Origin of the sequence: Nocardioides sp. WS12, from assembly GCF_014108865.1 — a bacterium.
Taxonomy (GTDB): Bacteria; Actinomycetota; Actinomycetes; order Propionibacteriales; family Nocardioidaceae; genus Nocardioides.
Genome location: NZ_CP053928.1, coordinates 513,827 through 571,497, shown reverse-complemented (window position 1 = coordinate 571,497; position 57,671 = coordinate 513,827). Strand labels below are relative to the sequence as shown.

The window sequence follows — 57,671 nt, the reverse complement described above, 5'->3', positions numbered from 1 at the left end:
CTCTACGGCGTCGGCACCGTCGGGCTCGCCGGGGTGCTCCTCGTCATGCTCCTGTGCCTGGTCTACGGCCCGGCCGTCTGGGCAGGTGGCCCGGAACCGGAGGCAGAGGTCGAGGATGCCGAGGCGACCTGACGATCAGCCCTGCAGCGCCGCGAGCACCAACTCGGCAAGGGCGATCGACTGACTGCGCGGGTCACCCTCGTAGTCGACGCCGTCCTCGTACTCCAGTTCGACCGCGACCAGTGCCGTCGAGGAGCAGGCGCGCAGCGTTGCCGCCAACGGCGGGGCGTCGCTGACCTTCCACCAGCCATCGGTGGCGCCGGCGACGTCATCGGCCGGCTCGAGGATGGCCGAGCTCTCGCTCGGCTGCGGGCAACCGAAGCCGCCCTCAGTGAAGTCATCGGGACCGCTGACCGCGACCGTCACCTGAACCAGGTCGGTGGCCACGAAGGAGCAGTTGTCGCTCTCCCAGACGAACGCGCCCTCGCCGTGGGAGCCGCCGCCGGCCACACCCGACCCGAAGGAGACACCAAAGGCCCTCGCGACGTCATCGGAGGTGACCACATCGCACGCCGCCGGCAGTCCGGCCGGTGCGGCCGAGGTGGTCTCGGCCGGAGCGGTCGTCGTCTCGGTCGGAGTCGTGGCCGTTTCGGACACGTCCGGGGTGCTCGGGGTGTCCGTGGGCGTCGAGAAGCCCGATCCGTCGATGCCTCCGTCCTCACTGCAGCCGGTCAGCACCGGAACGAGAAGCAGGAAGGCAGCGGGCCAGAGCCGTCGTACGCGCACAGGAACTCCTGGGGTGGGGGAAGTCCCCCAAAACTAGCGGCCCGGCCGGCAGCGCGGCGGGAGGCGCCGTCGGCAGCTTGCTGCCCGCAGCAGCGACGAAGACGCGCTCGGCCCGAAAAACGCCGCGTGGCCGGCCCCAGAGGGACCGGCCACGCGGAAGGTGCTTGCTTCGAATCAGCCAGGGATCACGTTGAGCGCGACCGCGACGGTCACGTCGTCGTGCAGCTTCACCGACACGGCGTGGTTGCCCAGCGCCTTGATCGGGTTGCCGAGCACGATGGTGCGCTTGTCGATCGCCTCGCCGGCAGCTTCGCCGAGCGCGGCGGCGATGTCGGCAGCGGTGACCGCGCCGAACAGCCGGCCGCCCTGGCCGGCCTTCACCTTGACGTCGACCGGCTTGCCCTCGAGCTTGGCCTTGATCTCGGCGGCGTGCGCCTCGTCACGAACCGCGCGAGCGGCCCGGGCCTGCTTGATGGAGTCGGCCTGCGCCTGCGCGCCACGGGTCCAACGAATACCGAAGCCGCGCGGGAGGAGGTAGTTACGGCCGTAGCCGTCCTTGACCTCGACCACGTCGCCAGCGGCACCGAGGCCGTCGACTTCCTGGGTCAGGATGATCTTCATGTCAGTCTCCTTTTCTCAGCGTCGCTGATCAGCGGCCGGCGGAGGTGTAGGGCAACAGTGCGACCTCGCGGGCGTTCTTCACCGCGATGGCGACGTCCCGCTGGTGCTGGACGCAGTTGCCGGTCACCCGACGGGCGCGGATCTTGCCGCGGTCGGAGATGAACTTCTTCAGGAGGCCGGTGTCCTTGTAGTCGACACCGGTCGCCTTCTCCTTGCAAAACTGGCAAACCTTTTTCTTGGGCTTGCGGACGACTGCCTTCGCCATTGTGGTGCTCCTCCTCAGAGCCCGGCCGCGGCTGCCTGGTCAGGCGGCTTGGCCGGAATGGTTGATGTGTTGTTGCTTAGAAAGGGGGCTCGTCGGCCGAGACACCCGGTGCGGCCCACGGGTCGCCAGCCGGCGCCCCGCCACCCGCGTTGCCACCGGACGGCGCCGAAGCACCGCCACCGTTGCCCCACGGGTCATTGCCGGCCGGACGGCCGCCACCCTGGTTGCCGCCACCCTGGCCACCGCCGTAGCCGCCGCCCTGACCGCCGGCACCCTGGCCGCCGCCGGAGCGGGCAGCACGGGTGACCTTGGCCGTGGCGAACGTGAGCGACGGGCCGATTTCCTCGACCTGAAGCTCGTTGACCGTGCGCTTCTCGCCCTCACGCGTTTCGTAAGAGCGGGAGACGAGTCGGCCCTGAGCGATGACCTTCATGCCCTTCTGGAGGGACTCGGCGACGTTCTCCGCCGCCTGCCGCCAGATCGAGCACCGCAGGAAGAGGGTTTCCCCGTCCTCCCAGGCGTTGCTCTCGCGCTTGAAGATGCGAGGGGTCGACGCCACCGTGAAGTTGGCAACCGCGGCGCCGGAGGGCGTGAAACGCAGCTCCGGGTCGTCGGTCAGGTTGCCGATTACGGTGATGATGGTGTCGCCAGCCATGGTGCTCTCCTGGGTGAGGGTGGGTTCGAGTGGCCAACCCGGGTCAGACCCGGGTGATGGCCCCCATCGTTGCCTGTGGGGCCGACATTGAGTAGCGGTCGTCCACAGGCGACGGGGATCCTCAGATGGTGGGTCGAATGACCTTGGTCCGCAGGATGACCTCGTTGAGGCCGAGCTGACGGTCGAACTCGTCGACGGTCGCCGGCTCTGCGGTCAGCTTGATGATCGCGTAGATGCCTTCGGCATTCTTCTTGATCTCGTAGGCAAGACGGCGCTTGCCCCAGATGTCGACGTTGTCGACGGTTCCTCCGTCATTACGAATGACGTTGAGGTACTTGTCGAGCGACGGCTGAACCGTACGCTCATCGAGGCTCGGGTCGAGGATGACCACGACTTCATAGTTACGCAAAGCGGTCTCCACCTCCTCTGGACTTGGCGGCCGCGGACTTTCCGTGGCAGGAGGGCTCTGCACACCGATCCGGATCTGCCCGGTTCGGTGGGTACGGCGCCTTGCGGCACCGGACAGGAGAGGTTAACAGCGCAGGACGCGTGCCTCCCAATCGAGCCAATCCAGCCAATCCGGCAACGAGAGTCGCTACTCGAACAGCACCGGGTTCTGGATCTCGACGTCGCCGATGACCAGGACTGCGTTGGCTCCTTCGAGGTCTGCGGGCAGGTCCAGGCTGACCGTCGCGCACACCTGGTCGGACCCGAGCGTCCATTCACCCTCGGACGATCCGAGCACGTCTCCGTCGGGATTGCGCAGCTCGAGCGTGAACTCGGTGCCGTCGGCGAGCCCCCGCACCGCGAAGTGCGCGAAGAGCGTCGCGGGCAGCGTCACGCCCGCCAGCGTCTGCGGGTCATCCAGCGTGCTCGGCTCCGAGCACTCGCTCTCCCCGTCGAGCGACCAACCGGCGCCACCCGCGCTCGCCTGACCCATCGGGTCGGCCGGCGGCTCCGGTACGTCGTCGAGGTACGGCGACACGTAGTCAGGGTCGCCGCCCTTCTTCGCGATCTCGACGATCTCCTTGGTCAGATTGACGGGCCGGATCCGCGCCGAGCCGCCGGTGAACGCGCCACCGGCACCGGACTCGCCGACCGACGCCTCGGTCACGACCGCACTGTTGATGCCGACGAGCTCGCCGTCGAGGTTGATCGAGGCGCCGCCGGAGTTGCCGGACCCGATCCGGATGTCGCTGTCGATCCACGCCCGCGGACTGTCGACCGCGGTCTCGGTCAGGAAGGTCGACACGACTCCGCGCGTGACGGTGAGGCCGCTCTCGATGCCGTCGTCGGACGCCACGTGCGCGACCGCGGGGAAGCCGAGTGCCGTGATCTCGTCACCGGTGCGCAAGTCGTCGCTGTTCCCGAGCTCCACCGGCTCGGGCAGGTCGAGGTCACCCTTGATCTCCTTGCCCTCGGCATCAGCGGTGATCTTGAGGATCGCGAGGTCGAGGACGCCGTCAGCGACGATCGGTTCGGCCGTGTACGACGCCGCGACGGGCACGTCATCGTTCATGGAGGTGAGCGCGATCCGCAACGCAGCCGGGTCGTCGGCCGGCGGCTGCTGGCCCGGCGCACTGGGCTTGCCCACGTGCGCGTTCGTCAGGATCAGGCCGTCGTCGCTGATGATCGTGCCGGAGCCGGTGTACATCGGCTCACCGCTCTCGTCGACGGCGATGATCAACACGCTGGCGAGCTTGGCGCGGTCGAGTTCGGCGGTCGTCAGCCCGTCGTCGGAACCGCCGGGTTCACGCGCGTTCGACGACTCGTCGCCGCCACCGAGCAGGACCGCAGCCGTGACGCCTCCGCCGACGAGAACCAGCGCAGCGACGATGCCGCCGACCAGGGCAGCGGTCCGCTTGCGCTTCTTCTTCGCGATCGACTTCTGGGCCTTGCCGGCCTCCACGATCGGGATCACCTCGACCTCGGCGCCCGCAGTGGGGTGGCCGAGCATCAGCGTCGTCGGATCGGTGAGCTTGCGCTGGGCGACCCGGTCCTCCTCCAGGTACGTCCCGGCGGTCGACCGGTCGACGTACCACCAGCCGTCGGGGCGGCCCTCGATCACACCGTGCAGCCGGGAGACCGACGGGTCGTCGACGGTGACTTCGTTCGCGGGGTCGCGACCGATCCGTACGACGCTGCCCGGCGGGAAGCGCAGCGGGCCGGTCGCCGTACGCACGAGCACGCCGGAGCCGCCGACGTAGTTCGGCCCCAGCGGACCCACGCCGGGGAGCACCGTCTGGGCGAGGCCCGGCGGGATGCCGGCGACGTCGACGGGGGCGGCCGGGCGCTGGGCCGGGGCCGCCGGGGTGAGCACCAGTTCCTCACCGTCGCTGGAGCCGAAGCGGATCGCCGTACGACCGTTGACGCGGACCTCGGTGACGCGCACGGCGCCCTGCCAGGTGCCGCTGCTGGACCCGCTGTCGACGAGCGACCAGCCGGAGCCGTCGTACCTCAACTGCGCGTGTTGGCGGGAAACGGACGGTCCGCTGAGGACGATGTCGCAGCCGGGGTCGCGACCGATCGTCACGGGGCGCTGTCCATCGAAGTCCCACGCTCGGCCCGAGACCTCTGCATGAAGGGTGCTCACAGCGTCGAACGCTAGCCCGTGCGCCCCTCGGCGGCGATCCGCACCGCCGGGCACGACTGTCGTCGCCGCTGCCTACGATGGCGGCCATGAGCGAGTTGCGCATCGGAGCCCACGTCGACCAGACCGACCCCATCGGCGAGGCCCGCGCCCGCAACGCCCCGCTGGTGCAGTTCTTCCTCGGCAATCCGCAGTCCTACAAGGGCCCCGTCCTTGAGTACGACGGCGGGCCGGCGCAGTTGCGCGCCGACGCCGAGGAGGCCGGGGTCGACCTGTACGTGCACGCGCCGTACCTGATCAACGTGGCGACCACGAACAACCGCCAGCGGATCCCGAGCCGCAAGTTGCTGCAGCAGCACGTCGACGCCGCCGCCGAGATCGGCGCGAAGGGCCTGATCGTGCACGGCGGGCACGTCACCGACGAGGACGACCCGGCCAAGGGCTTCGACAACTGGCGCAAGGCGATCGAGGCCACCGACCTCAAGCTCCCCCTGCTGATCGAGAACACCGCGGGCGGCACCAACGCGATGACCCGCTACCTCGACCGGATCAAGGGCACCTGGGATGCGATCGGGGCGGCCGAGGGCGCCGACATGGTCGGCTTCTGCCTCGACACCTGCCACGCCCACGCGGGTGGCAACCGGCTCGAGACGATCGTCGACGACATCCTCGCCATCACCGGCCGGATCGACCTGGTGCACGCCAACGACAGCCGCGACGACTTCGACTCCGGCGCCGACCGGCACGCCAACTTCGGCGCCGGCCGGATCGACCCCGACCTGCTCGCGCAGGTGGTCCGCGACGCCGGTGCCCCGGTGGTCTGCGAGACGCCGGGCGGTGCCGAGGAACACGTCACCGACTTCAAGTGGTTGCGGGAGCGGCTCTGAGTCGCGTTTCCCCACACAGCGCCGGCTGACGACGTCGCCGCCCTTCGGAACCACCGCTGGCCCCGGGGGAACTCCCCGGGGCCAGCGGCGTGTGGTGGGTGCGCGATCAGCGGCGGACGGTGATGGTCCGAACGACGCTCGTGCTGGCCCTGACCACCGCGGTCCCGCTGTAGACGACCTGGTACCTCTGACTGCCCGCGGGCTGGGACGTCAGCGTGACCGTCACCCTCCCGTTGACAACGGCGACGCCGGACCTGATCGTCCTGGTTCCGCGCTTGATCGCCACCGTGCCGCCTGGGTTGGTGAGACCCGTGCCCGTCACGGCGATGACCAGGCGGACCTTCCGCGACGCGGGCGACGTGCCGGTGAAGCTGGTCACCGACGGTCGCTTGACAGTCGCTGTCGCCGCGGAGAGTGCGGTACCGGTCAGGTCACCGTTCCGGTCAACGTGGGTGGCGGTGACCCGAGCGGTGAGCTTCTTCCCGGCATCTGCAGCCGTCAGCTTGTACAACGTCCCGATCGCGACCGGAGTGCTGCCGCGCAGCCACTCGACCTTGTACTGGTTGTCGGCCATCAGGTTCCAGGTGCCCGTGGAGGCGCTGAGCGTCTTGCCCACCACGGGGGTGCCGGTGATCTTCGGCACCGTTTTGTTCTGCAGTTGTGTGGTGAGCTGGACGTCGAACCCCGACTTCACCACACCCCCGACGACGACCACCGGTGTCGATCCGATGATCGAGCTGCTGTCCTTCCAGAACTCCTGGATGTACGACGTGTCACCGTCGTCGGTGACGCCGCCGTAGCTGACGTGGTGCTTCCCCGGTGGGAGCGCCAGCGTGTAGGTGCCCGGCTCGCTGTCCATCACCCGCGGTTCGGAGTCGTACATGTCGACGTCGAGCGCACCGAAGTACGGGTTCTCGACCGCTGTCCCTGCGTCGTTGGTGAGGTGCCCGCTGATCGCACCCCACTGCTGCAGCGTGACGTCACGATCGGCGCCCGCGGCATCCGGCGTCACCGAGACCGGCGTCGAGGACCCGCTGGACCGGGAGTTGAGGTACCACTGCGGCGAGTACGGCAGCTCGCTGCTCCAGCCACTGAGGCGCTCGTACTGCAGTTGGTAGCTGCCTGCGGTCAGGCTGGCGAACTCGTAGCGGCCGTCCCGCCCGCTGAGCGTGCTGGCCTTCTCGATGCCGTTGCGATAGGCCGTGACCCGAACGGCCGGCAGCGGTCCGTCGGTGCCGTGGACGACACCGGTGAGGTCCCGGTCTGCCGTCGACGTCAGTGCCGCAGCGAGCGAGGCGTTCTTGCCGGTCACGTCTGCGTTGGCCGCCACCGGGAAGTAGGTCGCGCCGGCAAGTTCCGCTGCGTTGTCGTAGTACTCCCCGGTGAAGTCACCGAGGTGGTCGTCGAAGCGCAGGGTGTAGCTGTCCGCCGGGAGGCCGAGCAGCGTGAAGCTTCCGGCGTCGTCGGTCTCGGTCTCTGCCCGCGCCTCGCCGAACTCGTCGTAGGCCGTCACGAGCACCCTGTCCAGGGCACCCCCGGCGGCGGCCGTCACCGTGCCGGAGATCGTCGCGCGCCGCGGCATCTGCATCACAACGCTCGCAGGTGCGGTGCCGGCGGACACCGTGACGTGACCCGCCTCGTGGGTCCCGTCGTCGTCCCGGCCGTCGAAGGTGAGTGCACAGTTCATCGGAGCGATGAACACGCCGGTGCCGTCGGATCCGGTGGAGGCCCAGTTCCACCAGTCACACCGTTCCTCGTAGCCCGGGTCGCCCGGGTCCGTGGCGTAGGAGCCTTCGATTTCGACATCGGACAGCGGGTTGCCGAGCTCGTCCTTGGCGACGACCGAGACCACCCTGACGGGGATCGTGGTCAGCGCGAGCTCGCGCGGCGACCCCGCGACAGTCACCGGCGTCGCGTTCTCGAGGTCCGCGCCCGTGGCCGACCCGGTGGCATACCAGCGCGACGAGTTGCCGGCCCACGAGCGGAAGAGGAACTTGTAGGTGCCGGGATCGAGGTCGACGTCGAACTGACCGCCCTCGATGCTTTCTCCCGTGTAGAAGTCGTATCCAGCATCGGGAGTGGGGTCCAGCCGATAGACCGTGACACTGCCGGCGGCAGGGTCGCCCGTCGACAGGCGCACGGTACCGAAGACGGGTGAGCGCGTCTCGACAGCGGTCGCGGGCGCCCCGCCGATCAGGTGGGCCATCGTCGCCAACAACCCGGCGAGGACGAGGAGTACGACGGAACGCCATCGGCGATCGCCGCGGTGCGGAGTCAGCATGCGGGTCCTTGGTGGTTGAGGAGCGTCAGGGATTGGCCGCCCCGAGCGGGCCGCGGCGAATCTATTGGCGCGCTCGACGGGCGCGGGAGGGAATGGGGACGAACCCTCGGATCTGCGGACGCTCCCGACCCTCGCCCGCTCAGCCGCGTCCGGCGCCGACGCGGCTGTCGATCTCGCGCAGCAACTCGCCAGGAGTCGGGTCTCTCGGGCTGAGCCTGCGGGCCAGCCGCAGGTCCGCACGCGCCCCGGCGACGTCGGTCTGCTCGAACCGGACCCGGGCGCGCTCGATGAGGGCGGTGGGCTCGTTCGGGTGGAGCGCCAGCAGGCGGTCGAGGGTCGCGTGCGCACCAGCCAGGTCGCCCTGACCGTGCTGGGCCACCGCGAGGGCCAGGCCCGCGGGGAAGGTGTCCGGCGTCCGGGCGAGACTGCGCCGTGCGTACCTCTCCGTGAGCTCCGGAGTGTCCCCCACCCGTTCGTACGCCGGCGCCGCCATCGTCTGGGCCGCCAGCATCGACGTGTCGGGATCCCAGGGGCGCAGGTGGTGAGCGCGGTCGAAGGCCGACTCGGCCGTCTCGAGATCGTGGTCGAGGACCGCTTCGACCCCGTCCGCGACCGCCTGTTCCGCCGCGGCGCCCAGGGTGAAGAGGACGACACCGGCGACAGCTGCCGTTGCGGCCAGCCGGGGCTGGGCGGCGCGTTCGCGGACTGGTGCCTCCTCGGCGACGAGGACGCCGGCGAGGAAGGCCGCCAGGCAGGTCGAGCCCGCGATGGTGAAGTTGGGCAGGAGCGCCACGCCGTAGCCGATGGTGGCGGCCAGCGTCGCGAGCACGATCGGGTCGGTGGCATCGCGCCGGTGGGCGAACCACCCGGCGCGCACGACCAGGACGGCGGCCGCGAGCGCAATGAGCAGGAGCGGGACACCGCCCGCGACCAGGGCCTGGAGCGGCCAGGAGTGGGGCGAGTCGGGCGGATTGTCGACGCCGACCACCCGCACCCACTCGGCGTCCTTGTGCCGGCCGAAGGTGTCGACGTACGTGCTCGGTCCTCCGGACCACCACCGCTCCCACCCGATCGACAGCGACTTGCGCCACAGCAGCAGACGGCCGTCGACCGAGTGCGTCGACGTCAGCCGGTCGCGGGTCTGGGGCAGTGCGAGCACCAGCCCGGCCAGGACCACTACGGCCGCACCCGCAGCGACGAGGTGGGCCCGCTGGATGTTGCTGCGGCGCTTCAGCACCACGGTGGCGCCGATCACGACGAGCGTGGCCAGCAGTGAGGCGCGGGACCCGGAGAGCACGAGCGTGACGGCACTCGCGGCCAGGCCGGCCGTGAGCAGCGGGGTGCGGCGGGTCAGCCACGGCGCGAAGAGCACCGCGGCGAGCATCATGGCGACCATGCCCTGGTCGGTGGCGTTGCCGAGGAGCGACCCCGTCCGGTCCTCGACGCTGGAGCCCTCGATGCTCCACCCGAGCGCCGATCCCAGCGATGCGATCCCCAGCAGGACCGACGCCGTCGCCACCGCGGTCGTCAACTCCTTCTGCTCGGCGTGCCCGCGACCGCCCAGCAGGCGCGCGCCCGCCCACAGGCAGCCCGCGTAGACCAACAGGACCGGGACGCCCTCGTACCGAGGCCACCGACCGACGAACGACGCCCACGGTGTCGGAGACAGCAGACAGGCCACGGCGAACCAGGCCAGTCCGACCACTGCGACGACCGCCACCTCGCGGGGCAGTCGACCGCGACGCGCCGCCAGGGCCGCGCAGCCGACGCCGGCAGTCGCCACCAGCACCTTCCCGAAGACGAACCGGTCGAACCCACCGGGAATCCACACCAACGGGCTCAGGCAGATCAACCAGAGGGCGGCACGCCCGTACCTCGACACATCGCGCAGTGTGGCAGCGTTGCCGCCCGACCGTCCCGAAATCCACCGGTCCGGCAACCTGCGGCTGCGCCCGATAACCTGCTCCCCATGCCCAGCGTGCGCCCGATCATCCGCCAAATCAGCGCAGCCGAGCACCGCGACTACCTCGCCACGCTCCCTTCTGCGAGCTTCCTGCAGACGCCCGGATGGGCGAAGGTGAAGAGCGAGTGGCGCAGCGAGTCGATCGGCTGGTTCGACGACGCCGGCAAGCAGCAGGGCGTCGCCCTGGTGCTCTATCGCCAGCTCCCGAAGCTCAAGCGCTCGCTCGCGTACCTGCCCGAGGGTCCGGTCCTCGACTGGACCACCGACCAGCTCGGCGACTGGCTCACGCCGATGGTGGCGCACCTGAAGAAGCAGGGTGCGTTCGCCGTCCGGATCGGCCCGCCGGTGGTGACCCGCCGCTGGTCGACCGCGCAGGTCAAGGACGGCATCGCCGACCCCGAGGTCAGGCTGCTCAGCCAGATCCCGCCGGCCGAGCGCACCGCCGCCGGTGCCCGCGTCGTCGCCCAGCTCCACGAGCTGGGCTGGCGCCACCAGGGTGTCGAGGGCGGGTTCGCCGCCGGGCAGCCGCAGTTCGTCTTCCAGATCCCGCTCCGGGACGCGGACGGCACCCAGCGCACCGAGGACGATCTCCTCAAGGGGATGAACCAGCTCTGGCGGCGCAACATCAAGAAGGCCACCAAGGAAGGTGTTGACGTGGTGCGGGGCACCCGCGACGACCTGGCCGCGTTCCACGAGCTCTACGTCCACACCGCACAGCGCGACCACTTCACCCCGCGTCCGCTGCGCTACTTCGAGACCATGTACGACGCCCTGACCGCCGATGCAGCCACGCCCGACGAGCGGTTCACCCTCTGGCTGGCCCGCCACGACGGCGACCTCGTGGCCTCGACGATCGCGATCCGGGTCGGCGAGCACGCCTGGTACTCCTACGGCGCCTCCTCCACCGAGAAGCGCGAGGTCCGCGGCTCCAACGCGATCCAGTGGGCGATGATCCGGGACGCCGTCGCAGCCGGTGCTGCCGTCTACGACCTGCGCGGCATCACCGAAACACTCGACACCAACGACTCCCACGTCGGGCTCATCCAGTTCAAGGTCGGCACCGGTGGCGAGGCCGTCGAGTACGCCGGCGAGTGGGACCTGCCGATCAACCGGGCGCTCTACAAGGCGTTCCAGGTCTACCTGGCGAGGCGCGGATGAGCCTCACCCTCACCGTCGACGGGCCGAGCTGGCGCGCGCACCTCGAGTCCGTCGCCACCGCCCACCCCGGCCTGGTGCCGGTCACGAAGGGCAACGGCTACGGCTTCACCAACGCTCGCCTGGCCCGCAAGTCGCAGTGGCTGGTCGAGCGCGGCCACGACGTCCACGCCCTTGCGGTCGGGATGTACGACGAACTGCCGGACGTCGTACAACGCTGGCACGGTGACGTGCTGGTCCTCACCCCGTGGCGCCCGTGGGTGGCCCTGCCCGAGCCGGCGCTCGCGCGCCGCCTGATCCACACCGTCAGCCGGGTCACCGACCTGCGCGACCTGCTGCACGCCGACCCGACCGCCCGCGTCGTCCTCGAACGGATGACGTCGATGCGCCGCCACGGCATGGCCGCACGCGAACTCTGGGAAGCCGGCGACCTGTTGCGCAAGCACCCCGGCGCCCGCGTCGAAGGCCTCGCCCTGCACCTTCCGCTCGGCCAGGGCACCCACCTCGGCGAGGTCACCCGGTTGATGAACGACTACGTCGCCGCCGAACTCCCCGACAAATCACCCGCGCACCGGCCCACCGTCTGGGTCAGCCACCTGACCGACAACGAGTTGGGCACCCTGCGCAGCCAGTACGGCGACTTCACCTTCCGTCCGCGCATCGGCACCGGCCTGTGGCTGGGTGCACGGTCCGCGCTCAGCGTGACCGCGACCGTCCTCGACGTGCACGCCGTCGAGCGCGGCGACGCGTTTGGGTACCGCGGCCGCACCGCCCCCAAGTCCGGCCACGTGCTCGTCGTTGCCGGCGGAACTGCGCACGGCATCGGCCTGGAAGCACCGACCGGCGAACAGACGATCAAGGCACGCGCGGCCACCCTGGCCCGAGGCGGCCTCGACGCCGTCGGTTTCGTGCGGTCGCCGTACTCCATCGACGGGAAGCAGCGGCTCTTCGCCGAACCCCCCCACATGCAGGCGTCGATGCTGTTCGTACCGCACGGTTCGCGGGTGCCCGCAGTGGGCGAGGACGTCGACGTGCGGGTGCGCTACACCGCGACGGCGTTCGACCGGGTCGTCGTCACCGGCCAGTAGGCCGCGAGGAACGAGCGGGCTGCGTCGGGAGTCAGGGCCCGGAGGTTTCGAGGCTCGCTGGCGCTCGCACCTCAACCACCGGATCGGGGTCGCGCACCGGGTCGTGGTCGGGGCGATACAGGTCGCGCACGATCACCGCCGCGAGGTAGAGCTCGCCGAGGACCCGGACCGCGATGCCGACCCAGTAGAACCCGGCGTCGCCGCCGCCCGCGGGGGCGAGGTAGCCACCGAGGTACCACCAGATCGTGCAGAAGTAGAAGACCTCCGCGCCCTGCCAGATCAGCTGGTCGCGCCAGCGCGGGCGAGCGAGGACGGCGAGCGGCAGCAGCCACAGGACGTACTGCGGTGAGTAGACCTTGTTGACCAGCAGGAAGCCGACCACGATCAGGTAGCCGAGTTGAGCGAGGCGCGGGGTGTCGAGGCGTCTCGATACACCCGCGACTCGTTCCTCGCCGCGGGCACTCGACGACCTTGATGCGGTCATGCCGATCACGAACACCCCGAGGCACCAGGCGCCGAAGAGGATCCACGACCACACGTTGATCGTGTGCGCCTTGAACCCGATGTCGCCGGCCTGGTCGATCAGCATCCAGACCGAGCCGAGGTCGGCGGTGCGTTCGGCGTTGAAGCTCCAGAACACCTTCCACTGGTCCGGCCCGGTGAGGAACCCGGGTGCGTTTGCGACCAGCCAGGCCAGGGCGGCGGACACGGTGACGGAGGCGAACGTCCAGTACTGGCGCTTGCGCAGGCAGATCACAAGGATCGCGCCGAGCAGGAAGAGCGGGTAGAGCTTCGCCGCCGTGCCGAGTCCGATCAGGACGCCGGTCAGCACCGGTCGGTCGCGCGACCACGACCACAGCGCACCGGCCACCAGCGCGACCGCGATCAGGTCCCAGTTGATCAGGCCGGTCAGCAGCAGGGCGGGTGAGAGGGCGAACGCCGCGGCGTCCCAGGGTCGGCGCTCATGGGTGCGCGACAGCAACCACACCGCGGCCAGGGCGAGGAAGGCGAACCCGAGGGCATTGACCAGCAGGAAGATGGTCTGTTCGTCCTCGACCTCGTCGTCGCCGTACAACTGGTCGACGGGCGACTGGTAGCGCTGCTCGACGTCCGGCGAACCGTTCAGCCAGTGCGTCACCCACGCCGTTCCCCACGCCCAGTAGGCGATGCCGACGGGGTACTCCATCACCTCGTAGCGCTCGCGGGTCTGCTCGTCGTCGGAGTACGGCCACGCGTGCTCGGCCAGTCCCCGCGGCACGTACAACGGCCGCAGGTCGGTGTAACACATGTGGGAGTAGACCCAGTTCTGGTCCTTGCCGTCGACCAGCGAGCACGGCGCCTTCTGGACCAGGCCCAGGCAGCAGGTGAACGCGGTCAGCAGGAGAAGCACCCGCAACGGCGTCCACCAGCGGTGCGGTCGCGCACGCTCACCCATCGGCCCGCCGACCACCTCGCTCAGCGCGGTGACGACCGGGTCGTCGTTGGTGGCGTGGACGTGCGGCTTTCGCTCCCGGGGCATGGAGCCGTCGGCCTCAGGCGGCGGTACGACGACGACGGCCGACCCGCACCCGGTTGTTGCCGTTGCCGCCACCCGGCACGGCCGGGTTCAGCGGCTGCGGGTCGTCGGCATCCGGAACGCCGTCGCCGTCGTCGTCCTCGTCGAAGATGTCCGGGTTCCCGTCGCCGTCGGTATCGGTCGTCGGATCGGGCGGCGTGCTGGTCGGCGGTCCGGGGTCATTCTTCGTGGGCGTCGGGCTCGGCGTGGGCGTCGGGCTCGGCGTCGGCGTCGGTTTCGGCTTCTTGGTGGGTGTCGGCTTCGGCTTGGGCGGTTCGTGGCCCTCGTCGGGCGCGTCGCCCTTGACGTTCGCGGCCGGCGGCAGGTCCTCGATGTCCACGTCCTCCATCGCCCGCTTCATCACCTCGGTCCACGTCTCCGCGGGATAGGCGCCACCGAAGTACGACGGCAGCCAGCCCTGCAGTTGCTCGTTGCCCTTGCCGCGGACGTACATCACGGCGGTGGCCAGTTGGGGGGTGTAGCCGACGAACCAGGCCGAGGAGACCTCGCCCTTGCCGTTGGTCGCGGTGCCGGTCTTGCCCCCGACGGGGCGACCCAGGCCGAGCGCTGCCGAACCCGAGCCCGACTTCACGACCTGCTGGAGCGCGTAGCCGACGTCATCGGACACACCTTCACGGATCGCGCGGTGGTCGGTGACCTTGTGGGTGTAACGGACCATGCCGTCCGCGTCGACCACCTTCTCGATGATGTAGGCGTCGGCCGCGACGCCGCGGTTGGCGATGGTCGCGTAGCCGTTGGCCATGTTGATCGGGCTGACGGTCTGCGAACCCAGCGCGACGCCGGTGTTCGGCTGCAGACCGGCACTGATCGTCGGGAAGCCGTACGGCTTGGCGGCAGGCTCAGCCGGCGGGACGCCCATCGCGTTGGCGGTCTCGATGATCTTCTCGGGACCGTCAGGCATCGCCAGCGTCATGTCGATGTAGGCGGTGTTGATCGAGTCCTCGGTGGCCTTGATCAGGTTGACCCGGCCGTAGTCCTGGTCGCCCTGGTTCTCGATCGGGCGGCCACCGCCGGGCAGCTCGTAGGGCGAGTTGCCGTCGAAGGTGTCCTTGAGCTCGAAGCCGGACTCGATCCCCGCTGCCAGTGCGAACGGCTTGAACGTCGACCCGGCCTGGCCACCGGCCGCCGCCCAGTTGAGCTGCGACTTGAGGTAGTCGTGGCCGCCGTAGAACCCACGGACAGCACCCGTGCCGGGCTCGACCGAGGCGACCGCGACGTGGAGGTTCGCGCCAAAGCCCTCCGGGCGCGCCGCCGCGACGCCCTGCTGGGCGGCCCGCATCGCCTTCCTGGTGAAGGTGGTGGTGATCTTCAGGCCACCGCCGTCGATCTCCTCCTCACTGAACCCGAGGCGGATCAGCTCCTTGCGGACCATCGTCAGCGCGTGGCCCTTCTGGCCGGCGTACTGGTCGTTCTGCTTGATGTCGGGGAACTTCGGCAGGCCCTGCTCGAGCGCCTTCGCCGCGACCGCGGGGTCGACGGTCTTCATGTCGAGCATGCCGTTGATGATGCGCTCGTAGCGGGCCGAGAGGCGCGTGGTGGCCGCTTCGCCGTTGGCGGGGTCGAACCGGACCGGGTTGTTGAGGACGGCCGCGAGGACGACCGACTGGCCCAGCGTCAGGTCCTTGGCGTCCCGGTCGAAGTACGCCTGGGCAGCGGCCTGGATGCCGTACGCACCACGGCCGAAGTAAATGGTGTTGAGGTAGCCCTCGAGAATCTGCTGCTTGGACAGCTCGTTCTTGATCTTCAGCGACAGGATCGCTTCCTTGGCCTTGCGCTTCCAGGTGCGGTCCTGGGTCAGGTAGAGGATCTTCACGTACTGCTGGGTAATCGTCGACGCACCCTGCTTCGAGTTGCCCTGGGCGTTGCTGAACGCCGCGCGCAGGATGCCCTTGGGGTCCAGGCCACTGTCGGTCCAGAACGTCTGGTTCTCGGAGGCGACGACCGCGTCCTTCACGAACTGCGGCATCTCCTCGTAGGGGATCGAGTCACGCTTCTGGATCGCGAACTGGCCGAGTTCGGACTTGCCGCCGGCGTACAGGACCTGGGTGGTCTCGGTCAGGAACTCGGCGTTCGGGTCGGGAATGTCGATCGTCCGGTAGGCGATGAACAGGGAGAGCAGACCGAGCAGGCCGAACACGACACTGGCGACCATGCCCCACAGGGCGAACCGCTTCACCTTCTGCTTGAAGGTGCGCGGCGCCTTGCTGCCCTTGCCGCCCTTGCCGCCCGACTTGCCACCCGACTTGCCGGACCCGGACCTGCCGCGCGACGGCGGCGTCCCTTGCTTGCGCTTTCCCTCGACCACGCACCACAGGGTACGGCGCGCACCTGTGTCACCCGATTCGTGACGGGCGGTCGACCGTTGGACACTCCCGATCCATCGAAAGTTCACGTTCCGTGGATATATCGCTACGATAGGTCGCATGGCACGGCGTGGCGACACCATCGAGTTGGCGGTCCTCGGACTGCTGCACGAGGGACCCATGCACGGCTACGAGCTGCGCAAGCGGCTCAACCTGATGCTCGGATGGGGACGGCTGCTGTCGTATGGCTCCCTCTACCCGGCGTTGAAGAAGATGCTTCGCGGCAATCTCATCGAGGAAGTCGTTCCGTCGGGCCCCCAGAGCCGTCGGCAACGAATCGTCTACGAGGTGACCCCGCAGGGCACCGAGGAGTTCTCACGCCTGATGTCGGAGGTGGGTCCTGCTGCATGGGAGGACGACAACTTCGACATCCGGTTCCGGTTCTTCTCCTCCACCGACATGGAGATCCGCCTGCGCGTCCTCGAAGGACGACGTTCGCGACTCCAGGAGCGGCTGGAACGGGTTCAGCGCGACCTCGCGATGACCCAGAAGGAAGCCGACCGATACGCCTCCGAGCTCCAGCGGCACGGCGTCGAATCGGTCGAGCGCGAGGTCCGATGGCTCTCGGACCTCATCAACGCCGAGCGTGGCGCCCAGTCGCGCGCCGAAGCAACGCCCGAGACGCCGACACCGTCGGCTTCTTGACCACCACATCCGAAGCACATCCGAAGCACAAGTCATGAACACAGTCATGAGCACCGAGGAAGGAACACACCCCATGGGTTCGGTTCGAGTAGCGATCGCCGGCGTGGGCAACTGCGCCACGTCCCTGATCCAGGGCGTTGAGTACTACCGGAACGCCGATGCGACGAGCACCGTCCCGGGGCTCATGCACGTGAAGTTCGGTCAGTACCACGTCTCTGACGTCCAGTTCGTCGCCGCGTTCGACGTCGACGACAAGAAGGTCGGCAAGGACCTTTCCGAGGCCATCAACGCCTCGGAGAACAACACCATCCAGATCGCCGAGGTCCCGACCCTCGGTGTCGAGGTCCAGCGCGGCCCGACGCTCGACGGTCTCGGCAAGTACTACCGGATGACGATCGAGGAGTCCGCCGCCGAGGCGGTCGACGTCGTCCAGGCCCTCAAGGACGCCAAGGTCGACGTGCTGGTCTCGTACCTGCCCGTGGGCTCCGAAGAGGCGGACAAGTTCTACGCCCAGTGCGCGATCGACGCCGGCGTGGCGTTCGTCAACGCCCTGCCCGTCTTCATCGCCTCTGACCCCGAGTGGGCCAAGAAGTTCGAGGACGCCGGCGTCCCGATCGTCGGTGACGACATCAAGTCGCAGGTCGGCGCCACCATCACGCACCGCGTGATGGCGAAGCTGTTCGAAGACCGTGGCGTGGCGCTGGACCGTACGTACCAGCTCAACGTCGGCGGCAACATGGACTTCAAGAACATGCTCGAGCGTGAGCGCCTTGAGTCCAAGAAGGTCTCCAAGACCCAGGCCGTGACCTCGAACCTCACCGGTGCGCTGGCCAACCTGACGGACAGCAAGAACGTCCACATCGGCCCGTCCGACTACGTCGCATGGCTCGACGACCGCAAGTGGGCCTACGTCCGCCTCGAGGGTCGCGCCTTCGGTGACGTTCCGCTGAACCTCGAGTACAAGCTCGAGGTCTGGGACTCCCCGAACTCCGCCGGCATCATCATCGACGCCGTGCGCGCCGCGAAGATCGCCCTGGACCGTGGCGTCGGTGGCCCGATCATCGCCGCGTCGGCGTACCTCATGAAGAGCCCGCCGGTTCAGATCGAGGACACCGAGGGTCGCCTGCTCCTGGAGAAGTTCATCTCCGGCGACGAGTGACCTCGTAGCAATCGCCGAAGGGCCGGTTCCCCCCAGGGGAGCCGGCCCTTCGTCATTGTGTAGGTGGTCCTAGGCGGTCTCGGCCTCAGCCTTGATCTTCTCGAGGGTGTGGCGGATGCCGCGACGCAGCTCGTCGGCGAAGGGCGCCTGTCCACCGAGGACGAACCTGGTGAGCACCTGCGACAGCTGTGAGATCCCGTCGGGGGCCTCGCGGCGCTCGGTGAGGCGGGTACCGCCCGTTGCGGTCGGCTCGACCTCGAACGACCAGATCGTCCAGTTCTCACGGATCCGGAACGCGAACTCGCCGACCGAGGAGTCGGTGGGAGCGGTGAAGCGGACCACCTTGCCGGCCGTCGGCCAGCGCTTGATGCCCTGCTTGTTGAGGTTGCGGAAGGTCGCACCTTCCTTCACGACGCCACCCTTGACGGTCGACTTCACGACCTGGGGGCTTCGCTTGGACATGGCGGGGATGTCGGTGACGAGCGCCCACACCTTGTCCGCGGGAGCGTCGATCTCGATGGAGTCTTCGAGGAGCTTTTCGATCGTGTCAGCCATGCGGGGAGGCTACCGGCCAGTAGGGATCGGACGCATCCTCCCCTGGTAGGACGCGATGGATCAGGACGGCTGGCGGGCCGCCCACCAGTCCTTGAGTACGGCGATCGCGTCGGCTTCGGCCATCGGACCGTTGTCGAGGCGATGCTCCATGAGGAACTTGTAGGCGTCGCCGACATCGCGGCCCGGGCCGATGCCCAGGATCTCCATGATCTGGTTGCCGTCGAGGTCCGGGCGGAGGGAGGCGAGCTCCTCCTGCTCGTTGAGCCGGTCGATGCGGGCTTCCAGGTCGTCGTACGTCCGGCTGAGGCGGTCGGCCTTGCGCTTGTTGCGGGTCGTGCAGTCGGCGCGGGTCAGCACGTGCAGGCGCTCGAGCTGGTCGCCGGCGTCGCGGACGTAGCGGCGTACGGCGGAGTCGGTCCACTCACCGGAGCCGTAGCCGTGGAAGCGCAGGTGCAGTTCGACCAGGTCGCCGACAGCGTCGATCTGGTCGTTGGAGAAGCGCAGCGCCTTCATCCGCTTGCGGGTCAGCTTGGCGCCGACGACGTCGTGGTGGTGGAACGTGACGATGCCGTCGTCCTGGAAGCGACGGGTCTTCGGCTTGCCGACGTCGTGCATGAGCGCGGCGAACCGGGACACGAAGTCGGGGCTCGCGATCCCGGACCGCTCGGTCAGCCGCGGCTCGAGGTCGATGGCCTGCTCGAGCACGGTCAGGGTGTGGTCGTAGACGTCCTTGTGGCTGTGGTGCTCGTCGCGCTCGAGCTTGAGCGCGGGCAACTCGGGCAGCACGTGCTCGGCCAGCCCGGTCTCCACGAGGAGAGACAGCCCCTGACGAGGGTGGTCGGCGCAGATCAGCTTGACCAGCTCGTCGCGAACGCGCTCGGCGGAGACGATCTCGATGCGGTCGGCCATCTCGGTCATCGCGCGGACGACGTCCGGGTCGACCGTGAAACCGAGCTGGGACGCGAAGCGGGCGGCCCGCATCATCCGCAGCGGGTCGTCGGAGAAGGACTGTTCGGGCGTGCCGGGTGTGCGGAGCACCTGGTGCGCCAGGTCCATCACGCCGCCGAACGGGTCCTCGATCACGCGGCCCGGCACGCGTACCGCCATGGCATTGACGCTGAAGTCGCGGCGACCGAGGTCCCCGGCCAGCGTGTCGCCGTACTGCACCTCGGGCTTGCGGGAGTCGGCGTCGTACTCCTCGGAGCGGTAGGTGGTCACCTCGACCACCCAGTCGCCCTTGCGGCAGCCGATGGTGCCGAAGTCGCGGCCCATGTCCCACCACGCGTCGCCCCAGGCCTTCAGCAGCTTCTCGGTCTGCTCGGGGCGGGCGGAGGTCGCGAAGTCGAGGTCATTGGAGCGACGGCCGAGCATTGCGTCGCGGACCGGCCCACCGACGAGCGCGAGCTCGTGACCGGCGGCTTCGAAGAGGCGGCCGAGGTCGTCGATGACCGGCGCGATCCGGTCCAGTTCGGCCGTGACGGCCGCTTGTACGTCGACCAGCCGCAGCGGTGCAGCGGGGGAAGCGTCAGCGGGGTCGGTCACGGCGCAGGAGTCTAGGCCGTCAGCGCCGTGACCCCTTCCTCGCCGAGGTTGATTGATGTCAATCAACCTCGGCGAGGGCACCTGCGCCGTGGGGTCCGCTGACGCGCGGGGTGGCCCCACTACCCTCGGGGGGTGGTCGTCCGTCGTTCTCCCCTGCGCTCTCTCGCGGGTGGGCTGACCGGACTCCTGCTCGGCGCGACCGTCCTGGCCGGCCCGGTGGCCAGCGCCGACGACAGCGCCACGGCTGCCTATGAGGGCGGTGCCAACTCCTCCAGGACCGCCGCTTCAGGCCCCGACGACGACGGCGACGACGCCCCGCTGGCGATCACCATCGACGAGATGACCCCGGGCGGACTGCCACGCTCGGGGCCGCTCGTCGTCCGCGGGACGATCACCAACGTCGGCCTCGAACGGTGGGAGGACATCAGCCTCTACCCGATGTTCAACTCCGGCCCGGGCTGCGAACTCTGCGCGGGCGTGATGACCACGTCGGCCGAACTCGAAGTCGCTGCCGAACTCGACGCCGAGGCGCCGGTCGGCAATCGCCACACCGCGGTGCAGGCGCAGGTCAGCGCCCTCGTGCCGGGCCAGGTGGCGTCGTACACCTTGCGCATCCCGCAGGCTGCGTTGCGGATCCTGTTCCCCTCACCGACGCCCGGCGTCTACTGGTTCGGCGTCCACGCCCTCGGCGCGAGCGCGAGCACGCCGCGCGACCTGATCGCCGACGGCCGCGCGCGGACCTTCCTGCCCTACGTCCCCGGCAGCGTCGACGGAGTCGTCGAGACCGCGGTCGTCGTGCCGCTGCGCGCGCCGGTCACCCACGCCAGCGACGGTTCCCTCAGCCGTACGACGGCCTGGCAGGAAGCACTCACCCTCGACGGCCACCTGGCCGGACCGCTGGCCTTCGGCGCGGCCAGTGGGCTCAACCCCGTGACGTGGCTGGTCGATCCCGCTGTCCTCGACGCCGTGCGGCACCTGTCCCTGCGCAACCTGCCGCGCGACGTCGCGCCGACGCCCGATCCCGAGGAACCCGCGGCGAGCGACGAACCCTCGGACGACGAGGACGAGGAACCCGCCGGCGAGAAGGACGAGCCCGGCCTACCGGCCGACCATCCCCTGGTCAGCGCCGCGACCTCGTGGCTGCTCCAGGCCAGGACCGCCCTCACCACCGACGCCGTCGCTGCGCTGCCGTACGGCGACCCTGACCTCTCCGCTGCCGCCCACCACCTGCCGAGCCTCTACGGCACCGCCCGCGAGCACCCGAGTGCCGAGTTCGACGCCTGGGACGTGGAACCGCTGCCGGTCGTGACCGGCCCCGACGGCTACCTCGCCCCGACCGGGATCGACACCGTCGATGACGGAGCCGCCGTGCTGCTGGGCGACCAGATGTTCCCGACCGAGACCTTCTCCGGTCGCGCGCCGACGAACGGGCTGATCGGCGACCGTCCGGTCGTCGTGACCGCGACGACCGCCGCGACCGGCGGCCCCGGCCCCGACCCGGTCACCGCCGCGGTCGCGCTGCGCCAGCGGATCCTGAGCGAGGCCGCGGTGCGGGTGCTGGGCGCGAAGGGGCAGGCCCCCGAACCGCTCGTCGTGGTCCTGCCGGACACCATCACCGCCACCAACGCCGCGTCCTTCTGGACCGGTCTCGACGCCGCCTGGCTCGACCTCACCGATCTCCGTGCGATCGTCGCCGCAGCACAGCCAACCGAGGGAGCCGGCACCGACGAGAGGCAGGTCGACGCCGGCGCGCTGACCTATCCGAAGTCGCAGTCCCGGGCCGAGGTCAGTTCCAGTGTCCTGATCGAGGCCGGTCAACTGATCCGGGCTGCCCGCTCGTTCCAGGCGATCCTCGGCGACGAGTACGAGATCGGCGACGAGTTGATCGCCGAAGCACTCGCCGGGTCGTCGTACGCCCTGCGCGGGGACCGCGACGCCGCCGTACGCCTGACCCGCACGCGGCAGTGGATCGAAGAGCAACTCGGCCAGGTCACCATCGACGCGCCCAACGGCGTGACCCTGTCCGGCACGTCCGGCGGCTTCAGCGTCTCGGTGCGCAACGCGCTGCCCTACCCCGTCACGGTCAACGTCGCCGCCAGCACCGACGACGGCGCGACCATCGGCATCGCCAATCCGGTCCGGCTCGCAGCCAAGAGCCGTACGTCGGTCCCGATCACCGCCGACATGACCCGCACCGGCGTCCACAACGTCACGCTGCGCCTCACCGACCCCGAGGGCGAGCCGATCGGATCGGACGACGCGCTGCCACTGCGCTCGGGCCAGGTCGGCGTCGTCATCTGGATCATCATGGGCACCGGCGCCGCGATCCTGTTCCTGGCGATCGGCATCCGCCTGGCCCGCCGGTTCCGGAGGCGCACCGAGCAGGACGCCGAGGCCGTCGAGGCGACCTCGTGAGCGACGCCCCCGACACCCCTGACACCTCCGTCGGCACCTCCGCCGACACCGGATCCGCCGAACAGAAGCGGATCCTCGCCAACACCGCCGTGATGGCGGCCGGGACCGTGCTGTCGCGGTTCAGCGGCCTCATCCGGGCGACGTTGCTGGCCGCGGCGCTCGGCGTCTCGCTGCACGCCGACATCTTCACCATCGCCAACACCGTCCCGAACATGCTCTACATCCTGATCGCGGGTGGTGTGTTCAACGCGGTCCTCGTGCCGCAACTCGTCCGGGCGATGAAGAACGACACCGACGGTGGAGCGGCGTACATCGACCGCGTGATGACGCTCGCGATCTGCTTCCTCGCCACCGTGACCGTGCTGCTGGTCGTGGCAGCACCGTGGGTCATGCAGGTGATGCTGAGCGACAAGTTCAGTACGCCGGAGCTCGCGGCACAACGCCAGTCCGCGATCGACTTCGCACGCTTCTGCCTGCCGCAGGTCTTCTTCTACGGGATGTTCGCGCTGATCGGGCAGATCCTGAACAGCCGCGGGAAGTTCGGGCCGATGATGTGGGCGCCGATCGCCAACAACATCATCTCGGTCGCGGTGCTGGTGGCCTACCTGGTCGTCTTCGGCGCGGCCACGAAGTCCGAGCAGCAGGGCGCGTTCAGCCAGAACCAGGAACTGGTCCTCGGCATCGGCTCCACCCTCGGCATCGCCACCCAACTCCTGATCCTGGTGCCCTACCTGCGCGCCGCCGGCGTCCGTTACCGCCCACGCTTCGACTTCCGCGGCGTCGGCCTCGGCCAGACCTTCAAGCTCGGCGTCTGGACCGTGCTGTTCGTGGTCGTCAACCAGATCGCGTACGTCGTCGTGGTGCGCCTCGCGTCGGGCGGTACCGCCTCCTCGGCCGAGGGCACCGGCATCACCATCTACTCCAGCGTGATGCTCGCGGTGATGGTGCCGCACTCGGTCATCACCGTCTCGCTGGCGACCGCGATCCTGCCCCGGCTCTCGGCGTCCGCCGCGCGCGGCGACCTCGCCGCACTGGGTGCCACGCTCGGCAGCACCCTGCGCTCGGCGCTCGTGGTCGTCGTACCGTTTGCGGCGTTGCTGCCGGCCCTGGCGCTCCCGTTGGCAACGGTGCTGTGGGGCCACGGGGCAACCGCCGGCAAGGCGGGCCGGTTCGAGCCGTCGATGGTGCTCTTCGGACTGGGCATCGTGGCCTTCACCGTGCACTACCTGGTGCTGCGCGGGTTCTACGCCCTGGAGCGCAACCGCGCGGTCTTCTTCGTGCAGTGCGTGATCGCCGCGACCAACATCGGCCTCGCCACCCTGCTCGTCAGCCGCGTCGACGACGACCACACGGCACCGATGCTGGTCGTCGCCTACACCGGCGCCTACACCGTGGGTGCCACGATCTCGACCATCGTCCTGCTCCGGTTGCTGCGCTCGGCCGATGCAACCGCGCCGCGCCCGGTCGCCGACTGGTTGGGGTTCGTGCTGCGCCTGCTCGTCGCCGCCGGGGTCGTGCTGGGCATCAGCCTCTTCCTCGACCTGGTGGTCACCGACACCATCGCCGAGTTCGTGACGGATCCGCACTGGACGTGGTCGGTCCTCGAGGCCGCGATCGTCAGCGCGGGCGCCGGTGGTGCCTTCCTCGCCGCGGCCCAACTGCTGCGTCTGGACGAGGTGACCTCGGTGGTCGCCACGGTGACGGCACGCGTTCGGCGCAGGTGACCCCGCTTGGTCTCGGCGGTCTCCTAGGATGACAAAGGATCCGAAGGGATCGGAGGGGGACAGGGTGGCGACGTCGACGCGGTCGGGCGATGTGCTCGCTGACCGCTACCGGTTGATCGACCTGCTGAGCGAAACGGGCAGCGGGCGATTCTGGCGAGCGCGCGACGCCGTCCTGGAACGCTTCGTCGCGCTGCACGTCATCGCCGAGGACGACCCCCGGGCCCCGGGGCTCTTCGAAGCCGCCCGTACGTCGGCCTCCGTGCTCGACCCGCGGATCCTGCGGGTCCTGGACGCCGAGAGCGAGGACGGTCGCTCCTTCGTCGTCAACGAGTGGGGCACCGGGATCTCCCTCGACATCCTGGTCACCAACGCCGGTCCGCTCGGCCCGCGCCGGGCCGCCTGGCTGGTGGCCGACGTCGCCTCCGCCATCGCCCGGGCCCACGCCGCTGGTGTCACCCACGGCCGGCTGAACCCCGAGAACGTGCTGATCGACCGCTACGGCTCCGTGCGCATCATCGGCATGTGCGTCGACGCCGCGCTGCACGGGTTGCCGCCCGGCGAGGTCCGCGGCGACCTCGAGGACCTCGGCGGACTGCTCTACTGCGCGCTGACCGGCACCTGGCCGGGGCCGTCCGGTTCGATCGTCCCCGCCGCGCCCCGCGAGAACGACGCCTTCCTCAGCCCGCGCCAGGTCCGCGCCGGTGTGCCGAAGCCGCTCGACCTGCTCTGGCGCGAGTTCGACTGCACCCAGGACCACGGCCGCCGGCGCCTGATCGGCTCCGACCACCCCGACGTGACCACCGCCCAGGGCATCGCGGCCGAACTGCTCGCCTTCGTCGGCGACCCGGCGGGCATGCCGGACGCGCTGGCCAAGTCGATCCCGCCCATCAACGAACTGCGCCCCGTGTGGCTGCCCGCCGTCCTCGACCCGTTGCCCCACGATGCGTCACAGGACGACCTGCCGGTGGTGCCGCCCGAGCGCGAGGACCCCGCGCCCGTCGTGATCGAGGTCGACGAACGGACCCAGGAGAGCATCGAAGCGCGGCCGGGGCCCGAAGAGCACGAGGACCCGCCCATCCCGCTGGTGTCCGAACTCCCCACCGAGGCCGGCATCCCGCTCTTCGGCGGTGACGACGATGACGTCCAGTGGCTGCGCACCCGCAGCACCCCGCCGCCGCCTCCGCCGCCGTTCGAGGAGCCCCCCGAGCGTCCCCTGTTCGCGCCCGACTCCCCCGATGGTGCCGTCGTACGACGCCCACGGCCCGACGCCGTACCCCTGATGGATCCGCATCCGGGTGATCCCGGGGAGGACGGCGTTCGCCCCCACGGCTACTGGCCCTGGGACCCCAGCGGAGCGCCGGCGACGGATGCCGACGACACGACCGAGTCCGAGGCCGTGCCCGGCCGCAACTGGCTGCGCCTGGCGATGGCCGTGGCGCTCGCCGTGATCCTGCTGGTGGCGGTGGCGATCGCGTTCAACCTCGGTCGCGGCCGTACGGCGCTGGGTGGCGACCCGGATCCGGAGCCCACCGAGCCCTCCACCACTGCGGCCACCCCGCCGGCCGTGATCCCCGGCGTGCGCGCCACCGACTTCGACCCGCTCGGCGAGGACGGGGAGAACCCCGACGGGTTGCCGAACCTGTTCGACGGCGACAACGCCACGAGCTGGAACACGTCGACGTACAAGGACCAGTTCGGACCGCCGCTCGGCCTCAAGACGGGCGTCGGGCTGATCCTCGACCTGGGCCGCAAGCGCGACGTCAGCACCGTCGCGGTCCGCCTCGCCCAGGGCACCGGGACTGTCGAGCTCTACTCGTTCGACAACCCGCCCAGCAACGCACCGACGAGCAAACCGGTCGCCACGGGCACCGGATCCGGGCGACTCGTCCTCGCTCCAGCCGCCGAGGGCGCGACCGCGCCACCCATCACCGGCCGCTACCTTGTGCTCTGGTTGACGGCGTTGCCCGAAGTCGATGGAGACTTCCGGGCCGAGATCTCTGAGGTGGTGGTCCGTGGAGAGTGAGCCCCGCGAGTTGCCCGACTCCGACCTCCTCGCCGCCCACGTCGCCGGCGATGCCGAAGCGTTCGGCATCCTCTTCGCCCGGCACCGCGACCGCCTCTGGGCCGTCGCCCTGCGCACCTGCAGTGACCCCGAGACCGCGGCCGACGGACTCCAGGAGGGCATCATCGCCGCCTTCCGGCGCGCGTCGTCGTACCGCGGCGACGCCCAGGTCACCACCTGGCTGCACCGGATCGTCGTCAACGCGTGCCTCGACCGTCTCCGCTCGGCCAAGGTACGACGAGCAGAGCCCCTGCCCGAGGACCTGGACGAGCACGCGAGCAGTGCCCGCACCACCGTCGGCGACAGCGTCGACCCGGCCGACGCCAGCGTTGCGCTCGAGCGCCGCGACCTCGTCCGCGCCGCACTCGCCACACTCCCCGTCGAACAGCGGGCAGCCGTGGTGCTGGTCGACATGGAGGGGTACTCCGTCGCGGAGGTCGCCCTGATCCTCGACTGCGCCGAAGGCACCGTGAAGAGTCGCTGCTCGCGCGGTCGCGCCCGCCTGGCTGGGCTGCTGGCCGACGTACTCCACGACGGTGGGGACGAGGCCGACGTCACGTCGCCCACGGCCGCGCGCGACGCCGTACCAGGGAACCCCGCGGCGGACCCGCACGTCGGACCCTTGGCGACGCGTGGGCCTCCCCCGGCCGGCGCGCCGACGACCGATTGACTCCGACCGGACCCGGACGGGGTCCGATGACCAGGGGACCTGATGACTGACCCGACCGACAGCACGGACGCCACCGATGCACCGCTGACGCCTGCCCAGGACGCCGCCGTACGACGCGCGCTGGCCGCAGCCGGCGGCCCGGAGCCGATGCCGGAGGAGGTGGTCGCACGTCTGGACACGGTGATCGCGTCCCTGGCCGCCGACCGCACGGTCGCCCCCGACATCTCGCACCCTGAGGACCACCGGGTACTGCCCCTGGACCCGTTCGCCCGGCACCGGCGGGTGCGCGCCCGCTACCTGCTCGCCGCAGCCGCGGTGGTCGTGGCCGGAGCCGTCGGCGCCGGCGTCGTCAGCGACCGCGAAGCCACTGACGACGCCCTGACCGCGGCGGACCAGATGTCCGAGGACGACCCGGCCCGCAGCGGTGTCGCCGATGCCAGCGGCAGCAAGGGCGAGTCCTCGGCCGACGACGACAAGGCCGCAGCCCCGTCCACGGCAGCCCAGGAGGTCGCGCCCTCGGCGCCGTCCGGCCTCGTCGTCGAACCCCGCCGCATCGTGACCGACGAACCCCTGCGCGAGGTGCGGGCCGACCGCCTCCGCGAGGACCTGGTCGCGCTCCAGCACATCACGCTGCCCCACCCGGCGGCCGCCGACTACAGCGGCGCGACGCTCACTGCGCCCAAGGACTTCATGTGCGAGCCGGCCGACTTCGGCCTCGGCTACCTCGTCGGTGTCGAGTACGACGGCAAACCCGCCGTGGTCGCGTTCCGGGACACGGTCGGCTCGACCCAGGAGGCCGAGGTGCTCGCCTGCGGCACCGGCGACGTGCTGCACTCGACCACGCTGGCGGCCACCGGCTGACGTCCTCGGGAGCCACGGACTGACTCCCTCGTCACACAGGGAACAGGTCCGCCTACCATCGGGTTGTTCAGTCGAGCCCACTGTCGACCCAATCGGGGAGTTCCATGTCCACCGCCGCAACGTCCGAGACCCGCAACGTCATCGTCATCGGGTCCGGCCCCTCCGGCTACACGGCGGCGATCTACGCCGCCCGCGCCCAGCTCGCTCCCCTGGTGTTCGAGGGTTCCGTGACCGCTGGCGGCGCCCTGATGAACACCACCGAGGTCGAGAACTTCCCCGGCTTCCGTGACGGCATCCAGGGTCCGGCGCTGATGGACGAGATGCGCGCGCAGGCCGAGCGCTTCGGCGCCGAGCTGATCGCCGACGACGTCATCGAGGTCGACCTCACCGGCGACATCAAGGTCGTCAAGACCGCCGACGCCACCTACACCGCCCGCGCGGTGATCCTCTCGACCGGCTCGGGCTACCGCCACCTGGACCTCCCGAACGAGGAGAAGCTCTCGGGCCGTGGCGTCTCCTACTGCGCCACCTGCGACGGGTTCTTCTTCCGCGAGCAGCACATCGCCGTCGTCGGCGGTGGCGACTCCGCGGTCGAGGAGGCCACCTTCCTGACCCGCTTCGGCTCCAAGGTGTCGCTGATCGTGCGCCGCGACGAGCTGCGTGCCTCGAAGATCATGCAGGAACGCGCGTTTGCCGACCCGAAGCTCGAGATCATCTGGAACTCCGCGGTCGAGACGATCAACGGTGAGGAGTCCCTGGAGTCGCTGACCCTCAAGGACACCGTCACCGGCGAGCTCAGCGAGATCCCCGCGACCGGCCTGTTCATCGCGATCGGCCACGAGCCGCGCTCCGAACTGCTGGTCGGCCAGGTCGACCTCGACGACAACGGCTACGTGCTGGTCAAGCCTGGCTCGACCGCGACCAACATCGACGGCGTCTTCGCGGCCGGTGACCTCGTCGACCACGTCTACCGCCAGGCGATCACCGCCGCCGGTACCGGTTGCGCCGCCGCCCTCGATGCGGAGCGCTACATCGGCTTCCTCGACCACGCCGCCGCAACCGCCGGGAATGTTCCAGCCGACGCGTAAGTTCTCCCATTAGACGTTTCGTTCAAGATTCAAAATACCCCTGAAGGAGCCCTCGTGGCCGACAACATCTCCGCAGTGACCGACGCCGAGTTCGACGCTCAGGTCCTCAAGTCCGACAAGCCTGTCCTCGTGGACTTCTGGGCCGAATGGTGCGGTCCGTGCCGCCAGGTCGCCCCGATCCTCGACGAGATCGCCGGTGCCCACAGCGACAAGATCACGTTCTACAAGCTGAACGTCGACGAGAACCCGGTCACCCCGGCCTCGTACCGCGTCACCGGCATCCCGACGATCAACGTCTACCAGGGTGGCGAGGTCGTGAAGACGATCGTCGGCGCCCGCCCGAAGGCCGCGATCCTCAAGGAACTGGACGAGTTCATCTCGGCCTGACCCGCAAGGTCGTCGAGTAGCCGCGAGGTACGAGCGGCGTATCGAGACGCACGGCAGCCCTCGCTCCTTCTAGGAGCGGGGGCTTCCTGTTTCCCGTGAAACAGGAGCCGGCTTCGGCCGTCGTACGACGCCCACGATCCGCTCCCACGCCGCCTCGACCTCGCCGCGCCAGGTGACCAGCGACCGCATCTCCATCCGCATCCGCGGAGTCCTCGGGTGCGCCCGGTGCGTCTTGAAGCCCACCCGGGCAAGGAATTCGGCCGGTACGACGCACGTGGCGCTCTTTCCGGCCCCCGGAAACGCCCATCCGGTGCTGGCAAACGCCTCCACAGCGCGGATGTCGTCGCGACCGACCAGGTCGCGGGCCATTCCCTGCACCAGGAGCCGTCCCAGACCGGCTCCGGTGTACTCCGGACGCACCCAGGCCGTCGTCAGCAGCACCGCGTCCGCGGAAACGGGCGACGTCGGGAACGCAGCAGCGCCCGGCACGAACGCCGGCGGCGCGTAGACGAGGTAGCCAACCGGTTCGCCGTCGACCAGCGCCACCCGGCCGCAGGAACCCCACTCGCGCAGCACCTCGGAGATCCACGCCTCCTTCTCGCGCGCCCATTCGGCCTCGGGGAGGGCATCGCGGTGCACCGGCTCGCGCTCCCAGAACAGGCACGAGCGGCAGGGCGCGTCGAGGGCCTCGAGCAGGTCGAGGGTCAGCGGAACCGTCGTACGCGCCATTGCGGCCTCCGAACCGGGGGTGCTGTCGATGGTAGTCCCGAAATCCGCTGGCACGGACCTGCGAGAATGCGGTGTGCGCAAGATCCGCCAGAGCCAGAAGCTTCGCAATGTCCGGTACGACGTCCGGGGACCCATCCTCGTCGAGGCCCAGCGCCTCGAGGCTGAGGGTCACCGGATCCTGAAGCTCAACATCGGCAACCCGGCACCGTTCGGGTTCGAGGCTCCAGAGGCGATCCTCGCCGACGTGATCCACCACCTGCCCGAGGCCCAGGGCTACAGCGACTCGCGCGGCATCTACTCCGCCCGCACGGCCGTCGCGCAGTACTACCAGTCGCGTGGACTCAAGGACACCGACGTCGAGGACGTCTTCATCGGCAACGGCGTCTCCGAGTTGATCTCGATGGTGCTGCAGGCGTTCATCGACGACGGCAACGAGATCCTGGTGCCGGCACCCGACTACCCGCTGTGGACCGGCGCCGTGTCGCTGTCCGGCGGCAAGCCCGTGCACTACAAGTGCGACGAGAACAACGACTGGATGCCGGACCTCGCCGACATCGAAGCCAAGATCACCGAGAACACGCACGCACTGGTCATCATCAACCCCAACAACCCCACGGGTGCCGTCTACAGCAAGGACATGGTCGCCAAGCTGGTCGACATCGCGCGTCGTCACGAACTCGTGGTCTTCGCCGACGAGATCTACGAGAAGATCCTGTTCGACGACGCGGTGCACCACCACGCGGCCGAAGCGGCGGGCTCCGACGTGCTGTGCCTGACGTTCAGCGGGCTGTCCAAGGCCTACCGGGTCTGTGGCTACCGCGCCGGGTGGGTGATGATCTCCGGCCCCAAGGAGATCGCCGAGGAGTTCCTCGAGGGCCTCACCCTGATCGCGAACATGCGGATGTGCGCCAACGTGCCCGCCCAGCACGCGATCCAGACGGCTCTGGGCGGCTACCAGTCGATCAACGAGCTGATCGTGCCCGGCGGACGCTTCTACGAGCAGTCCATGCTCGCCGACCGGCTCCTGAACGAGATCCCCGGCGTCTCCTCGGTCCGTCCCCGTGGCGCGCTGTACTGCTTCCCCCGCCTGGACCCCGAGGTCTACGCGATCGACGACGACGAGCAGTTCGTGATCGACCTGCTGCGGGCCAAGAAGATCCTGGTCACGCACGGCTCCGGCTTCAACTGGCCCGCCCCGGACCACTTCCGGCTCGTGACACTTCCCGACGTCGACGTACTCGAAGAGGCCATCGGCCGGATCGCGGAGTTCCTCGCCACGAGACGCTGACACCCGCAGACGGGGTGCCGCCTACGCTCTGCGCATGCGCGACATCACGTACCCGCCCGTCATCGTCACGGCGAAGGTCCTCTTCAAGGCCCTCGGCCAGAAGTTCCAGCTCTCCGGCACCGACAACGTGCCGAAGACAGGCGGAGCCCTGCTGGCGATCAACCACACCGGGTACGTCGACTTCATCTACGGCGGCCTCGGCGCCAACCCGTCCAAGCGGTTGGTCCGCTTCATGATCAAGAAGGAAATGATGGACGCCCCCGGGGTGGGCCATCTGCTGCGTTCCTTCCACCACATCACCGTGGACCGCTCGGCGGGCGCGCAGTCGATGCTCGACGCCAAGGCGTACCTGAAGGCCGGTGAGGTCGTCGGGATCTACCCCGAAGCCACCATCTCCCGTTCGTTCGAGATCAAGGAACTCAAGGTCGGCGCGGTGAAGATCGCGGCCGAGACCGGGGTCCCCCTCATCCCGGTGATCGTGTGGGGCGCCCACCGGCTGATGACCAAGGACCACGAGAAGGACTTCTCCCGCAAGCGCAAGACGATCGCGGTGAAGGTCGGCGAGCCGATGTACCCGACCGGCGAGGACCTCGCCGCCGAGACCGCCGCGCTCCGTGCGGCGATGCAGACGATGCTCGACGAGGTCATCGCGGAGTACCCCGAGGACGAGAAGGCCCCCGGCTCCTGGTGGACCCCCGCCCGCTTCGGCGGATCGGCCCCACCCCCGAGAAGGCCCTCGAGATGGACGCCGCCGAGCTCAAGGAGCGGGCCGCCAAGCGTGCGGCCAAGGCTGCCGAGAAGCGCGCCGGCAAGAAAGGCAAGTAAACTTACCGATATATCGGTTTGTCGCCTTGTCGCTTTGTCGACAATAAGTGTTTCCGCAGGTCAGCCCGGTGGTTGAGGTGCGAGGAGCGTCAGCGACGAGCCTCGAAACCTCCGGACCTGCGCGCAGAACGTCAGCCCCGGGGCTTCGAGGCTCGCTCCGCTCGCACCTCAACCACCGGCGCGAAACCGCTCAGATCGGTCGGTCGTCCCGGTTGCGCGGGTCGATCAGGTCGACGATGCGCTGCAGGTCGCCGGTGTTGGCGAACTCGATGCTGATCTTGCCCTTGGCCTTGCCCAGGTCGATCTTGACCCGCGTCTCGAGCCGGTCGCCGAGGCGATCCGAGAGCTCCACCAGGCCGGGGGCCTTCGGGCGGGCACGCTGCGGACGCGGGGCAGCGCCACCGACGTCACCGACCGCGACGATCTCCTCGAGGCCGCGCACCGAGATGCCCTCGGCCACGACCCGCTGCGCGAGCCGGTCCTGGAGGTCCGCCTCGGAGACGCCGAGCAGCGCCCGCGCGTGGCCGGCGGACAGGACGCCCGCGGCGACCCGGCGCTGGACGGCCGGCGAGAGCTTGAGCAGACGCATCGTGTTGCTGATCTGCGGACGCGAGCGGCCGATCCGCTGGGCCAGCTCCTCGTGCGTGCACGCGAAGTCCTCGAGCAGCTGCTGGTAGGCGGCTGCTTCCTCGAGCGGGTTCAGGTTGCTGCGGTGCAGGTTCTCCAGCAACGCGTCGCGCAGCATCGCGGTGTCTTCGGTCTCCCGGACGATCGCCGGGATGGTGGCGAGGCCGGCCTGCTGGGTCGCGCGCCAACGCCGCTCCCCCATGACCAGTTCGAAGGCGTCCGGCCCGGTCCGTCGTACGACGACGGGCTGGAGCAGCCCGATTTCGCGGATCGAGTGGACCAATTCGGCCATCGCGTCCTCGTCGAAGACGGTCCGCGGGTTGACCGCATTGGGCTTGATGTGGTCGACGGGCAGTTCGGCGAAATAGGCGCCCTCAACGGGCGCCAGACCCGAATCTTCGATCTGAGGGCCTCGCGCGGAATCGGTGGACCCGGGGTCCACGGATGGGCTGGAAGTGGCTCCTGCGGAAAGGTCCGCATCCTGAAATGTCGGGTTGACAGGGGGCGCTGTCGGGATGAGCGATCCGAGGCCGCGACCGAGGCCGCGTCGAGGGGCCTGGGCGTTCACTGGAGGCTGCCCTTCGTGACGATTTCGCGGGCCGCCTCGAGGTAGCTGAGGGCCCCCGGAGAGCCCGGATCGTAGGTCATCACGGTCTGTCCGTACGACGGCGCTTCGGACACCCGCACCGAACGCGGGATGGCGGTCTTCACGACCTGGTCACCGAAGTGGTCCCGAACCTCCTGGGCCACACCGGCAGCCAGGCGGGTCCGGGCGTCGTACATGGTCAGCAAGATGGTGGAGACGGCCAGGTCCGGGTTGAGGTGCGCGCGGACCATGTCGACGGTCTTGAGCAGCTGCCCGAGACCCTCGAGGGCGTAGTACTCGGCCTGGATCGGGATCATCATCTCGGCGCCCGCAACGAGGGCGTTCAGGGTGAGCAGACCCAGCGACGGCGGGCAGTCGATGAAGACGTAGTCGAAACGGTCCTCGCCCACCTTCTCGGCCGTACCGATCCGCGGGTGCGCATCGATGGCCTTCTTCAGGCGCTGCTCACGGGCGACGACGCTGACCAGTTCGATCTCCGCACCGGCCAGGTCGATGGTCGCGGGGACCACCCACAGGCCGGCGGCATCGGGGCACGGCTGGGCGATGTCGGCGATCGCGAGGCCGTCCACCAGGAGCTCGTACGTCGACGGGGTGCCCTGGTGGTGGTCAATGTTCAGTGCGGTCGACGCGTTGCCCTGCGGGTCCAGGTCGATGACCAGGACCTTCTGGCCGAGCTGCGTCATCGCGGCCGCGAGGTTCACGGTCGAGGTGGTCTTGCCGACCCCGCCCTTCTGGTTGGCCACCACGAAGACGCGGGTCTCGGAGGGCCGAGCGAGATGTTCCTGCGGGATGCCGGCGCGCACCAGAACGGTCGCCTGAGCGGCCCGCGCGAGCGGTGTCAGGTCGTCGTCGAAGTCGGCGGCGGCCTCGGCCAACTGTGCCGCGGTACGGACCTGGCTGGACGCCGGCGGAGGGGGAGTCATCGCCGTTTCACGTGAAACGTCGGCACCCTCAACTGCGCCTGTTTCACGTGAAACATGGCCGTCGCCCGAGACCTCGTCCGCAACGGCTACCTGTGGATAACCAGGGCCAGTCTGTGGATGGGCACGCTCAGGACCGGTACTCCCATCGGTGGAAAACCCTTCGGGGGTGAACTGGTCGCTCACGACTTCCTCCTCTTGGAACGTGACGTACCGGGACGTGATTCGCGAGAACCACGGGTGCCACGAGCGGGCAACGATACGCGGGTCGGGTCGGCCCAGGTGACCCGGACGACCTGAATCGGATCGACACCTTCGACGGCAGCGAACTCCGCGCCGAGGGTATCGATGGTGGGGGGAGCGCACTGCAGCTTCGACAGGGTGGAACCGGCTGAGGCGACCTCGTCGGCAGCAGAGCTGCCCTTCATGGCCACGAGCGCTCCGTGCGGTGCAACGAGCGGCATGCTCCAGCCGAGCAGCCGTTCCAGGGGAGCCACTGCGCGGGACGTGACGACGTCGTAGGTGGCCTTGCCGTGCAGTGCGTCCGCGCGGCCACGCACGACGGTGACGTGGGACAGGCCCAGTTCCGCCACGACCTCCTCCAGGAACGTCGTACGACGCAGCAGGGGCTCCACCAAGGTGATGGTGAGGTCGGGGCGGGCGATGGCCACCACGAGGCCGGGCAGGCCGGCTCCGGAGCCGATGTCGGCCACGGTGGCGCCCTGGGGCAGGGCGGGCGACAGCAGCGCGCAGTTGATCATGTGCCGGTCCCACAGGCGGGGAGCTTCCCGCGGGCCGATCAGGCCGCGGATCACTCCCGCGGTGGCCAGCAGTTCGGCGTACCGGATCGCCAGCGGCAACCGGTCGGCAGGGAAGACGTCGGCGGCAACCGCCGGGACAGGTCCGGGAGAAGACCGCACCCCCGGGCCTGCCGGATCCTGCGGATCCGGAGACACCGGGGGTGTGGTGGAGTCGTCTTGTTTCACGTGAAACGTCGACCGGTGGTCCGGGACGCTCAGGCGTCCGCGGGCAGTACGACGACGTAGCGACGCGGCTCGACGCCAGCGGACTCCGACCGGAGACCGGCGGCCGCAACGGCGTCGTGGACGATCTTGCGCTCGAACGGCGACATCGGGTCCAGGGAGACGGGCTCACCGGACGCGATGACCTCGGCTGCCTTCTCCTCACCGAGCTTCGTCAGGCGGGTGCGCTTGTCGGCCCGGAAGCCGGAGATGTCGAGCATCAGGCGCGACCGCTCGCCGGTCTCGCGGTAGACCGCGAGACGGGTGAGCTCCTGGAGGGCTTCGAGCACCTTGCCGTCGGAACCGACGAGCTGCGAGAGCTCGGCTCCCACGATCGACACGGCGGCCCGGTCGGCCTCCACGTCGATGTCCAGGTCGCCATCGAGGTCGGCGATGTCGAGCAGTTCCTCGAGGTAGTCGGCGGCGATGTCGCCTTCCTGCTCGAGGCGGGCAATACGGTCGGCCTCGGTCTTCGGGGCGGCAGGCGCCTCGTCGGTGTCCGCGGCGTCGGTGTCGACGGCGTCCGTCTCCACGACCTCGTTCTCGGTCGCGGCCTCGGTCTCGATGTCGGCGCTCATCTGGGGTCTCCCTCGTTCGTGGTGGGGTCCTGCTTGTTCGGGGCGCTGTTACTGGCGCCACCGGAGGTCTTCTTGCGCTGCGCCTTGGTCTGGCGCTTGGGCTGCTGGCGTACGGCGGCAGCAGCGGCACGCTTGGCTTCGATGGCCGCGGCCTCAGCAGCCGCCGCCTCTGCCTCCAGGTCCACCTTGCCGTGCTTGATCGCCTTGGCGCGGTCGCGGTCCTTCTTGGCCTGCTCGGCCGGCGTACCGGGAGCGGGGTTGTTGCGGATGACGTAGAACTGCTGGCTCATCGTCCACAGGTTCGAGGTGGTCCAGTAGAGGAGTACGCCGATCGGGAACGCCACGCCACCGAGGCCGAAGGCCACGGGGAGGATGTAGAGGAGCATCTTCTGCTGCTGCGCGTACGGGCCGCTCATCGCCTCGGCAGGCATGTTCTTGGCCATCAGCTGACGCTGCGTGAAGAAGGTGGTGGCCGTCATAGCGAGCACCAGGACGAGCGCGACGATCATGACCGCGGTCTGCGGCTCCGGGCCCCAGGTGCGCGATCCCCAGAAGGAGTCGGCGAGCGGGATCTTGCCGAAGACCTCGGACTGGCCGAACTGCTTGGCGCGGTCCGCGTCGAGGAAGCCGTGGGCCTTGTTCTTCTTGGCGGCCTGGTCGAGCAGGCGGAACAGGGCGAAGAAGATCGGCATCTGCAGCAGGATCGGCAGGCAGGACGCGAACGGGTTGGTCCCGGCGTCCTTGTAGAGCTTCATCGTCTCTTCGGCCAGCTTCTGCCGGTCGTGGCCGTACTTCTTCTGCAGTTCCTTGACCTTGGGCTGCAGCAGCTGCATGTTGCGGCTGGACTTGATCTGCTTCACGAACAGCGGGATGAGCGCTGCCCGGATCACGAGCGTCAGGCCGATGATCGACAGTGCCCACGACAGACCACCAGCGGGATCCAGACCCAGCAGGCTGAACAACTCGTGCCAGCCGATGAGCACCGCGGAGATGATGTAGTAGAGCGGCACCATGATGAAGTGGCCGATGTCGCCGAAGATGCCCACGGATCAGGCTCCTTGCTGGGTGTGAGGTCCGCCGGCGGACGCCGTACGGAGATCGGGAGAGCGCGGAGTGCGCTCAGGGACGTGGTCAACGCCCCCGGGAGACCAGGGGTGGCACCGCAGCAGCCGTCGTACGGCCAGCCAGGTGCCCTTGAAAGCTCCGTGAATCTGCAGCGCCTGGACGGCGTACGCCGAACAGGAGGGGTAGTAGCGGCAGGTGGGACCCAGCAGCGGGCTGATCAGGAGTTGATAGCCGCGCACCAGACCGATCAGCAGCCACTTCATCCCGCCTCCCCGGCGATGGCACCGGACCGGACCACGCGTTGGAGACAACGGTCGAGGTCCGCCACCAGTTCCGGGTACGACGCCGTGGCCGCCGGCGTCTGGGCCCGCACCACGAGCAGTGAGCCCGCGGGGAGCGTTGCCATCCGGTCGCGCATGGCGTGCCGCAACCGGCGCTTGACCTGATTGCGGACGACGGCGGTACCGACCGCCTTGCTCACGACGAACCCGACACGAGGCGCGGATCCGATGGTGGACATGCCAACAACCTGCGTGCCCTCAGGGGACAGCAGGTGGGTGACGACGGAGCGGCTTCCGGCGCGACGGCCGCGACGGCTCGCCGCCCGAAAACCTTCGGGGTCAGTGAGCCGGGAACCGGCGGTGAGCACGGTCAGCCCCACGGAATGCGCTGGGCGGACACGAGTCCGTCCTCAGACGGACAGGCTCTGACGGCCCTTTCGGCGACGGTTCGCCAGAATCGAGCGACCCGCGCGGGTCCGCATACGAAGGCGGAAGCCGTGGACCTTGTGCCGGCGGCGGTTGTTCGGCTGGTACGTGCGCTTGCTCACGATGACCTCTCAGGGTGCAAATGACGGGAAGGGTCTGCCCGGCAGCCTGGAAGCAGCTCCGGTCAGGAGCCGCAAGACGTGTCGGCCGGCACCGCGCAGCCACGAGGCGGTAAGGGCCTCGTGGACATGCGGCACCGGTCGACTCCGGTTGACCAATCAACGGTACGCGCAGGCCCAATCTGGGGTCAAACCGACGGCACCCCCCGACTCTTTGCACAGATGAAGGTGAAAACCTGTGGATAGCGGGTTGATCCCCGGGGTGATCGGCTACTAAGTTCGACTGATCCGGGTTTCCCCGCCGGACCTCGAAGCAGCCAGTCGACACCGTGACCCGCAGCACCATCGCCCTCCACTACAGGGCGCTGACCTGCGCAAACAGTGATCGAGGCGGCAAATCGAGGCGGCCTCGGTTTCGCATCCCGCGCCAGTGATGCAAATGTTCACAACCTGTGGACAAACTTGTGGAGCCAGCCTGTTTCTCCGGACGGAAAATCGGCCGGCACCACCCGAAGGCCGCCCATCGGCGGACCGGACCAGACGAACAGCGAGAGGTGTGAGGCGTGACCGGCAACCCCGATCAGCCCCAGAACGATGCCAACCAGGACTCGGCCCAGGACTCGGCAACGGCCCGTCTCAGCGTCGAGTGGTCCGCTGTCGTCGGTGAACTCCAGGCCCATCAGCGTGCCTGGCTCCAGGCCAGCCGACCCGTCACGCTCCACGGCACCACCGCGATCGTGGCCGTTCCGGACGACTTCACGCGCAAGCGCCTCGAGGGTCGCCTGCGCAGCCAGCTCGAGGACGCCCTGACCGAACGGTTCGGCCAGGAGGTCCAGTTGGCGGTGACCGTGGACAGCACGCTGCGCCATGACGTCCCCTTCGAAGGTGGCCCGGCGCCGTACGACCAGGGCCCCGGCTACGACCAACCCCGCCAGTCGGGACAGCCCGGTCAGCCGGCGCTCGAGCAGCAGGTCGACTTGTCGACAAAGCCACAAACCGATTCGTCGACGTTCGACGCTGCAGCCGTCGTCGCCACTCCCGGGTACGACGCCGCGTTCACCCCGCCGGACCTGAACGCCGCCAACGCCGCCGGTCCCTCGGCCACCGGCTCCGGCGAGACGCGCCTGAACCCGAAGTACACCTTCGAGACCTTCGTCATCGGCTCGTCCAACCGCTTCCCCCATGCCGCGGCCGTCGCGGTCAGTGAAGCACCGGGCAAGAGCTACAACCCACTGCTGATCTACGGAGAGTCCGGCCTCGGCAAGACCCACCTGTTGCACGCGATCGGGCACTACGTCCGCACGATCTACGCCGGGTCCAAGGTGCGCTACGTCTCCAGCGAGGAGTTCACCAACGAGTTCATCAACGCGATTCGCGACGACCGCCAGGACCGGTTCAAGCGGAAGTACCGCGAAGTCGACGTCCTCCTCATCGACGACATCCAGTTCCTGGCGGGCAAGACCCAGACCCAGGAAGAGTTCTTCCACACCTTCAACACGCTCCACAACGCGAACAAGCAGATCGTGCTGACCTCCGACCGGCCGCCGAAGCTGCTCGAGGCGCTGGAGGACCGGCTGCGCAACCGCTTCGAGTGGGGCCTCATCACCGACGTCCAGGCCCCCGACCTCGAGACCCGGATCGCGATCCTTCGCAAGAAGGCCGCCATGGACCGCCTCACGGCGCCCTCCGACGTCCTCGAGTTCATCGCCAGCAAGATCCAGACCAACATCCGTGAGCTCGAGGGAGCCCTCATCCGGGTCACCGCCTTCGCGAACCTCAACCGCCAGGACGTCGACATGACGCTGGCCGAGATCGTGCTCAAGGACCTGATCCCCGACGGTGGCGAGCCGGAGATCACCGCGCCGCTCATCATCGCCCAGACCGCGGCGTACTTCGGGCTCTCCATCGAGGAGCTCACCGGACCCAGCCGCGGCCGGCACCTGGTGATGGCCCGTCAGATCGCCATGTACCTGTGTCGTGAGCTGACCGGACTGTCGCTGCCGAAGATCGGTGCGCAGTTCGGCAACCGTGACCACACGACCGTGATGTACGCCGAACGGAAGATCAACCAGCTCCTCGGCGAGCGTCGTGCGGTCTTCAACCAGGTCAGCGAACTGACCAACCGCGTGAAGATGCAAGCGCGCCAGGGTTGATCTCAAGAATCTTTTGGTGATTCCAGCCTGTGGAGAAACCACCCCGAATGGTGCGAACTACACGGGGAGGATTCCGTGGAACCACCTGGCGTTCGTCGTACGACCGGAGCTTCCTGCACAGGGTCACCCCGTTCGTACCGATTTCATCCACAACCTTCATCCACCGGTCATCTGGCACCTGACCTGCGGAAACAACGGTCATCCACAGTTTCCACCGCACCTATGACTACTCCCTCTTGAACTCCAACACTTCGAAGCGCAGCACCTCTCCGGGCCCTTTCCCTGTGCACTCAGCGGACCGGGACAGATCCCGGAGAGGCTTCGACGAGGTTCTGGGTGCAGGTCTTGGGAATGACATGGCAGGATGCAACCCCACACGGGCACGAACTCCAGATCTGTCATTCACCGACAGGCGCACCGCAGCGAGTTGGGCCCGGCTCCTTCGAACTAGTGATGAGGTACGACGCCGTGAAGTTCCGTGTCGACCGTGACGTCCTCGCCGACGCCGTGGCCTGGGCTGCTCGCAGCCTTCCGGTGCGCCCCAGTGCCCCCGTCCTTGCCGGCCTGCTGATCGAGGCCAGCGACGAGGGCCTGATCCTCTCGACGTTCGACTACGAGACGTCGGCTCGCGCCACGCTCAACGCCGAGGTCAGCGACGAGGGCAAGGCCCTGGTCAGCGGCCGTCTGCTCGCCGACATCTGCCGCAGCCTCCCGAACAAGCCGGTCGACATCACCCTCGACGGCACCCGGGTCTCGCTGACCTGCGGTTCCTCGCGCTTCTCGCTGCAGACCATGCCCGTCGAGGACTACCCCTCGATCCCGGACATGCCGACCGCCACGGGCACGGTCCCGAGCGAGGCGTTCGCCCACGCCGTTGCCCAGGCCGTCACTGCTGCAGGCCGCGACGACATGCTGCCCGTCCTCACCGGCGTCCGGGTCGAGATCGAGGGCGACACGATTGCCCTCCTCGCCACCGACCGGTTCCGGCTCTCGCAGCGTGAGCTGACCTGGAACCCCGGTACCCCCGACGTCACGATGGCCGCCCTGGTCCCCGCGAAGGTCCTCGGCGACACCGCGAAGTCCCTGACCGCCGGTCCCGAGGTCACCATTGCGCTCTCCGCGTCGGGTGCCGGCGACGGCATCATCGGCTTCGAGGGCACCGGTCCCGGCGGCGTCCGTCGTACGACGACCCGACTGCTCGACGGCGAGTTCCCCAAGGTGCGGGCACTTTTCCCGAGCGAGAAGCTGACCGTCGCGCGCATCGACCGGGCCGAGCTGATCGAGTCGGTCAAGCGCGTCTCGCTCGTCGCCGACCGCAACACCGCCGTCCAGCTGAGCTTCCGTGACGGTGCGCTGGTGCTCGACGCTGGCTCGGGCGATGACGCCCAGGCCTCGGAGTCGGTGCCCGCGGACATCGACGGCGAGGACCTGGTCACCGGGTTCAACCCGGCGTTCCTGCTCGACGGACTCGGCGCCATCGATGAGCCGATCGTGGAGCTCGCGTTCACTCAGGCCTCCAAGCCCGTCGTGATCAGCGGCACCGGCGAGGCCGGCGCTCCCACCGAGGGCGGCTCGTTCCGCTACCTGTTGATGCCGCGTCGCCTGCTCAGCTAGCCACGCCCCGTAACGACTCGCGCTGCCACCTGGAGGAGAGCCATGGACATCGGACTGGTCGGACTCGGCAAGATGGGTGGCAACATGCGCACCCGGTTGCGCAACGCGGGGCACACGGTCGTCGGTTACGACCGCAACCCCGACCTCGCCGACGTGGAGAGCCTGGCCGCGCTGGTCGAGGCGCTCCCCTCCCCCAAGGTCGTCTGGGTGATGGTCCCGGCCGGGGACCCGACGCGTTCGACGATCACCGAACTCAAGGCACTGCTGAGCGCCGGTGACGTGGTCGTCGACGGCGGCAACTCCAAGTACACCGACGACGCCATCAACGCCGCTTCCCTTGCCGAGAACGGCATCGGCTTCGTCGACTGCGGTACCTCCGGCGGTGTCTGGGGCCTGCAGAACGGCTACGCCCTGATGTACGGCGGATCGGTCGAGGACGCCGCGAAGGTAATGCCCGCGTTCGAGGCGCTCAAGCCGGCCGACACCGAGGACGGCCTGGTCCACTGCGGCCCGACGCCGGGTGCCGGCCACTTCGCCAAAATGGTTCACAACGGCATCGAGTACGCGATGATGCAGGCCTACGCCGAGGGTTGGGAACTGCTCGACAAGGTCGACATCGTCGAGAACGTGCCGGAGATCTTCGCCTCCTGGCGCACCGGCACCGTCGTCCGGTCCTGGCTGCTCGACCTGCTCGTCGAGGGGCTCCGTGCCGACGAGCACCTCGACGGGATCCGCGGGTACGCCGACGACTCGGGCGAGGGCCGCTGGACGGTCGAGGCCGCGATCGAGAACGCCGTACCGATGCCCGCGATCTCCGCGTCGTTGTTCGCGCGGTTCGTGTCACGGCAGCCGGAGGACCACGCCATGAAGGCGATCTCGGCGATGCGGGCCGGCTTCGGCGGACATCCGATCCAGAAGGCCTGACGCAGAACCGTCAGATGGCCAGGGCGAGGCGGATCAGCCCGTAGCCCAGCCAGATCGCACCCACGCCAATGGCGAGCGGGTGCCGCAGCATCTTGTCGAGTGAGGGCGGCGACAGTCGCCGTGCCCGTCGTACGACGACCAGGACCACGAACGTCATGACGGCCGCGAGCGCGACCAGGCCGAACGGGTTTGCGGAGAAGGACTCCTGCCACCAGCCGTGGGCGCCGTAGACCCACGAACGGGTGAGGCCGCAACCGGGACAGGGCAGTCCGGTGAGGGCGCGGAACGGGCAGAGGACCGGTCCGTCCTCGATGTGATCGGGCGACAGCAGGAAGGCCGCACCGATGGCAGCGACCCCACCCGCCGCGACGACGTCCGCGCTCGAGAGGCGGATGTGTCGGAGGAGGCTCCTGGTGGGGAGTTCCTCAGTGGCGGGCGGGGTCGTGGTCACGCGTGGGTTGCTGGGGTCAGGCTCAGCGGAAGGGGCGGCCGTCGGCGTCGTGCTGCTTGCGCAGCGCGAACATGATCAGGTCGTAGATCGCCCAGATGCCGCAGCCACCGCAGGTGAACAGCTTGCCGAGGCCGAGACCGGTCTGGCCGAGGTAGAAGCGGTCCACGCCGAAGCTGCCGAGCAGCCAGGAGAGCAGGACAACGGTCAGCCACTCCTTCTCGGAGTACAGGCCGGGGACGTCCTTGGCCGCGATGTACTGCTGGCTGTCGGCCGAACGGACCGGGGCGTCTGCCTTGATCTGGCCGGAAACGGCCATCTGGGCAAGCGTGTTGAAGTCGATCGGGCCCTGCTCCTGGCCGAGGACGTTCACGAAGTACGGGCCGCCGGAGGGGATCGGCGCGGGGGCGCCGTAGCCGTAGTTGCCCGGGGGCGGGTTCTGGGGAGGTTGCGTCATGGGTGTCAGCCTAGGTCCCACAGGCCCTCTTCAAACATCTTGCCCCGGAGGATGTCCTTTGAGGCAATGTCGAGGTGGCGTCCAGTTGTCGTCGGGGAGGGGGATGATGGGCCCGTGCACGTCTCGCATCTGACCCTCCACGACTTCCGGTCGTACGCCGACGTGGACGTCGCGCTCGAAGCGGGAGTCACTGCCTTCGTGGGCCGCAACGGTCAGGGAAAGACGAATCTGGTCGAGGCGATCGACTACCTGTCGCGGCTCTCGTCGCACCGGGTCGCGACCGATGCACCGTTGATCCGGGCCGGGACCGACCAGGCCGTGATCCGCGCGGCGGTCGTCCGCGAAGGCCGCACCGCGATCCTCGAGGTGGAGCTCAACCCGGGCCGAGCCAACCGCGCCCGCATCAACCGCTCCCCCCTCTCCCGGGCCCGCGACCTCGCGGGGATCGTGCGCACCGTCGTGTTCAGCCCCGAGGACCTCGCCCTCGTGAAGGGCGACCCGAGCCAGCGCCGCCGGTTCCTCGACGACCTGATCGTGCTCCGCACCCCGCGGATGGCCGGCGTCCTGTCCGACTACGAACGCGTCCTGCGCCAACGCAACACCCTCCTGAAGACGATGTACGCCGCCCGCGGCTCGTCGCGCGAGAGCGCACTCGCGACGTTGGCGGTGTGGGACGACCACCTCGTCGCCACCGGCACCGAACTGCTCCGGGCTCGTCAGGCGCTCGCGACCGACCTGGCGCCGTACCTCGGCAAGGCGTACGAGGCGGTGGCGCGCGGGGCTTCGCGTGATGACGCACGCCTGGAGTACCAGCCGAGTGTGCCGGCCCCGGCCGACGGTGAGGAGCTCACCGACAGCTTCCGCGCCGAGCTCGGGCGCCGCCAGCACGACGAGATCGGCCGCGGTGTCACCCTCGTGGGTCCCCACCGCGACGACATCCTGCTGACCCTCGGCCCGGGTGACGAGCAGCGGTTGCCGGTGCGGGGCTACGCCAGTCACGGCGAATCCTGGTCGTTCGCGCTCGCGCTGCGGCTGGCGTCGTACGACTTGCTGAGGGCTGATGGCGACGACCCGATCCTGGTGCTCGACGACGTGTTCGCCGAGCTCGACTCCGAACGTCGTACGCAACTGGCCGAGCTCGTCGCCGGCGCTGAGCAGGTGCTCGTGACCGCGGCGGTGGCGGCCGACGTCCCTCCGCAGTTGCGGGGCGTCACCTTCCAGGTGGCCGGCGGTGAGGTGACCCGTGACTGAGCCGCCGATCGAGCCCGACGACACCACGGAGCCCGACGAGTTGGATGCCGTCGAGCCCGAACCAGAGCACCACGCGGACGGCCTGGACCTCGCCCGTGCGCAGACCCTCGGCACCGCCGGGTCGAGTACGACGCCCGCCAAACGCCGTGGCGGCCGCTTCTCCGACACCACGATGTCGGCGAATGGCACCTTCCGGCCCGGTTCGCGGGGGCGTCGCGGCGACCCGCAGTACAGCAGCGCGCATCCCGACGGCCGGGACCCGCAGGGCCTGACCGGTGAGATCGGCAAACTGATCAAGGACCGCGGCTGGGCCCTGGATCTGCAGGTGCGCGGGGTGTTCGGTCGCTGGACGGAGATCGTCGGCGACGAGATCGGCGCCCACTCCACCCCCGAGTCGCTGGTCGATGGCGTGCTCATCGTGCGCACCGAATCGACGGCCTGGGCGACCCAGCTCAAGCTGCTCGCCACCACCATTGTCCGGCGCCTCAACGAGGAGCTCGGGACCGGCACGGTCACGGTCGTGGAGGTCCTCGGCCCCCTCGCGCCGACCTGGAAGCACGGTAAGCGCGGGGTCCGCGACGGGCGCGGTCCGCGCGACACGTACGGCTGATCCAGCAGCGGCGGATCTGCGGCCCGAACAGCCCTCTCGACCGTACGGGGACACATCAGACCCCCTCGCAGGCCCTCCAAACCGGCGTTATGAGCCGCTCAGGGCCCGATTTCCACAAGGATCCCCCCATCCCGAGGGCTTAGAACGTGTTCTGAGGCCCTCAGCAGGCTAGAATGGCCACCTGGCCGGGAACGCGTCACCTGTGCGCACGACTCGGCCTTCGCCATGCCTCCGGCATGGCGATGTTGAGGTCCAGTCAGAAGAGGTCCTGCGTGTCCAACGACAACCAGCCCGTGTCCGCGGTTCCCGCCGATGAGGTCGAGTACGACGCGTCGGCGATCCAGGTGCTGGAGGGCCTCGAAGCCGTCCGCAAGCGCCCGGGCATGTACATCGGTTCCACCGGTGAGCGCGGCCTGCACCACCTGATCTGGGAGATCGTGGACAACGCGGTCGACGAGGCGCTGGCTGGCTACTGCGACACGATCAACATCACGTTGAACCCGAACGGTTCGATCAGCGTGATCGACAACGGCCGCGGCATCCCGACCGACACCGCACCCGGGCAGGAGTTGCCGGCTGCGACGCTGGCGCTGACGGTCCTGCACGCCGGTGGCAAGTTCGGTGGCGGCGGCTACAAGGTCTCCGGCGGTCTGCACGGCGTCGGCTCGTCGGTCGTCAACGCGCTCTCGACGCACCTGCACCTGGAGGTGAAGAACCGCGGCTTCCTCTGGGAGCAGGAGTTCTCCCTCGGTGTCCCGGACTACCCCCTGCGCCAGGTCCGCCCCCTCGAGGACGGTGAGGGCACCGGCACGACCGTCACCTGGTGGGCCTCCCCCGACATCTTCGAGACGACCGACTACAGCCTCGAGACGATCTCGACCCGCTTCCGCGAGATGGCCTTCCTCAACAAGGGCCTGAAGATCGTGCTGGTCGACGCCCGCCCCAAGGCCGAGGAACTGGCCGACGCCGTCGAGGACGGCACCGTCGAGGTGGAGGGCGTCGCCGCTGCGGCGACCGAGATCCACGCGACCGAGGTCGACGGTCACAAGGCTCTGGAGCAGGTCTTCCAGTACGAACGCGGCCTGGCCGACTACGTCGACTTCCTCAACCGTCGCAAGCAGACGGTCGGCGCGATCATCGACTTCGACGCCGAGACCGCGGTCGACGCCAACAACCCGATGAGCCTCGAGCTCGCGATGCAGTGGCAGACGACGTCGTACAACGAGTCGGTCCACACCTTCGCCAACACGATCAACACCCCCGAGGGCGGCACCCACGAAGAGGGCTTCCGCGCTGCGCTCACCACGCTCATCAACAAGTGGGGTGAGGAGTGGGGCATGATCAAGAAGAAGGAAGATCGCCTCACCGGTGACGACATCCGCGAGGGCCTGACGGCGATCATCAGCCTCAAGATCTCCGAGCCGCAGTTCGAGGGCCAGACCAAGGCCAAGCTCGGCAACACCGAGGCCAAGGGCTTCGTGCAGTCGATCGTCAACGACCGGCTCGGTGCCTGGCTGGAGCAGAACCCCAGCGAGGGCAAGGACATCATCCGCAAGGCGCAGGCCGCCGCGACCGCCCGGATCGCGGCCCGCAAGGCGCGCGACCTGGCCCGCGGCCGCAAGGGTCTGCTGGGCGGCGGGAGCCTGCCGGGCAAGTTGTCCGACTGCCAGTCGACGAACCCCGAGGAGTGCGAGGTCTTCATCGTCGAGGGTGACTCCGCCGGTGGCTCGGCCCGCCAGGGGCGCGACCCGCGCATCCAGGCGATCCTCCCGATCCGCGGAAAGATCCTCAACGTCGAGAAGGCGCGCATCGACAAGGTGCTCGCCAACACCGAGGTGCTCTCGATCATCTCCGCGCTCGGCACGGGCATCCACGAAGAGTTCAACGAGGACAAGCTGCGCTACCACAAGGTCGTGCTGATGGCGGACGCCGACGTCGACGGCCACCACATCAACACCTTGTTGCTGACGCTGCTGTTCCGCTTCATGAAGCCGCTCATCGAGCACGGCTACGTCTACATGGCCCAGCCGCCGCTGTACCGGCTGCGCTGGAACAAGCCGGCCGAGCACGAGTTCGTCTACTCCGACCACGAGCGCGACACCTTGATGGCCGACGGCCTGAGCAAGGGCAAGAAGCTCCCCAAGGAGAACCCGGTCCAGCGCTACAAGGGTCTCGGTGAGATGAACGCCAAGGAACTGTGGGAGACCACGATGGACCCCGATCAGCGCCTGATGCTCCAGGTCACCCTGGACGACGCCGCGCAGGCCGACGAGATCTTCTCGATCCTGATGGGCGAGGACGTCGAGCAGCGGCGGTCCTTCATCCAGCGCAACGCCAAGGACGTCCGATTCCTCGATATCTAGGCATCTCGATACGCCCCTCGTTCCTCGGGGCTACTCGATGACCTTGTATTCCGGAATCTAGAACTTTCGCTAGACATAGCAAGAGAGATGAATCGTGACTGAGACTCCCACCCCCCTCGGCGGCCGGATCGAGCCGATCGAGCTGCAGACGTCCATGCAGCGCGCGTACATCGACTACGCGATGGCCGTCATCGTCGGCCGGGCCCTGCCCGACGTACGCGACGGCCTCAAGCCCGTGCACCGCCGCGTCCTCTATGCCATGTACGACGGCGGGTACCGCCCGGACCGCGGCTTCTCCAAGTGCTCGCGTGTCGTCGGTGACGTCATGGGCCAGTACCACCCGCACGGTGACACGGCGATCTACGACACCCTCGTCCGACTCGCCCAGCCGTGGGTGATGCGCGCACCGCTGATCAACGGCCAGGGCAACTTCGGTTCGCCGGGCAACGACTCCGCCGCGGCCATGCGGTACACCGAGTGCCGGATGGCGCCGCTGGCGCTGGAGATGGTCCGCGACATCGAGAAGGAGACCGTCGACTTCCAGCCGAACTACGACGGTCGCTCCGAAGAGCCAAAGGTGCTGCCGGCGCGGTTCCCGAACCTGCTGGTCAACGGCTCGGCCGGCATCGCCGTCGGCATGGCCACCAGCATCCCGCCGCACAACCTGCGTGAAGTCGCCGCGGGCGCCACCTGGGCGCTCGAGCACCCGGATGCCACCCGCGAGGAGCTCCAGGACGCGCTCATGGAGCGGATCAAGGGCCCGGACTTCCCCAACGGTGCGCTGATCGTCGGCACCACCGGCATCGAGCAGGCCTATCGCACCGGTCGCGGCTCGATCACCCAGCGCGCGGTGATCGAGGTCGACGAGGACAACAAGGGCCGGACCTGTCTGGTCATCACCGAACTGCCCTACATGGTCAACCCGGACAACCTGGCGTTGAAGATCGCCGAGCTCGCCGACTCCGGCAAGGTCCAGGGCATCAGCGACGTCCGCGACGACACCTCGGACCGCACCGGCCAGCGCCTGGTGATCGTGCTCCGCCGCGATGCCGTTGCCCGCGTGGTCCTGAACAACCTGCTCAAGCACACCGAGCTGCAGACCAACTTCAGCGCCAACATGCTCGCGCTGGTCGACGGGGTGCCGCGCACCCTGACGATCGACCAGTTCATCAGCAACTGGGTGACCCACCAGATCGAGGTCATCCGTCGTCGTACCGAATACCTGCTGCGCGCGGCCGAGGAACGGGCCCACATCCTGCGCGGCCTGGTCAAGGCCCTCGACATGCTTGATGAGGTGATCGCGCTCATCCGTCGCTCGCCCGACGTGGCCGAGGCGAACACCGGACTGCAGGCCCTGCTGGACGTCGACGAACTCCAGGCCACCGCGATCCTTGGCATGCAGCTGCGCCAGCTCGCCGCCCTGCAGCGCCAGAAGATCATCGACGAGCTCGCCGAGATCGAGATCGAGATCGCCGACTACCGCGACATCCTCGCCAACGTCAGCCGCCAGCGGCAGATCGTGATCGACGAGCTCGGCGGCATCGTCGAGAAGTACGGCAACGACCGGCGTTCGCAGATCATCGCGGCCGATGGCGACCTGTCGATGGAGGACCTCATCCCCGACGAGGAACTCGTCGTCTCCATCACCCGCGGTGGCTACGCCAAGCGGACCCTGGCCAGCCAGTACCGCACCCAGAAGCGCGGCGGCAAGGGCGTTCGTGGCGCCTCGCTGCGCGGTGACGACGTCGTCGAGCACTTCATCTCGACCACCAATCACCACTGGCTGCTGTTCTTCACGACGGCCGGCCGGGTCTACCGCACCAAGGCCTACAACCTGCCCGAGGCCTCACGTGATGCCAAGGGTGGTCACGTCGCCGGACTGCTGTCGTTCCAGCCGGACGAGTCGATCGCCCAGGTGCTCGCGATCCGGGACTACGAACAGGCGCCGTACCTCGTCCTCGCGACGCGACGCGGCCTGGTCAAGAAGACCCGACTCGGCGACTACAACAGCCCGCGTCAGGCCGGCGTCATCGCGATCAACTTCCGCGAGGACGACGACGAGCTGATCGGTGCGGAGCTGGCCAACAGCGAGGACCACATCCTGCTGGTGTCCCGCAAGGGCCAGGCCATCCGCTTCCCCGCCGACGACTCGCAGCTGCGACCGATGGGCCGGGCCACCTCCGGTGTCACGGGCATGAAGTTCCGCAGCGGCGACGCACTGCTGTCGATGTCGGTCATTCGTGCGGCCGATGTGGCGCACGAGGAGGCCGCGGACAACGTCCAGTACGTCTTCACGATCACCGACGCCGGCAAGGCCAAGCGGACCCGGATCTCCGAGTACCGCCTCCAGTCCCGCGGCGGTCTCGGCATCAAGGCGATGACCCTCACCAACGAGGACCGCGGCTCCCTGGTCGGTGCGTTCATCGTCATCGACGGCGACGAGATCCTCTCGATCACGGCGACCGGCCAGGTCGTACGCAGCCCCATCAACGAGGACTTCCGGGTCACCGGTCGGACCACGCAGGGCGTCAACTTCGTCACCCCGAAGAAGGGCGACTCCGTTGCGGTCGTTGCCCGTTCGGTCGAGGCGAAGGAACTGGACGAGGAGGGCGCCGGCGAGGAAGTCGACGCCACCGTTGATGCCACCGCTGGCGCCATCGCTCCGGTGACGGAATCGCCCGATCAGGCTCCGGATGCCACAATCGAAGGATCCGAATCCGGAGAGAGTGAGAGCTGATGACCGAGCGCATCGATGACACGGCGAGCCGCACCGCCTTCGCGGCGGCGCCGGGCGCGGGTCAGTCGGCGCGCGCTCCCATGCCGCAGGCGGCTCCGGCCGCCGCGGCTGCGGCACGGGGTCGGGCGCCACGTCGCGCCCGACTGCGCCTGACCCGGATCGACCCGTGGTCGGTCATGAAGACGGCCTTCCTGCTGTCGATCGCGTTCGCCGTCGTCACCGTCGTCTCGGTGGCGATGGTGTGGCAGGTCCTCGGTGCCGCGGGTGTCTGGGACTCGATCAACTCCACGATCCAGGAGAGCATCGGCGGTGAGGACGTCGCTGGTTTCCGGATCGAGGACTACGTCGGCACCAGCCGCGTGCTCGGTTTCACGATGCTCGTGGCGGCCATTGACGTCGTACTCATCACCGCGACGGCGACGCTCACGGCGTTCCTCTACAACATGGCCGCAGCCCTTCTGGGCGGCATCGAGATCACCCTCGCCGAAGACCCGCACTGACCGAGACGCCCACCGTTTTGTTCGGTGATCGAGTGCTCCGGTAAGGTTCATTCTCGGTCTGCTGCGGAGGGGCTTCCACCCAGAAGCAGCAGGCCACCCGGGCCTATAGCTCAGACGGTTAGAGCACCACACTGATAATGTGGGGGTCAGAGGTTCAAGTCCTCTTAGGCCCACAAGTTGCCCCGGCTGCGGACACGCAGACCGGGGCTTCTTCGAAAAAAGGAGTGGACCAGTGAAGAAGCTGATTCTCGCAGCGCTTGCCGCTGCCGGAGCCGCGTTCGCACGCAAGAAGCTCCAGGAGAGCAAGGCGGAGCAGGCCCTGTGGGCCGAGGCCACCGACACCCTCCCCAAGAACTGAATCAACCCGCCCCGGGGCCTTAGCTCAGCTGGTAGAGCGCTGCCTTTGCAAGGCAGATGTCAGGAGTTCGAATCTCCTAGGCTCCACTCGATGAAACCGCAGCTCAGCCTGCGGTTTCTTCTCTTTTTGGGTGGCGTGGGCTGGTCTGTGGTGGCCCGGACCGTGCCAGCACGTAGCCCCTTGTCGTCATTGTCTGTCCGCGACGACTCGTCCTACGTTGAAGCCGCATGCCGGGAGGGAGACCCAACTGCGGGCTGACCAGCGCGAACTGGTGGGCCCACCCCCCGAGGAGACGACTCATGCAACAGCAAGCGGCACGGCCCCGACGACTGAAGATCCTCGCAGCAGCAACGGCGGTGACGGCGTGCGTCGGCGGCGCGTTCGTGGCAGGCGTGGTGACGGCCCAGGCGGCCAAGCCCAAGCCGGCCTCGATCACGCTGCAGACCGAGTTCGACCACATCGGCGCCGAGGTTCACTCCATGGACCACGCAGGGCGCGACGTCTACTACATCGACGAGGGCCAGCCCGGCCAGCGCGCCGTGGTCTTCATCGGCGGCCAGGGGACCAGCCTCGAGGCCTTCCAGTTGTCGGAGTTCGCACGGACGAGTCGCGAGAAGCTCGGCCTGCGCGTCATCTCGGTCGAGCGCAATGGCTTTGGCGAGTCGCCGCTGGACCTGAGCCTCGGCTACGCCGACTACACGGCGGAGGTCCTGGCCGTGCTCGAGCACCTCGACATCGACCGCTTCGTGATCGTGGGGATCTCGGGCGGCGGCGCCTATTCAGCACACCTCGCGGCCGCCGTACCTGATCGCGTGATCTCGCTCCATGCCGCGGCTGCGACGGATTCCACGTTGCCCAATCGCAACCCGCGCAACTGCTCGCTGACCTTCGAGCAGCGCAACGCCTCGAACCAGTTCTGGTACGAGAACCCGAAGGTCTGGTGGGGGGTCCCGGGATCGCCCGTGCTGGTCATCCCCGGCTGGCAGGCCACCGCCTACCTCGACGCCGTCCGCTCGTTCCATGTCGGTGGCGGACCGATCGACCCGAGCCCGCTGAGCCACGAAGGGGAGCTGCCCTGCCTGTCGGGCGCCTTCGTCGACCCTGCGCAGATCACCTCACCCACTTATCTCTACTGGGGCGGTGCGGACACCACGGTGCCGATCAGCGTCATGGAGAACTGGCAAGAAGCGCTTCCCAACGTCGTCAAGGCCGCCGTCTACCCCGGTGAGGGCCACACGGTCCAGTACCGCCACTGGGACCAGATCCTCCTCGACATGGCCGGCCACAGCGACCAGACGGTGATCTGCAAGAACGGCCAGACGAAGACGGTGCCGAACGCCGAAGTCAACGTGCAGGTCGCCGGCGGCGCAACGCTGGGGTTGTGTGCCTGGGTGCCCTAGGACGTGCCGTGGAACCGGACTCGAACTCGGGTCCTCAGGCTCCACGCGCAAGGGGGGACGCGGGCAGGTAGTGCGAGCTCGGCCGTCCGAGCAAGTACCCCTGTCCGCGGTCGCAGCCCAAGCGGGCCAGGTGCGCGCGCTGGGGCTCCGTCTCGACGCCCTCGCCCACCACCACCATGCCGATGGCGTGAGCCAGCGTGATGACCGAGGCGACGATGGCGTCGCACACCGGGTTCTGCCCGAGCTCGGCGACGAAGGTGCGGTCGATCTTGAGCTCGTCGGCGGGGAGTTCGCGGAGGTGAGACAGCGACGAGAATCCGGTGCCGAAGTCGTCCAGGGCTACACCGACGCCGAGGGCGCGCAGTCCCTCGAGTTGGATCACCGTTGACTCGATGTCGGTCAGAACCGCGGACTCCGTCACCTCGACCACCAGGTCGCCGGGCTCGGATCCCGCCTGAGCGACGGCTGCGGCGACCGTGGCAACGACGTCGGTTCGCAGAAGTTCGGCGGCCGACACGTTGATCGACACTCGGGTCGGGGTGCCGGCTGCCCGCCAGGCGGCGGTACGCCGTGCGGCCTCGAGCGCTACCCAGGTGCCGATCTCGAAGATCAGGTCGGAGTCCTCGGCGACGCCGAGGAAGGCCGCGGGGCTGAGCAGTCCGCGCGTCGGGTGTTGCCAACGGATCAGCGCCTCAACGCCCGCGGTGCGTCCGGTGGCGAGATTGACCAGCGGTTGGTAGTGGAGGATGAGTTCCCCGCGCTGGGCCGCGCCTCGAAGCTCACCTTCGGTCTGGAGGCGTTCCAGGGCCACGGCTCGCATCTGGTCGTTGAATTCCGCCCACCCGCCGCGACCGTCGTCCTTGGCGCGGTACATGGCTGTGTCGGCCTGACGGATCAGGTCGTCGCCGCTCATGCCGCATCGGGCGCGGGCAATGCCGATTGATCCTCCGACGCGCAGGTCGAGACCCTCGATGCGGATCGTGTTGCGCAGTACAGCCGACAAGGCTTCCACCACCGGCGTCGGATCAGGTGTCGCCGGACACAGGATGACGAACTCGTCGCCTCCGAACCGGCTGACAATCCAGCCGTCGGGGACCACCGACCGAATACCGCCGGCGAGCTCGACGAGGAGCCGATCGCCGACCGCGTGGCCGTGACTGTCGTTGACGAGCTTGAACCGGTCGAGATCGATGAACAGGACGACCAACGGCGCAGCATCGTGGTCCTTGAGGAGGCGGGCGAGCTCCTCGGTCGCCCCCCGCCGGTTGAGCAACCCGGTGAGGTGGTCATGGCGAGAGTTGTGACTCAAACGCTGGACCAGACCGTCGTGTGACTCCACCAGTTCGTTGAACGCCCGGGCCACATCAGCGACCTCGGTCGGACCGGATTCCGGCGCTGGACGTGCCAGTCCGTTCGAGCGTGAGGCGGCGATGGCGGTGCCGAGACGGCGAATCGGCATGGCCAACCTGCGGTGGAGTGCAATGGCCAAGGCCGTGACGAGGGCCACGATGGTGGCGCCGAACCCAATCAGTGACTCCCGCTCGCCACGGGCGGCCGCCATCGCGACGTCGACGTCGAGACCCACCATGACCCGCCAACCCGTATCGGGTTCGGTCACCTCTTGCCAGATCCGCTCGACGCCATCAGGAGCGGTGGCCGGGGGATGGGTCCATGAGACGGGTTCCCCCACGGGGTAGGGCGCCCCCGCGGTGGCGGCAGCGACCAGGCCGCTCACCGGGTCGATGGCGAGGATCACTGTCGCCCGGTCGATGTCCGAGGGCAGCGAGAGAGCCGGGGTATCGGTGAAGAGCACACCGACGACTGCTCCGATCGGACCGGCGGGACTCGGCACCGGCGCAGCGACGGCAACGGCCGGGTGGCCGGTCGTCGGATCTATGAAGACCACGTCCGTCACGGTCACCGCCCCGCCGAGTGCTCGAGCGTAGGTGTGTTCAGGGACAGTCTCGCCAGGATCCCCGGTCAGCGAGCACACGGTCTGACCAGCCTTCCCGACGACGACCAACCGTGCCGACGACCGCACGCTGACGAGCGGAGCAAAGGCCAGTTCGCATGCTCCTGGATCGAGATTCTCCAGGGCCGGGTTGGCCGCGAGGTCGCTGATGAGAGGGACCGCACTGTCGAACAGGCTGCCAAGGTCGGATGCCTGGCTCGCGGCCACTGCGGCGAGGTCCTCCTCGGCCCGAACGCGCTCGCGATCGAAGGTGGCAGAGGTCACCCAGACCAGGAGCGCTCCGACCACGAACAGGCAGGCCGTCAGGCCGGCGACCACGGACGCGGTGACGGAGTTGCCCACGCCGCGGCTGTTCACGTGCGTCGGCTTCCCAGGGGAGGCAACAATCGAACAGTCCCCATGGCGTTGCCTCGTCTCGTCTGTCCCAGAACCTGTCGAGTCCAGCGTCATCCAGCGACGAACACCGGGACAGAGTCCAATGGGTCGGAGGTTCGGGAACTAAGGCCCTTGTGTCTCCGGGGCCTGCCGACACCGGATGCCCTGAAACCCTCACGTCGTCACGCGAAACGACGATGATGCTGGTATGACGGCGGCCCCGGCGAGCGGCCGTTCGCCCGAGGTCGGGCGGGCGGACATCCGTCTGGCACGCCAGTTCGGTGGCGTCGTTGCCGTCGCGACGTTCCTGGTTCTCGTCGGCTGGTACGCCGGCGTCGAGCAGTTGACGACTTTGGTGCCCGGGTTCGCCTCGATGAAGCCGAACACAGCCCTGTGCCTACTCCTGCTTGCGCTCGTCCCGTGGTTTCATCCGTCCCATGGCCGCGTCACGACGTTCCTGGCGGCCACCGTCCTTGCGATCGCGTCGATCACAGCAGTCGAACTGGCGCTCACGGCACATTGGTGGATTGACCGCGTGCTTCCGGGAATCGACCTTCGCGGCAACGACCCCCAGATGGCTCCGGTGACTGCCTGCTGTCTGATCCTGCTGTCGGTGTCAGCAATCGCCGGATCGTTCGGCGGGCAACGCCTGCGGCAAGGACCAGCGCTGCTGGCCATCGCCGCGGCGGATGTCGCGCTGGTCGGGTACCTCTACGGCGCCTCGACCCTCTATGGCGTCGGTGCCTACAGCAGCATCGCGATCCCCACGGCAATCTCGATCGCTCTGCTCGGCGCGACGCTCCTCGTGCTCGTGCCTGAGGGCCCGGCGATGACCCTGCTGCGCGACCGGGGACCGGCCGGGAAGATGGTGCGCTCGCTGGCTCCCTTCCTGCTGATCGGGCCACCGGCGCTCGGCTTCCTCCGCCTGTTGGGCCAGCGCCGGGGTTGGTATGACACCACCTTCGGCGTCGCGATCCTGGTGAGCGTGCTGACGGTTGTCTCGCTGTTGCTGCTGTTCCGGACGGCGCGACAGGTCCGCGTCGCGGCGTTGGCGAGGGACGAGGCTGCTGCCGAGCTCGAAGCTCTGAATGAGGGCCTCGAGGACCGGGTACGAGAGCAGACCAGCGAGGCGCATCGCCTGGCCGCCCAGTTCGAGGCGACCTTCACGGCTTCGCCGATCGGCGGCGCGTTCACGACCCCGGACGGGGTGGTGCGGCTGGCGAACGACGAACTGGTGGCGCTCGTCCGTCGTACACGTGTGGAACTGGTCGGGAACGACGTCCAGGACATGTTCGATGACGAACATGCCGCCCGGGACCTGGCGCTCCGTGAGGCGTTGCTCGACGGGGCAGAGGGCGGCTATCCAATGGAGCGTCGTCTGCGAACTGCGGACAACGATGTTCGTTGGGTGCTGGTCCACGTGGCCGTGGTCAAGGAGGCCGATCAGATCAGCGGCCTCCTGTACAAGCTCCAGGACGTGACCCGAAGGAAGGCGGCGGAGGATCGTGCGAACTTCCTGGCGTTTCACGACAGTCTCACCACCTTGCCGAACCGGACCCTGCTGATGGACCGATTGCAGCAGGCCCTGCACCAGGGTGCGCGAAGCGGACGCGGTGTAGGTCTGCTCTTCCTCGATCTCGACCGCTTCAAGACGGTGAACGACAGCCTGGGCCACGACGCGGGCGATGAAGTCCTGCGCGAGGTCGGCCGACGGCTGCAGGCTGCCGCGCGGGCCGGCGACACCGTCGCGCGCATCGGCGGCGACGAGTTCATCGTCGTTTGTCCGAACATCTCGTCCGAGGACGACGTGATCCCCGTGGCGACCAAGTTGCACGAGATCCTGGCGCGACCCTGGTCCTACCAGGGGCACGACGTACCGCTGGGCGGGTCCATCGGGATTGCGTACGGCGTCGCGCACGACGATCCGGAGCTCCTGATGCGCAAGGCCGACCAGGCGATGTATCGCGCCAAGGCCGGTGGCCGGTCCCGCTACGAGGTGTTCGATGACGACCTCCGGGCTCATCTCGACGCGCGTCTGGAGACCGAACTCGGCCTCCGTGGAGCGGTGGAACGCGAGGAGATCGAGACCTGGTTCCAACCGGTCGTCGATCTCGCCAACGGTCGTTGCGTCGCGACGGAGGCACTGGTGCGATGGCGTCGACCGGGGCACGGCCTGGTGATGCCCGGGGATTTCATCGGTGTCGCCGAGGAAGACGACCTGATCAAGGAGATCGGGGGCCATGTGCTCACGTCCGCCTGCCGCGCCGTTGCCCCACTGCCCGACCTCCTCTGCGTCAGCGTGAACGTGTCGGCCAGGCAGTTCGTCCACGGGGACTTCCAGGCAGAGGTCGCGGCTGCCCTGCTGGCCTCGGGGCTGGACCCGTCGAGACTCTGGCTCGAACTCACCGAGGGCGCCGTCATCGAAGCCGTCGACTCCGCCGCCCGCAGCTTCCAGTCCTTGCGCGCCACCGGGGTGAAACTGGCGATCGATGACTTCGGGACCGGCTACTCGAGTTTCATCCAGTTGCGTCACTTCGAGGTCGACATCGTCAAGATCGACAAGACCTTCACGGCTGGCCTGGCCCACAGTGCCCGGGATCGCGAACTCGTCGGCACGATGATCAGCATGGGGCACTCGCTGGGCCTCCAGGTGGTGGGTGAGGGCGTGGAGACGATCGCGCAGC

General features: G+C 68.7%; 50 protein-coding genes and 2 tRNA genes (2 of these 52 running past the window's edge). 28 read left to right on the top strand and 24 right to left on the bottom strand.

The genetic code is table 11. The annotated features are described in order from the left end of the window. A protein-coding gene (locus tag HRC28_RS02600; RefSeq protein WP_182378640.1) for a hypothetical protein crosses the window boundary here: on the top strand, positions 1-132 show its end. It extends 429 nt beyond the left edge of the window; only the last 132 of its 561 coding nucleotides appear in the window; the start codon falls outside the window, past its left edge; the stop codon is at positions 130-132. A 3-nt stretch (positions 133-135) separates the two neighbouring features. Here the strand turns inward: HRC28_RS02600 and HRC28_RS02595 are convergent, their stop codons facing one another. The 6 genes from HRC28_RS02595 to HRC28_RS02570 form a co-directional block, all read right to left on the bottom strand. Further along, on the bottom strand, positions 136-786 hold the full coding sequence (locus HRC28_RS02595; protein ID WP_182378639.1) for a hypothetical protein: 651 nt from the start codon (positions 784-786) through the stop codon (positions 136-138). 174 nt (positions 787-960) lie between these two features. Beyond that, positions 961-1,407, bottom strand: coding sequence for a 50S ribosomal protein L9 (gene rplI, locus HRC28_RS02590; RefSeq protein WP_182378638.1), 447 nt, complete (start codon positions 1,405-1,407; stop codon positions 961-963). 28 nt (positions 1,408-1,435) lie between these two features. Beyond that, on the bottom strand, positions 1,436-1,672 hold the full coding sequence (gene rpsR, locus HRC28_RS02585) for a 30S ribosomal protein S18 (RefSeq protein ID WP_182378637.1): 237 nt from the start codon (positions 1,670-1,672) through the stop codon (positions 1,436-1,438). Between the two features lie 76 nt (positions 1,673-1,748). Next, entirely contained in the window at positions 1,749-2,327 is a 579-nt protein-coding gene (locus HRC28_RS02580) for a single-stranded DNA-binding protein (protein ID WP_182378636.1), read from the bottom strand. A gap of 121 nt (positions 2,328-2,448) precedes the next feature. Next, on the bottom strand, positions 2,449-2,736 hold the full coding sequence (gene rpsF, locus HRC28_RS02575) for a 30S ribosomal protein S6 (RefSeq protein WP_056710976.1): 288 nt from the start codon (positions 2,734-2,736) through the stop codon (positions 2,449-2,451). 186 nt (positions 2,737-2,922) lie between these two features. Beyond that, positions 2,923-4,920, bottom strand: coding sequence for an FHA domain-containing protein (locus tag HRC28_RS02570; RefSeq protein WP_182378635.1), 1,998 nt, complete (start codon positions 4,918-4,920; stop codon positions 2,923-2,925). 86 nt (positions 4,921-5,006) lie between these two features. Here HRC28_RS02570 and HRC28_RS02565 point away from each other — a divergent pair, with 86 nt between their 5' ends. Beyond that, entirely contained in the window at positions 5,007-5,804 is a 798-nt protein-coding gene (locus HRC28_RS02565; protein ID WP_202033202.1) for a deoxyribonuclease IV, read from the top strand. Positions 5,805-5,910: 106 nt separating this feature from the next. Here the strand turns inward: HRC28_RS02565 and HRC28_RS02560 are convergent, their stop codons facing one another. Both HRC28_RS02560 and HRC28_RS02555 read right to left on the bottom strand, forming a co-directional pair. Beyond that, positions 5,911-8,085 carry a carboxypeptidase regulatory-like domain-containing protein gene (locus HRC28_RS02560; RefSeq protein WP_182378633.1) on the bottom strand — a complete coding sequence of 725 codons (2,175 nt, stop codon included), beginning with the start codon at positions 8,083-8,085 and terminating at the stop codon, positions 5,911-5,913. 139 nt (positions 8,086-8,224) lie between these two features. Further along, on the bottom strand, positions 8,225-9,967 hold the full coding sequence (locus HRC28_RS02555; RefSeq protein WP_182378632.1) for an O-antigen ligase family protein: 1,743 nt from the start codon (positions 9,965-9,967) through the stop codon (positions 8,225-8,227). An 87-nt stretch (positions 9,968-10,054) separates the two neighbouring features. Between HRC28_RS02555 and HRC28_RS02550 the strand changes: the two genes are divergently transcribed. Both HRC28_RS02550 and HRC28_RS02545 read left to right on the top strand, forming a co-directional pair. Further along, on the top strand, positions 10,055-11,206 hold the full coding sequence (locus tag HRC28_RS02550) for a peptidoglycan bridge formation glycyltransferase FemA/FemB family protein (protein WP_272902660.1): 1,152 nt from the start codon (positions 10,055-10,057) through the stop codon (positions 11,204-11,206). Continuing rightward, positions 11,203-12,291, top strand: a complete 1,089-nt coding sequence (locus tag HRC28_RS02545) for an alanine racemase (protein ID WP_182378631.1) — start codon at positions 11,203-11,205, stop codon at positions 12,289-12,291. The genes HRC28_RS02550 and HRC28_RS02545 overlap by 4 nt, the downstream gene beginning before the upstream one ends. Before the next feature lie 31 nt (positions 12,292-12,322). Here the strand turns inward: HRC28_RS02545 and HRC28_RS02540 are convergent, their stop codons facing one another. After that, positions 12,323-13,810: a glycosyltransferase 87 family protein gene (locus HRC28_RS02540; protein ID WP_182378630.1), complete on the bottom strand. Its 1,488-nt coding sequence runs from the start codon at positions 13,808-13,810 to the stop codon at positions 12,323-12,325. A 13-nt stretch (positions 13,811-13,823) separates the two neighbouring features. After that, the gene (locus HRC28_RS02535) at positions 13,824-16,172 is read right to left on the bottom strand and encodes a transglycosylase domain-containing protein (RefSeq protein ID WP_237111671.1); all 2,349 of its coding nucleotides are present in this window, start codon (positions 16,170-16,172) and stop codon (positions 13,824-13,826) included. A gap of 118 nt (positions 16,173-16,290) precedes the next feature. Here HRC28_RS02535 and HRC28_RS02530 point away from each other — a divergent pair, with 118 nt between their 5' ends. Together HRC28_RS02530 and HRC28_RS02525 are read left to right on the top strand one after the other, a co-directional pair. Continuing rightward, the gene (locus HRC28_RS02530; protein ID WP_182378629.1) at positions 16,291-16,875 is read left to right on the top strand and encodes a PadR family transcriptional regulator; all 585 of its coding nucleotides are present in this window, start codon (positions 16,291-16,293) and stop codon (positions 16,873-16,875) included. Between the two features lie 73 nt (positions 16,876-16,948). Then, positions 16,949-18,034, top strand: coding sequence for an inositol-3-phosphate synthase (locus tag HRC28_RS02525; RefSeq protein ID WP_182380415.1), 1,086 nt, complete (start codon positions 16,949-16,951; stop codon positions 18,032-18,034). A gap of 69 nt (positions 18,035-18,103) precedes the next feature. Here the strand turns inward: HRC28_RS02525 and HRC28_RS02520 are convergent, their stop codons facing one another. Continuing rightward, the gene (locus HRC28_RS02520; RefSeq protein WP_182378628.1) at positions 18,104-18,589 is read right to left on the bottom strand and encodes an SRPBCC family protein; all 486 of its coding nucleotides are present in this window, start codon (positions 18,587-18,589) and stop codon (positions 18,104-18,106) included. Between the two features lie 60 nt (positions 18,590-18,649). Then, positions 18,650-20,089, bottom strand: a complete 1,440-nt coding sequence (locus tag HRC28_RS02515) for a CCA tRNA nucleotidyltransferase (protein WP_237111892.1) — start codon at positions 20,087-20,089, stop codon at positions 18,650-18,652. A 174-nt stretch (positions 20,090-20,263) separates the two neighbouring features. On the opposite strand from HRC28_RS02515, the gene HRC28_RS02510 reads away from it, so the two are divergent. From HRC28_RS02510 to trxA, 7 genes are all read left to right on the top strand, one after another. Continuing rightward, positions 20,264-22,546: a DUF6049 family protein gene (locus HRC28_RS02510; RefSeq protein ID WP_182378626.1), complete on the top strand. Its 2,283-nt coding sequence runs from the start codon at positions 20,264-20,266 to the stop codon at positions 22,544-22,546. Then, positions 22,543-24,270, top strand: a complete 1,728-nt coding sequence (murJ, locus tag HRC28_RS02505) for a murein biosynthesis integral membrane protein MurJ (RefSeq protein ID WP_237111670.1) — start codon at positions 22,543-22,545, stop codon at positions 24,268-24,270. The genes HRC28_RS02510 and murJ overlap by 4 nt, the downstream gene beginning before the upstream one ends. Before the next feature lie 64 nt (positions 24,271-24,334). Continuing rightward, positions 24,335-26,293, top strand: coding sequence for a protein kinase family protein (locus HRC28_RS02500; protein WP_182378625.1), 1,959 nt, complete (start codon positions 24,335-24,337; stop codon positions 26,291-26,293). Continuing rightward, a complete protein-coding gene (sigM, locus tag HRC28_RS02495) occupies positions 26,283-27,002 on the top strand; it encodes an RNA polymerase sigma factor SigM (protein WP_237111669.1) in 720 nt (239 codons plus the stop codon). The genes HRC28_RS02500 and sigM overlap by 11 nt, the downstream gene beginning before the upstream one ends. Positions 27,003-27,044: 42 nt before the next feature. Beyond that, a complete protein-coding gene (locus tag HRC28_RS02490) occupies positions 27,045-27,863 on the top strand; it encodes a hypothetical protein (RefSeq protein ID WP_182378623.1) in 819 nt (272 codons plus the stop codon). A 104-nt stretch (positions 27,864-27,967) separates the two neighbouring features. Further along, positions 27,968-28,951: a thioredoxin-disulfide reductase gene (trxB, locus tag HRC28_RS02485; RefSeq protein WP_182378622.1), complete on the top strand. Its 984-nt coding sequence runs from the start codon at positions 27,968-27,970 to the stop codon at positions 28,949-28,951. Positions 28,952-29,005: 54 nt separating this feature from the next. Next, complete coding sequence (trxA, locus tag HRC28_RS02480) at positions 29,006-29,338, top strand: thioredoxin (protein WP_182378621.1); 333 nt, start codon at positions 29,006-29,008, stop codon at positions 29,336-29,338. A gap of 69 nt (positions 29,339-29,407) precedes the next feature. On the opposite strand, the gene HRC28_RS02475 is transcribed toward trxA, so the two are convergent. Further along, a complete protein-coding gene (locus HRC28_RS02475) occupies positions 29,408-30,067 on the bottom strand; it encodes a GNAT family N-acetyltransferase (protein ID WP_182378620.1) in 660 nt (219 codons plus the stop codon). Between the two features lie 73 nt (positions 30,068-30,140). Between HRC28_RS02475 and HRC28_RS02470 the strand changes: the two genes are divergently transcribed. Both HRC28_RS02470 and HRC28_RS02465 read left to right on the top strand, forming a co-directional pair. Further along, positions 30,141-31,355, top strand: a complete 1,215-nt coding sequence (locus HRC28_RS02470; RefSeq protein WP_182378619.1) for a pyridoxal phosphate-dependent aminotransferase — start codon at positions 30,141-30,143, stop codon at positions 31,353-31,355. 34 nt (positions 31,356-31,389) lie between these two features. Further along, the gene (locus HRC28_RS02465) at positions 31,390-32,256 is read left to right on the top strand and encodes a lysophospholipid acyltransferase family protein (protein ID WP_237111668.1); all 867 of its coding nucleotides are present in this window, start codon (positions 31,390-31,392) and stop codon (positions 32,254-32,256) included. Between the two features lie 114 nt (positions 32,257-32,370). Here the strand turns inward: HRC28_RS02465 and HRC28_RS02460 are convergent, their stop codons facing one another. The 8 genes from HRC28_RS02460 to rpmH all read right to left on the bottom strand — a co-directional run bounded on the left by HRC28_RS02460 (position 32,371) and on the right by rpmH (position 37,828). Continuing rightward, complete coding sequence (locus HRC28_RS02460; RefSeq protein WP_182378618.1) at positions 32,371-33,375, bottom strand: ParB/RepB/Spo0J family partition protein; 1,005 nt, start codon at positions 33,373-33,375, stop codon at positions 32,371-32,373. Beyond that, positions 33,372-34,337: a ParA family protein gene (locus tag HRC28_RS02455; protein WP_182378617.1), complete on the bottom strand. Its 966-nt coding sequence runs from the start codon at positions 34,335-34,337 to the stop codon at positions 33,372-33,374. Before HRC28_RS02455 ends, HRC28_RS02460 begins: the two co-directional genes overlap by 4 nt. Positions 34,338-34,516: 179 nt before the next feature. Then, positions 34,517-35,254, bottom strand: a complete 738-nt coding sequence (rsmG, locus tag HRC28_RS02450) for a 16S rRNA (guanine(527)-N(7))-methyltransferase RsmG (protein ID WP_182378616.1) — start codon at positions 35,252-35,254, stop codon at positions 34,517-34,519. Between the two features lie 95 nt (positions 35,255-35,349). Then, entirely contained in the window at positions 35,350-35,934 is a 585-nt protein-coding gene (locus HRC28_RS02445; protein ID WP_182378615.1) for a R3H domain-containing nucleic acid-binding protein, read from the bottom strand. Further along, complete coding sequence (yidC, locus tag HRC28_RS02440) at positions 35,931-36,980, bottom strand: membrane protein insertase YidC (protein WP_182378614.1); 1,050 nt, start codon at positions 36,978-36,980, stop codon at positions 35,931-35,933. Before yidC ends, HRC28_RS02445 begins: the two co-directional genes overlap by 4 nt. Before the next feature lie 3 nt (positions 36,981-36,983). After that, entirely contained in the window at positions 36,984-37,262 is a 279-nt protein-coding gene (yidD, locus tag HRC28_RS02435) for a membrane protein insertion efficiency factor YidD (protein WP_182378613.1), read from the bottom strand. Continuing rightward, positions 37,259-37,648 carry a ribonuclease P protein component gene (gene rnpA / locus HRC28_RS02430; protein WP_182380413.1) on the bottom strand — a complete coding sequence of 130 codons (390 nt, stop codon included), beginning with the start codon at positions 37,646-37,648 and terminating at the stop codon, positions 37,259-37,261. The genes yidD and rnpA overlap by 4 nt, the downstream gene beginning before the upstream one ends. A 42-nt stretch (positions 37,649-37,690) precedes the next feature. Next, the gene (gene rpmH / locus HRC28_RS02425) at positions 37,691-37,828 is read right to left on the bottom strand and encodes a 50S ribosomal protein L34 (protein ID WP_082573308.1); all 138 of its coding nucleotides are present in this window, start codon (positions 37,826-37,828) and stop codon (positions 37,691-37,693) included. Between the two features lie 560 nt (positions 37,829-38,388). Here rpmH and dnaA point away from each other — a divergent pair. The 3 genes from dnaA to gnd all read left to right on the top strand — a co-directional run bounded on the left by dnaA (position 38,389) and on the right by gnd (position 42,516). Continuing rightward, positions 38,389-39,978: a chromosomal replication initiator protein DnaA gene (dnaA, locus tag HRC28_RS02420; protein ID WP_182378612.1), complete on the top strand. Its 1,590-nt coding sequence runs from the start codon at positions 38,389-38,391 to the stop codon at positions 39,976-39,978. A gap of 468 nt (positions 39,979-40,446) precedes the next feature. Continuing rightward, the gene (gene dnaN, locus HRC28_RS02415) at positions 40,447-41,592 is read left to right on the top strand and encodes a DNA polymerase III subunit beta (RefSeq protein WP_182378610.1); all 1,146 of its coding nucleotides are present in this window, start codon (positions 40,447-40,449) and stop codon (positions 41,590-41,592) included. A gap of 42 nt (positions 41,593-41,634) precedes the next feature. Continuing rightward, positions 41,635-42,516: a phosphogluconate dehydrogenase (NAD(+)-dependent, decarboxylating) gene (gene gnd, locus HRC28_RS02410; protein ID WP_182378608.1), complete on the top strand. Its 882-nt coding sequence runs from the start codon at positions 41,635-41,637 to the stop codon at positions 42,514-42,516. 10 nt (positions 42,517-42,526) lie between these two features. On the opposite strand, the gene HRC28_RS02405 is transcribed toward gnd, so the two are convergent. Then, positions 42,527-42,967: a DUF2752 domain-containing protein gene (locus HRC28_RS02405; RefSeq protein WP_182378606.1), complete on the bottom strand. Its 441-nt coding sequence runs from the start codon at positions 42,965-42,967 to the stop codon at positions 42,527-42,529. Positions 42,968-42,989: 22 nt separating this feature from the next. Further along, positions 42,990-43,421: an NINE protein gene (locus tag HRC28_RS02400; protein WP_182378604.1), complete on the bottom strand. Its 432-nt coding sequence runs from the start codon at positions 43,419-43,421 to the stop codon at positions 42,990-42,992. A gap of 114 nt (positions 43,422-43,535) precedes the next feature. On the opposite strand from HRC28_RS02400, the gene recF reads away from it, so the two are divergent. From recF to HRC28_RS02360, 9 genes are all read left to right on the top strand, one after another. Further along, positions 43,536-44,672, top strand: coding sequence for a DNA replication/repair protein RecF (gene recF / locus HRC28_RS02395; protein WP_182378603.1), 1,137 nt, complete (start codon positions 43,536-43,538; stop codon positions 44,670-44,672). Further along, entirely contained in the window at positions 44,665-45,282 is a 618-nt protein-coding gene (locus HRC28_RS02390) for a DciA family protein (RefSeq protein ID WP_182378602.1), read from the top strand. The genes recF and HRC28_RS02390 overlap by 8 nt, the downstream gene beginning before the upstream one ends. 272 nt (positions 45,283-45,554) lie before the next feature. Beyond that, entirely contained in the window at positions 45,555-47,645 is a 2,091-nt protein-coding gene (locus tag HRC28_RS02385) for a DNA gyrase subunit B (protein ID WP_237111667.1), read from the top strand. Between the two features lie 94 nt (positions 47,646-47,739). Further along, entirely contained in the window at positions 47,740-50,382 is a 2,643-nt protein-coding gene (gene gyrA, locus HRC28_RS02380; RefSeq protein WP_182378601.1) for a DNA gyrase subunit A, read from the top strand. Beyond that, on the top strand, positions 50,382-50,882 hold the full coding sequence (locus tag HRC28_RS02375) for a DUF3566 domain-containing protein (protein WP_182378600.1): 501 nt from the start codon (positions 50,382-50,384) through the stop codon (positions 50,880-50,882). Before gyrA ends, HRC28_RS02375 begins: the two co-directional genes overlap by 1 nt. A 99-nt stretch (positions 50,883-50,981) precedes the next feature. Next, positions 50,982-51,055, top strand: a tRNA-Ile gene (locus tag HRC28_RS02370). A gap of 59 nt (positions 51,056-51,114) precedes the next feature. Then, positions 51,115-51,240 (top strand): DLW-39 family protein, encoded by a 126-nt coding sequence (locus tag HRC28_RS25255; protein WP_237111666.1) that lies wholly within the window; start codon positions 51,115-51,117, stop codon positions 51,238-51,240. Positions 51,241-51,253: 13 nt separating this feature from the next. After that, positions 51,254-51,326 (top strand) — tRNA-Ala (locus HRC28_RS02365). Between the two features lie 213 nt (positions 51,327-51,539). Beyond that, positions 51,540-52,640, top strand: a complete 1,101-nt coding sequence (locus tag HRC28_RS02360; protein ID WP_182378599.1) for an alpha/beta hydrolase — start codon at positions 51,540-51,542, stop codon at positions 52,638-52,640. 34 nt (positions 52,641-52,674) lie between these two features. Here the strand turns inward: HRC28_RS02360 and HRC28_RS02355 are convergent, their stop codons facing one another. Then, positions 52,675-54,969, bottom strand: a complete 2,295-nt coding sequence (locus HRC28_RS02355; RefSeq protein WP_182378597.1) for an EAL domain-containing protein — start codon at positions 54,967-54,969, stop codon at positions 52,675-52,677. 226 nt (positions 54,970-55,195) lie between these two features. Here HRC28_RS02355 and HRC28_RS02350 point away from each other — a divergent pair, with 226 nt between their 5' ends. After that, on the top strand, positions 55,196-57,671 hold the 5' portion of the coding sequence (locus HRC28_RS02350) for a bifunctional diguanylate cyclase/phosphodiesterase (protein ID WP_182378595.1). Its footprint extends 98 nt past the window's final position; the window shows 2,476 of its 2,574 coding nt (coding positions 1-2,476); its start codon is at positions 55,196-55,198; the stop codon falls past the right edge of the window.

Bases quoted from the DNA above. Each gene is read 5' to 3' on its own strand.
- rplI (WP_182378638.1), bottom strand. From the start codon at position 1,407: ATGAAGATCATCCTGACCCAGGAAGTCGACGGCCTCGGTGCCGCTGGC.
- rpsR (WP_182378637.1), bottom strand. From the start codon at position 1,672: ATGGCGAAGGCAGTCGTCCGCAAGCCCAAGAAAAAGGTTTGCCAGTTT.
- HRC28_RS02580 (WP_182378636.1), bottom strand. From the start codon at position 2,327: ATGGCTGGCGACACCATCATCACCGTAATCGGCAACCTGACCGACGAC.
- HRC28_RS02565 (WP_202033202.1), top strand. From the start codon at position 5,007: ATGAGCGAGTTGCGCATCGGAGCCCACGTCGACCAGACCGACCCCATC.
- HRC28_RS02560 (WP_182378633.1), bottom strand. From the start codon at position 8,085: ATGCTGACTCCGCACCGCGGCGATCGCCGATGGCGTTCCGTCGTACTC.
- HRC28_RS02550 (WP_272902660.1), top strand. From the start codon at position 10,055: ATGCCCAGCGTGCGCCCGATCATCCGCCAAATCAGCGCAGCCGAGCAC.
- HRC28_RS02545 (WP_182378631.1), top strand. From the start codon at position 11,203: ATGAGCCTCACCCTCACCGTCGACGGGCCGAGCTGGCGCGCGCACCTC.
- HRC28_RS02540 (WP_182378630.1), bottom strand. From the start codon at position 13,810: ATGCCCCGGGAGCGAAAGCCGCACGTCCACGCCACCAACGACGACCCG.
- HRC28_RS02530 (WP_182378629.1), top strand. From the start codon at position 16,291: ATGGCACGGCGTGGCGACACCATCGAGTTGGCGGTCCTCGGACTGCTG.
- HRC28_RS02525 (WP_182380415.1), top strand. From the start codon at position 16,949: ATGGGTTCGGTTCGAGTAGCGATCGCCGGCGTGGGCAACTGCGCCACG.
- HRC28_RS02520 (WP_182378628.1), bottom strand. From the start codon at position 18,589: ATGGCTGACACGATCGAAAAGCTCCTCGAAGACTCCATCGAGATCGAC.
- HRC28_RS02490 (WP_182378623.1), top strand. From the start codon at position 27,045: ATGACTGACCCGACCGACAGCACGGACGCCACCGATGCACCGCTGACG.
- trxB (WP_182378622.1), top strand. From the start codon at position 27,968: ATGTCCACCGCCGCAACGTCCGAGACCCGCAACGTCATCGTCATCGGG.
- HRC28_RS02475 (WP_182378620.1), bottom strand. From the start codon at position 30,067: ATGGCGCGTACGACGGTTCCGCTGACCCTCGACCTGCTCGAGGCCCTC.
- HRC28_RS02465 (WP_237111668.1), top strand. From the start codon at position 31,390: ATGCGCGACATCACGTACCCGCCCGTCATCGTCACGGCGAAGGTCCTC.
- HRC28_RS02455 (WP_182378617.1), bottom strand. From the start codon at position 34,337: ATGACTCCCCCTCCGCCGGCGTCCAGCCAGGTCCGTACCGCGGCACAG.
- HRC28_RS02445 (WP_182378615.1), bottom strand. From the start codon at position 35,934: ATGAGCGCCGACATCGAGACCGAGGCCGCGACCGAGAACGAGGTCGTG.
- yidD (WP_182378613.1), bottom strand. From the start codon at position 37,262: ATGAAGTGGCTGCTGATCGGTCTGGTGCGCGGCTATCAACTCCTGATC.
- gnd (WP_182378608.1), top strand. From the start codon at position 41,635: ATGGACATCGGACTGGTCGGACTCGGCAAGATGGGTGGCAACATGCGC.
- HRC28_RS02400 (WP_182378604.1), bottom strand. From the start codon at position 43,421: ATGACGCAACCTCCCCAGAACCCGCCCCCGGGCAACTACGGCTACGGC.
- HRC28_RS02375 (WP_182378600.1), top strand. From the start codon at position 50,382: ATGACCGAGCGCATCGATGACACGGCGAGCCGCACCGCCTTCGCGGCG.
- HRC28_RS02360 (WP_182378599.1), top strand. From the start codon at position 51,540: ATGCAACAGCAAGCGGCACGGCCCCGACGACTGAAGATCCTCGCAGCA.